54 protein-coding genes and 1 pseudogene (1 of these 55 cut by a window edge) are annotated in these 56,082 nt (G+C 62.3%); 37 read left to right on the forward strand and 18 right to left on the reverse strand.

Annotated elements, in window-relative coordinates:
- The first annotated feature begins 229 nt into the window (after positions 1-229).
- The 10 genes from AC0L2V_RS07115 (at position 230) to AC0L2V_RS07160 (ending at position 11,668) form a co-directional block, all read left to right on the forward strand.
- A complete protein-coding gene (locus tag AC0L2V_RS07115) occupies positions 230-1,771 on the forward strand; it encodes a sugar ABC transporter ATP-binding protein (RefSeq protein WP_473519770.1) in 1,542 nt (513 codons plus the stop codon).
- 19 nt (positions 1,772-1,790) lie between these two features.
- A complete protein-coding gene (locus tag AC0L2V_RS07120; protein WP_128172110.1) occupies positions 1,791-2,780 on the forward strand; it encodes an ABC transporter permease in 990 nt (329 codons plus the stop codon).
- A gap of 28 nt (positions 2,781-2,808) precedes the next feature.
- The gene (locus AC0L2V_RS07125) at positions 2,809-3,789 is read left to right on the forward strand and encodes a sugar-binding transcriptional regulator (protein ID WP_473519771.1); all 981 of its coding nucleotides are present in this window, start codon (positions 2,809-2,811) and stop codon (positions 3,787-3,789) included.
- Entirely contained in the window at positions 3,786-4,781 is a 996-nt protein-coding gene (locus tag AC0L2V_RS07130; protein ID WP_473519772.1) for an aldo/keto reductase, read from the forward strand. Before AC0L2V_RS07125 ends, AC0L2V_RS07130 begins: the two co-directional genes overlap by 4 nt.
- Before the next feature lie 18 nt (positions 4,782-4,799).
- Positions 4,800-6,536 (forward strand): glycerol-3-phosphate dehydrogenase/oxidase, encoded by a 1,737-nt coding sequence (locus tag AC0L2V_RS07135; RefSeq protein WP_473519773.1) that lies wholly within the window; start codon positions 4,800-4,802, stop codon positions 6,534-6,536.
- Complete coding sequence (locus AC0L2V_RS07140) at positions 6,509-7,351, forward strand: class I fructose-bisphosphate aldolase (protein ID WP_473519774.1); 843 nt, start codon at positions 6,509-6,511, stop codon at positions 7,349-7,351. Before AC0L2V_RS07135 ends, AC0L2V_RS07140 begins: the two co-directional genes overlap by 28 nt.
- Before the next feature lie 25 nt (positions 7,352-7,376).
- Complete coding sequence (locus AC0L2V_RS07145; RefSeq protein ID WP_473519775.1) at positions 7,377-8,891, forward strand: FGGY-family carbohydrate kinase; 1,515 nt, start codon at positions 7,377-7,379, stop codon at positions 8,889-8,891.
- A complete protein-coding gene (locus AC0L2V_RS07150) occupies positions 8,888-10,534 on the forward strand; it encodes a GMC family oxidoreductase (RefSeq protein WP_473519776.1) in 1,647 nt (548 codons plus the stop codon). Before AC0L2V_RS07145 ends, AC0L2V_RS07150 begins: the two co-directional genes overlap by 4 nt.
- A 229-nt stretch (positions 10,535-10,763) precedes the next feature.
- A complete protein-coding gene (locus tag AC0L2V_RS07155) occupies positions 10,764-11,153 on the forward strand; it encodes an MbcA/ParS/Xre antitoxin family protein (RefSeq protein ID WP_473519777.1) in 390 nt (129 codons plus the stop codon).
- Entirely contained in the window at positions 11,150-11,668 is a 519-nt protein-coding gene (locus tag AC0L2V_RS07160) for an RES family NAD+ phosphorylase (RefSeq protein ID WP_473516205.1), read from the forward strand. The genes AC0L2V_RS07155 and AC0L2V_RS07160 overlap by 4 nt, the downstream gene beginning before the upstream one ends.
- Before the next feature lie 36 nt (positions 11,669-11,704).
- Here AC0L2V_RS07160 and AC0L2V_RS07165 read toward each other — a convergent pair whose 3' ends face one another.
- The 3 genes and pseudogenes from AC0L2V_RS07165 to AC0L2V_RS07175 all read right to left on the reverse strand — a co-directional run bounded on the left by AC0L2V_RS07165 (position 11,705) and on the right by AC0L2V_RS07175 (position 14,054).
- Complete coding sequence (locus AC0L2V_RS07165; protein WP_473519778.1) at positions 11,705-12,724, reverse strand: LLM class flavin-dependent oxidoreductase; 1,020 nt, start codon at positions 12,722-12,724, stop codon at positions 11,705-11,707.
- Between the two features lie 111 nt (positions 12,725-12,835).
- A pseudogene (locus AC0L2V_RS07170) lies at positions 12,836-13,062 on the reverse strand (integrase); the annotation flags it as partial.
- A gap of 203 nt (positions 13,063-13,265) precedes the next feature.
- On the reverse strand, positions 13,266-14,054 hold the full coding sequence (locus tag AC0L2V_RS07175; protein ID WP_473519779.1) for a class I SAM-dependent methyltransferase: 789 nt from the start codon (positions 14,052-14,054) through the stop codon (positions 13,266-13,268).
- 160 nt (positions 14,055-14,214) lie between these two features.
- Between AC0L2V_RS07175 and AC0L2V_RS07180 the strand changes: the two genes are divergently transcribed.
- From AC0L2V_RS07180 to AC0L2V_RS07195, 4 genes are all read left to right on the forward strand, one after another.
- Positions 14,215-15,297: an ABC transporter substrate-binding protein gene (locus tag AC0L2V_RS07180; protein WP_473516227.1), complete on the forward strand. Its 1,083-nt coding sequence runs from the start codon at positions 14,215-14,217 to the stop codon at positions 15,295-15,297.
- Positions 15,287-16,354: a FecCD family ABC transporter permease gene (locus AC0L2V_RS07185; RefSeq protein WP_027156395.1), complete on the forward strand. Its 1,068-nt coding sequence runs from the start codon at positions 15,287-15,289 to the stop codon at positions 16,352-16,354. The genes AC0L2V_RS07180 and AC0L2V_RS07185 overlap by 11 nt, the downstream gene beginning before the upstream one ends.
- Positions 16,348-17,133, forward strand: coding sequence for an ABC transporter ATP-binding protein (locus AC0L2V_RS07190; protein ID WP_473519780.1), 786 nt, complete (start codon positions 16,348-16,350; stop codon positions 17,131-17,133). Before AC0L2V_RS07185 ends, AC0L2V_RS07190 begins: the two co-directional genes overlap by 7 nt.
- 510 nt (positions 17,134-17,643) lie before the next feature.
- Complete coding sequence (locus AC0L2V_RS07195; RefSeq protein WP_473519781.1) at positions 17,644-17,898, forward strand: hypothetical protein; 255 nt, start codon at positions 17,644-17,646, stop codon at positions 17,896-17,898.
- A 131-nt stretch (positions 17,899-18,029) separates the two neighbouring features.
- Here the strand turns inward: AC0L2V_RS07195 and AC0L2V_RS07200 are convergent, their stop codons facing one another.
- Positions 18,030-18,974 (reverse strand): lipid kinase, encoded by a 945-nt coding sequence (locus AC0L2V_RS07200; protein ID WP_473519782.1) that lies wholly within the window; start codon positions 18,972-18,974, stop codon positions 18,030-18,032.
- 153 nt (positions 18,975-19,127) lie between these two features.
- Here AC0L2V_RS07200 and AC0L2V_RS07205 point away from each other — a divergent pair, with 153 nt between their 5' ends.
- From AC0L2V_RS07205 to AC0L2V_RS07260, 12 genes are all read left to right on the forward strand, one after another.
- Positions 19,128-19,361: an AbrB/MazE/SpoVT family DNA-binding domain-containing protein gene (locus tag AC0L2V_RS07205; protein WP_254023080.1), complete on the forward strand. Its 234-nt coding sequence runs from the start codon at positions 19,128-19,130 to the stop codon at positions 19,359-19,361.
- Positions 19,348-19,542 (forward strand): hypothetical protein, encoded by a 195-nt coding sequence (locus AC0L2V_RS07210; RefSeq protein WP_473493923.1) that lies wholly within the window; start codon positions 19,348-19,350, stop codon positions 19,540-19,542. The genes AC0L2V_RS07205 and AC0L2V_RS07210 overlap by 14 nt, the downstream gene beginning before the upstream one ends.
- A 122-nt stretch (positions 19,543-19,664) precedes the next feature.
- Positions 19,665-20,747: a P-loop NTPase family protein gene (locus AC0L2V_RS07215; protein WP_473519783.1), complete on the forward strand. Its 1,083-nt coding sequence runs from the start codon at positions 19,665-19,667 to the stop codon at positions 20,745-20,747.
- Complete coding sequence (locus AC0L2V_RS07220; RefSeq protein WP_473519784.1) at positions 20,726-22,309, forward strand: ABC transporter transmembrane domain-containing protein; 1,584 nt, start codon at positions 20,726-20,728, stop codon at positions 22,307-22,309. Before AC0L2V_RS07215 ends, AC0L2V_RS07220 begins: the two co-directional genes overlap by 22 nt.
- A gap of 228 nt (positions 22,310-22,537) precedes the next feature.
- Positions 22,538-24,406 (forward strand): TRAP transporter large permease, encoded by a 1,869-nt coding sequence (locus AC0L2V_RS07225; protein WP_473519785.1) that lies wholly within the window; start codon positions 22,538-22,540, stop codon positions 24,404-24,406.
- Positions 24,407-24,435: 29 nt separating this feature from the next.
- The gene (locus AC0L2V_RS07230) at positions 24,436-25,452 is read left to right on the forward strand and encodes a TRAP transporter substrate-binding protein (protein ID WP_473519786.1); all 1,017 of its coding nucleotides are present in this window, start codon (positions 24,436-24,438) and stop codon (positions 25,450-25,452) included.
- 80 nt (positions 25,453-25,532) lie between these two features.
- Positions 25,533-26,336, forward strand: coding sequence for an SDR family NAD(P)-dependent oxidoreductase (locus tag AC0L2V_RS07235; protein WP_473519887.1), 804 nt, complete (start codon positions 25,533-25,535; stop codon positions 26,334-26,336).
- 2 nt (positions 26,337-26,338) lie between these two features.
- Positions 26,339-27,196, forward strand: coding sequence for an IclR family transcriptional regulator (locus tag AC0L2V_RS07240; RefSeq protein WP_473519787.1), 858 nt, complete (start codon positions 26,339-26,341; stop codon positions 27,194-27,196).
- Positions 27,193-27,372: a hypothetical protein gene (locus tag AC0L2V_RS07245; RefSeq protein ID WP_473519788.1), complete on the forward strand. Its 180-nt coding sequence runs from the start codon at positions 27,193-27,195 to the stop codon at positions 27,370-27,372. The genes AC0L2V_RS07240 and AC0L2V_RS07245 overlap by 4 nt, the downstream gene beginning before the upstream one ends.
- Positions 27,369-28,994, forward strand: coding sequence for an acyl-CoA synthetase (locus AC0L2V_RS07250; RefSeq protein WP_473519789.1), 1,626 nt, complete (start codon positions 27,369-27,371; stop codon positions 28,992-28,994). The genes AC0L2V_RS07245 and AC0L2V_RS07250 overlap by 4 nt, the downstream gene beginning before the upstream one ends.
- Positions 28,995-29,004: 10 nt before the next feature.
- A complete protein-coding gene (locus tag AC0L2V_RS07255) occupies positions 29,005-29,763 on the forward strand; it encodes an SDR family NAD(P)-dependent oxidoreductase (protein WP_473509444.1) in 759 nt (252 codons plus the stop codon).
- Between the two features lie 10 nt (positions 29,764-29,773).
- The gene (locus tag AC0L2V_RS07260; protein ID WP_473509446.1) at positions 29,774-30,625 is read left to right on the forward strand and encodes a PPC domain-containing DNA-binding protein; all 852 of its coding nucleotides are present in this window, start codon (positions 29,774-29,776) and stop codon (positions 30,623-30,625) included.
- A 95-nt stretch (positions 30,626-30,720) separates the two neighbouring features.
- Here AC0L2V_RS07260 and AC0L2V_RS07265 read toward each other — a convergent pair whose 3' ends face one another.
- The 7 genes from AC0L2V_RS07265 to AC0L2V_RS07295 form a co-directional block, all read right to left on the reverse strand.
- Positions 30,721-31,704, reverse strand: coding sequence for a branched-chain amino acid ABC transporter permease (locus AC0L2V_RS07265; RefSeq protein WP_027156408.1), 984 nt, complete (start codon positions 31,702-31,704; stop codon positions 30,721-30,723).
- Positions 31,704-32,591, reverse strand: a complete 888-nt coding sequence (locus AC0L2V_RS07270) for a branched-chain amino acid ABC transporter permease (RefSeq protein ID WP_027156409.1) — start codon at positions 32,589-32,591, stop codon at positions 31,704-31,706. Before AC0L2V_RS07270 ends, AC0L2V_RS07265 begins: the two co-directional genes overlap by 1 nt.
- Before the next feature lie 69 nt (positions 32,592-32,660).
- Complete coding sequence (locus tag AC0L2V_RS07275; RefSeq protein ID WP_413468402.1) at positions 32,661-33,848, reverse strand: ABC transporter substrate-binding protein; 1,188 nt, start codon at positions 33,846-33,848, stop codon at positions 32,661-32,663.
- 53 nt (positions 33,849-33,901) lie between these two features.
- Positions 33,902-34,648 (reverse strand): ABC transporter ATP-binding protein, encoded by a 747-nt coding sequence (locus AC0L2V_RS07280; RefSeq protein WP_473509447.1) that lies wholly within the window; start codon positions 34,646-34,648, stop codon positions 33,902-33,904.
- Complete coding sequence (locus AC0L2V_RS07285; RefSeq protein ID WP_473509449.1) at positions 34,641-35,396, reverse strand: ABC transporter ATP-binding protein; 756 nt, start codon at positions 35,394-35,396, stop codon at positions 34,641-34,643. Before AC0L2V_RS07285 ends, AC0L2V_RS07280 begins: the two co-directional genes overlap by 8 nt.
- Before the next feature lie 324 nt (positions 35,397-35,720).
- Positions 35,721-35,921, reverse strand: a complete 201-nt coding sequence (locus AC0L2V_RS07290) for a hypothetical protein (protein WP_287177729.1) — start codon at positions 35,919-35,921, stop codon at positions 35,721-35,723.
- Positions 35,922-35,979: 58 nt separating this feature from the next.
- The gene (locus tag AC0L2V_RS07295; RefSeq protein ID WP_023799660.1) at positions 35,980-36,126 is read right to left on the reverse strand and encodes a hypothetical protein; all 147 of its coding nucleotides are present in this window, start codon (positions 36,124-36,126) and stop codon (positions 35,980-35,982) included.
- Between the two features lie 175 nt (positions 36,127-36,301).
- Between AC0L2V_RS07295 and AC0L2V_RS07300 the strand changes: the two genes are divergently transcribed.
- Both AC0L2V_RS07300 and AC0L2V_RS07305 read left to right on the forward strand, forming a co-directional pair.
- Positions 36,302-37,396 (forward strand): glycosyltransferase family 4 protein, encoded by a 1,095-nt coding sequence (locus tag AC0L2V_RS07300; RefSeq protein WP_473509452.1) that lies wholly within the window; start codon positions 36,302-36,304, stop codon positions 37,394-37,396.
- Positions 37,397-37,471: 75 nt separating this feature from the next.
- On the forward strand, positions 37,472-39,640 hold the full coding sequence (locus tag AC0L2V_RS07305) for an amylo-alpha-1,6-glucosidase (protein WP_473509453.1): 2,169 nt from the start codon (positions 37,472-37,474) through the stop codon (positions 39,638-39,640).
- A gap of 274 nt (positions 39,641-39,914) precedes the next feature.
- Here the strand turns inward: AC0L2V_RS07305 and AC0L2V_RS07310 are convergent, their stop codons facing one another.
- Genes AC0L2V_RS07310 through AC0L2V_RS07325 form a run of 4 tightly spaced genes read right to left on the reverse strand, consistent with a single transcriptional unit; the run spans position 39,915 to position 42,065 of the window.
- Complete coding sequence (locus AC0L2V_RS07310) at positions 39,915-40,088, reverse strand: hypothetical protein (RefSeq protein ID WP_473509454.1); 174 nt, start codon at positions 40,086-40,088, stop codon at positions 39,915-39,917.
- A 32-nt stretch (positions 40,089-40,120) separates the two neighbouring features.
- Entirely contained in the window at positions 40,121-41,251 is a 1,131-nt protein-coding gene (locus AC0L2V_RS07315; protein ID WP_473509456.1) for a WD40 repeat domain-containing protein, read from the reverse strand.
- Positions 41,252-41,265: 14 nt separating this feature from the next.
- Positions 41,266-41,577, reverse strand: a complete 312-nt coding sequence (locus AC0L2V_RS07320) for a hypothetical protein (protein ID WP_236378686.1) — start codon at positions 41,575-41,577, stop codon at positions 41,266-41,268.
- Positions 41,578-41,588: 11 nt separating this feature from the next.
- Entirely contained in the window at positions 41,589-42,065 is a 477-nt protein-coding gene (locus AC0L2V_RS07325; RefSeq protein WP_473509458.1) for a hypothetical protein, read from the reverse strand.
- Positions 42,066-42,624: 559 nt separating this feature from the next.
- Between AC0L2V_RS07325 and AC0L2V_RS07330 the strand changes: the two genes are divergently transcribed.
- From AC0L2V_RS07330 to AC0L2V_RS07365, 8 genes are all read left to right on the forward strand, one after another.
- Positions 42,625-44,298 (forward strand): aromatic/alkene/methane monooxygenase hydroxylase/oxygenase subunit alpha, encoded by a 1,674-nt coding sequence (locus AC0L2V_RS07330; protein ID WP_473509459.1) that lies wholly within the window; start codon positions 42,625-42,627, stop codon positions 44,296-44,298.
- A 54-nt stretch (positions 44,299-44,352) separates the two neighbouring features.
- Complete coding sequence (locus tag AC0L2V_RS07335) at positions 44,353-45,414, forward strand: 2Fe-2S iron-sulfur cluster-binding protein (protein ID WP_473509461.1); 1,062 nt, start codon at positions 44,353-44,355, stop codon at positions 45,412-45,414.
- A 49-nt stretch (positions 45,415-45,463) separates the two neighbouring features.
- A complete protein-coding gene (locus tag AC0L2V_RS07340; protein WP_473509463.1) occupies positions 45,464-46,522 on the forward strand; it encodes an aromatic/alkene monooxygenase hydroxylase subunit beta in 1,059 nt (352 codons plus the stop codon).
- 17 nt (positions 46,523-46,539) lie between these two features.
- On the forward strand, positions 46,540-46,911 hold the full coding sequence (locus tag AC0L2V_RS07345; RefSeq protein WP_023799649.1) for an MmoB/DmpM family protein: 372 nt from the start codon (positions 46,540-46,542) through the stop codon (positions 46,909-46,911).
- Between the two features lie 73 nt (positions 46,912-46,984).
- Positions 46,985-48,007 carry an amidohydrolase family protein gene (locus tag AC0L2V_RS07350; RefSeq protein ID WP_254020523.1) on the forward strand — a complete coding sequence of 341 codons (1,023 nt, stop codon included), beginning with the start codon at positions 46,985-46,987 and terminating at the stop codon, positions 48,005-48,007.
- Positions 48,008-48,012: 5 nt separating this feature from the next.
- On the forward strand, positions 48,013-48,807 hold the full coding sequence (locus AC0L2V_RS07355; RefSeq protein WP_473509465.1) for an iron-sulfur cluster assembly protein: 795 nt from the start codon (positions 48,013-48,015) through the stop codon (positions 48,805-48,807).
- Between the two features lie 76 nt (positions 48,808-48,883).
- Complete coding sequence (gene groEL, locus AC0L2V_RS07360; RefSeq protein ID WP_473519790.1) at positions 48,884-50,515, forward strand: chaperonin GroEL; 1,632 nt, start codon at positions 48,884-48,886, stop codon at positions 50,513-50,515.
- A gap of 38 nt (positions 50,516-50,553) precedes the next feature.
- Positions 50,554-51,597 carry an NAD(P)-dependent alcohol dehydrogenase gene (locus tag AC0L2V_RS07365; protein WP_473509469.1) on the forward strand — a complete coding sequence of 348 codons (1,044 nt, stop codon included), beginning with the start codon at positions 50,554-50,556 and terminating at the stop codon, positions 51,595-51,597.
- Between the two features lie 180 nt (positions 51,598-51,777).
- Here AC0L2V_RS07365 and AC0L2V_RS07370 read toward each other — a convergent pair whose 3' ends face one another.
- The 3 genes from AC0L2V_RS07370 to AC0L2V_RS07380 all read right to left on the reverse strand — a co-directional run bounded on the left by AC0L2V_RS07370 (position 51,778) and on the right by AC0L2V_RS07380 (position 55,323).
- Complete coding sequence (locus AC0L2V_RS07370; RefSeq protein ID WP_473509471.1) at positions 51,778-53,853, reverse strand: sigma-54-dependent Fis family transcriptional regulator; 2,076 nt, start codon at positions 53,851-53,853, stop codon at positions 51,778-51,780.
- Positions 53,854-53,931: 78 nt separating this feature from the next.
- The gene (locus AC0L2V_RS07375; RefSeq protein ID WP_473509473.1) at positions 53,932-54,405 is read right to left on the reverse strand and encodes a hypothetical protein; all 474 of its coding nucleotides are present in this window, start codon (positions 54,403-54,405) and stop codon (positions 53,932-53,934) included.
- A gap of 267 nt (positions 54,406-54,672) precedes the next feature.
- A complete protein-coding gene (locus tag AC0L2V_RS07380; protein ID WP_473509474.1) occupies positions 54,673-55,323 on the reverse strand; it encodes a GntR family transcriptional regulator in 651 nt (216 codons plus the stop codon).
- A gap of 199 nt (positions 55,324-55,522) precedes the next feature.
- Here AC0L2V_RS07380 and AC0L2V_RS07385 point away from each other — a divergent pair, with 199 nt between their 5' ends.
- Positions 55,523-56,082, forward strand: the beginning of a protein-coding gene (locus AC0L2V_RS07385) for a malonyl-CoA decarboxylase (protein WP_473509475.1). Its footprint extends 835 nt past the window's final position; 560 of the gene's 1,395 nt are visible here — the first part of the coding sequence; it begins with the start codon at positions 55,523-55,525; the stop codon falls past the right edge of the window.

The raw sequence follows: 56,082 nt of genomic DNA on the forward strand, positions 1-56,082 counted from the left end.
CCCCCCGCCCCCCCCCCGCCCCCCGCCCCCCACCCCCCCCCGCCCCCCCCCCCCCCCGCCGCGCGCGCCCCGGGGCGGCCCCCCCCCCCCCCGCCGGCCCCCCCCCCCGGCCACCCCTCACCCCCCCCGCCCGCGCTCCCCCCCCCGCCCAACCCCCCCCCGGGCGGGGGGGGGGCCCCCCCCCCTCGACCCGGCCGTATCATCAATTTCAACGCTGCAGGGGGACGGAGTGACTGCCGCCGCCATTCTTGAAATCCGCGACATCTCGAAATCCTTCGGCGCCATCAAAGCGCTGACCGGGGTCGATTTCACGCTGCAGCGCGGCGAAATTCATGCGCTGTGCGGCGAGAACGGCGCGGGCAAGTCCACGCTGATGAATATCATCGCCGGCATTGTGCAACCCGACGAAGGCGCCATTCGTCTCGAAGGCAAGAACGTCACCATCACATCGCCATCCGCCGCGCAGCGGCTTGGCATAGGCCTCGTCCATCAGGAAATCGCGCTCTGCCAGGATGCCACGGTGGCCGAGAATATCCTCATGGCGGCCGTCAACAATCGGCGCGCGCCGCTGATGAACTTTCGCCGGCTCTACGCCGATGCGCAGAAGATAATGGACCTGCTGGCACCGATCCCGGTCGAGACGCCAGTCGCCGATCTTTCTATTTCCAACCAGCAACTTGTGGAAATCGCCAAGGCGCTGACGCTCGAATGCCGGGTGCTGATGCTCGACGAGCCGACGGCCGCGCTGACCGAGACCGAGGCGCAGCGCCTTTTCGCAATCGTCCGCGATCTCAAGGCGCGCGGAATCTCAATCATCTACATCAGCCATCGCATGGCGGAGATCTTCAGCCTGTGCGACCGCGTCACGGTGTTTCGTGACGGCAGATACGTAGCGACCGATTCTATCGCTTCGGTCACTCCCAATGATGTCGTGCGCAAGATGGTCGGGCGCGAAATCACGCAGCTCTATCCGCAAAAGCTCTCGCCTGAACGGCGTACCGACCGCCCTGTGCTGTCGGTCGAAAATCTCTCCTATCGACAGGGTTCCGCTGGCGTCAGTTTCACGCTTCGAGCAGGCGAAATTCTTGGCGTTGGCGGGTTGATTGGCGCCGGTCGGAGCGAGATGGTCCAGACCGTTTGCGGCTTGCGCCCGAAAGTGTCGGGATCGGTCGAACTCAATGGCGAGCCGGTCAGCATCAGGACCTACAGCGATGCGGTGCGCGCAGGCCTCGTCTACCTCTCGGAGGACCGCAAGGCGTCGGGCCTGTTCCTCGACCTGTCGGTTGCATCCAATATCTCCGCGCTCGACCTTCGGAAGCTGACCACGCCGCTTGGGCTGCTCGATCGCCGCGCCGAGGCAAAGCAAGCCACCGACCTGGTCGTGCGCCACGGTGTGCGCATGGGCGGCATCGAGACACAGGTGTCGACGCTCAGCGGTGGCAACCAGCAGAAAGTCGCCATCGCCAGGCTTTTGTCGGTCGGCCCCAAAGTGGTCATTCTGGACGAACCCACACGCGGGGTCGATGTCGGCGCCAAAGTGGAAATTCATCGCCTGCTTCGCGATCTCGCCGAGCGGGGCGTCGGCGTCATCGTGATTTCATCCGAGCTTCCGGAATTGATCGGACTGAGCGACCGGGTGCTTGTCATACACCAAGGTGCCATCGTCGGCGAACTGGAGGCTGACGAATTGACCGAAGAGGCAATCATGCTGCTGGCTTCGGGTCTCCGGCAGCAACGATCAAACGCAAGGCAGGTTCAGAATGTCGCTTAGACAGACCGGAGGTACCCTCATGGACGCTGAAATCAAGGCGAGCGCCCCCGGGCTTGGCGGGCGCAACTGGCTGCGTCTTGGGTCGATGCGCGAGGCGGGGCTGATCGCTATCATGCTGGCGCTGTGCATCGCCATGACATTCGCTTCGCCGCATTTCCTGACCTGGGGAAATTTCCGCGCCATGCTGATGAGCTTCTCCATTGAAGGCATAGTCGTGGTCGGCATGACGATACTCCTCATAGTCGGCGGCATCGACCTTTCCGTCGGGTCGGTGGTCTGCTTCTCCATGGTCGTGTCAGGCGCTCTCTTCCTGATGGGTCTGGACCCGTGGACCGCGAGCCTCATCGGCATAGGCGCCAGCGCGCTGATCGGCGCGGTGATGGGCTTCTTCGTGACCGTTATCGGGCTCAATCACTTCATCACATCGTTGGCGGCGATGGTGATCGTGCGCGGTCTCTGCCTTGTCATCACCAAGGGAACCCCGCTGTCGCTGTTCACCCTGCCGCCCGGGTTCAAGGCGATCGGCCAGGGCAGCTTCGGCAATGTGCCTTATGTCATCGTCATTTTTGTCGTGGTCGTGGCCATCTTCGATTTTCTGCTTCGGCGTGCCACGGCCTTCCGCAAGGTCTTTTATACCGGCAGCAACGAGAAGGCGGCCCAATTTTCAGGCATCAAGACCAAGCAGGTCAAATTCTGGGTCACGGTTCTCTGCTCCACCCTCGCGGGCTTTGCCGGCATCATCTATATGTCACGCTTTGGCGCTGCGACCCCGACCTTCGGCGCTGGCATGGAGCTCAACATCATCGCCGCGGCGGTGATTGGCGGAGCATCGCTCAATGGCGGCTCGGGCACCATCTTCGGCGCCATACTGGGCATGGCGCTGCTCTCGGTCGTCACAAGCTCGCTGATCCTGCTCGACGTTTCCGTCTATTGGCAGGACATGATCAAGGGATGCATCCTGCTCGCGGCGGTATCGATCGACCACTTCCTGCATCGCAGGAAGTCCTGAGCAGCAGCGCGAGAGTTGAGCATCCATCATGTCACCACCCAATTCGCGGGACGACGTCACGATCGTCCGCCAGATGTATCAGGCGCTTGTGCTTCATTACATGGAAGCCAAGACGCAGGCGGAAATCGCCAAGGAGCTCGGCATCTCGCATGCGACCGTCAACCGCCTCATCAAACGCGGTCATCAACTCGGGCTTGTCGAGATCAAGATCAAGTCGCCGGTCGAGCAACTGATCGACATCGAGGCGCGACTTGTCGCGATCGGTGGACTCCAAAGGGCCGTCGTCGTCCCCTCCGTTTCGGACAATCCCCAGACTGCGCTTCAGCGTGTCGGTGAGGCCGCGGCCAGGCTGGTGCTCGAGACGATCAAGGACGGCGACACGATCTCCATCACCGGGGGCAAGGGGGTGAGTGCCGTCGTCGCTGGCCTCAAGCCGAACCGCAGCTACGACGTCGAGGTTGTTCCCGCGACCGGCCTGGTCCAGGGCAAGCATTACACCGACGTCAATCATGTCGCGTCTCTGATGGCCGACAAGCTCGGCGGCCGCGCCTATCAGATTCACGCGCCGCTGTTTGCCGACAGCCCGGCCCAACGTGACATGCTGATGGGCGTCCGGGCGGTTTCGGATGTCTTCAACAAGGCGCGCGAAGCAACGCTTGCGGTGGTCGGCATCGGCTCCATCCTGGCTGACGATTCGAGCTACTACGATCTGCACCCGTCCTCGAGCGCCGACCGGCTGGCCATCGAGCGCTCGGGCGCCGCGGGCGAACTGCTCGCCCATCTCATAGACGGCGACGGCAAGCTCGCCGACTACAGCCTCAACCGCTCACTGGTCTCGCTGACGCTCGAGGAATTCGCGACCATTCCGCAGTCGATCGGGGTCGCAAGCGGCGCCAGCAAGGTGGTCCCGATCCTCAGTGCCATGCGCGGCTCTCACCTCGACACTCTCGTCACCGACGAAACCACCGGCTTGAAGATCCTCGAGCTCGCCGAAGGAAATGCTGCATGAATACTCGACAAATCACCCGCTCAATCGGCAAGTCCGGCGTTGTAGCTTCGGCGGTGGGACTAGGCACCTGGGCCATCGGCGGCTGGATGTGGGGTGGCACGGATGAAGCGGAATCGATCGCCGCCATCCAGGCGTGCTTCGATGCCGGCGTTTCGCTGATCGACACCGCGCCGGCTTACGGTCTTGGCCGCAGCGAAGAGATCGTCGGCAAGGCAATCAAGGGCCGGCGCGACCGCGCGGTCATCGCCAGCAAATGTGGCCTCAACTGGCATTCGAAAAAGGGCAACCACTTCTTCGATCAGGATGGAACGCCGGTGAACCGATATCTGGGCGCCGACGGCATCGCTTATGAGGTGGAACAGAGCCTGCGGCGGCTCGGCACCGACTATATCGATCTCTACATCACCCACTGGCAGGACCCGACGACACCCATTGTCGAAACAATGGAAGCGCTCGAACGCCTCAAATCCGCTGGCAAAATCCGCGCCATCGGCGCCAGCAATCTCAATGCTGCCGAGCTGCAGCAGTATGTCGCCGCTGGCCAGCTCGACGCGATCCAGGAAAGATATTCGATGCTGGATCGCGACATCGAGCAGACATTGCTGCCGATCGCGCGCCAGCATCAAGTTGCAGCACTCAGTTATTCGTCGCTTGCACTCGGCCTGCTCTCGGGCGCCATCGATCCGGCGCGTGAGTTCAGCGGCGACGACCAGCGCAAGGACAATCCTCGATTCTCTCAGGCCAACCGGCGCAAGGTAGCCGCGCTGAAACATGCCCTGGCCCCGGTCGCTGAGGTCCACCAGGCAAGCATGGCGCAGATCGTCATCGCCTGGACGCTGGCGCAACCCGGCATCACCTTCGCGCTGTGTGGAGCGCGAAACGCGACGCAGGCGCTCGACAACGCCAGGGCAGGGGAGATCTTGCTGAGCGCGGCGGAACTGGGGACGATCGATGCGGCGGTGGCCGGGCATCTCGTAGCGATAGACGCGTGATCGAAAGCGCACCTTAAGATGACTCGCATCCAGACGATCGCCGGCTTGCGCGAGAACCCCGATGTTGACGTCCTCGTGATAGGCGGCGGCATCAACGGCATCAGCGTGTTTCGCGAGCTCGCTTTGCAGGGCGTCGATGTCCTGCTCGCCGAAAAGGGCGATTATTGTTGCGGCGCCAGCGCAGCCCTCTCGCGCATGGTTCATGGCGGCTTGCGCTACCTTGAAAACGGCGAGTTCAAGCTGGTCCGCGAATCTCTGCTCGAACGCGATCGGCTATTGAAGAACGCGCCGCATTGCGTTGCGCCATTGCCAACCACAGTGCCTATCTTCGACCTGTTCTCAGGCATCGCAAATGGCGCATTCCGCTTCCTTGGGCTAAGCCGTCGTCCGGGTCGGCGCGGCGCATTGGTCATCAAGACCGGCTTGGCGATGTATGATTTCTTCACCGCCGCACGGCGTATCGTCCCGACGCACAAGTTCAGGAGCCGTGCTGAAACACTCAAGGTCTGGCCTGCAATCAATCCTGCTATCCGCAATTCGGCGACATACTATGACGCCTGGGTCAGCCACCCCGAGCGGCTGGGTACCGAGATGCTGCGCGACACCATGAACGAAAGGCCATCGGCTCGAGCGCTAAACTATGCACGCATATCGTTCGGTGACGCGGGCCTCGCGCTTAACGATGGACTGTCTGGCGAAACAGTTGCCGTGAAGCCGCGGCTCGTCGTCAACGCCACAGGCGGCTGGATCGACCTGACCAATTCGGCTATCGGAGCCGTTGCGCCCAAGTTTATGGGCGGCACCAAAGGATCGCACCTGATCGTCGATAATCGCGAGCTTCACGACGCCCTCGACGGCCACATGATCTATTACGAGAACGAGGACGGCCGGATCTGCATCCTGTTCCCCTATCTCGGCAATGTGCTGGTCGGCTCGACGGATATCCGTGCCGACGATCCCGACCAGGCGCGCTGCGAGGACGACGAGCGGCAATACATCCGGCAGTCCGTGTCCTTCGTGTTTCCCGGGATCGAGATCACTGATACCGACATCGTCTTTCAGTTCACCGGGGTGAGGCCGCTACCGATAAGCCGGGACAGTTTTACCGGGCGCATTCCCCGCGATCATTTCTGCGAGCTCATCGAGGGCGCCGGTATGGTGCCGCCGACGCTGTGCATGATCGGCGGGAAATGGACAACCTTCCGGTCGTTCGGCGAACTGGCAGCGGATATCGTGCTCGAGCGATTGTGCCGACAGCGCATCGTCGGCACCGAAAACATGCCGATCGGCGGCGGCCGGCATTTTCCCATGGCCCCCGAAAAATGGTGCGCAGAACGCGCGGCGGTGCATGGCCTGTCGCTTGACCGCATGCGCAGCCTGTTCGAGCGCTACGGCACCGTGGCGGATGCCGTCGCCGCTTTTTTGGCAGCGGGACGGGACGAGCTCTTGCCTGGCAGCGACTACTCGGTCCGGGAGATTCAGTATCTCATCGCCAATGAGTATGTCGAGCAGTTGGAGGACCTGCTGCTCCGCCGCACGACAATTGCCATCACCGGTGCACTCTCTTGCGACCTTCTCGATGCGGTTCTCGATATTCTCGCAGTCGAAAAAAGCTGGGACGCTGCGCGCAAGGCATTCGAGCGCACCGATTTCCTCGCCCTGCTGCAGCGCCAGCACGGCGTCGATCTCGACCAGCTATCGCAAAAAGACCAAGGAAGGAGCGCCGAATGCGCATCAACAAGAAAGTCCGCATGAACCGGCTGTTCGGCGGGGCGCGCTGTCTCGACGTCGCAATCGACCATGGCGTGTGCAACGAGCCGTCGTTCCTGGAAGGGCTGGAGGATATGGCCGGCGTCGTCGCCCAGCTGGTCGCCGCGGGGCCGGACGCCATTCAGATGAATTATGGCCAGGCCGATTTGCTGCAGTCCCTGCCTGGCAAGGACAAGCCGGCATTGGTCATGCGCATAGACATGGGCAATCCATACAACAAAACCCGCCATCGTTCGATGTGGGCCGTCCTGCAGAACGAAGCCGAGCCGCTGATCGGCGCGCTGGAGATGGACGCGGCCTGCGTGGTCGTCAATCTGTTCATGCTGCCCGACGAGCCGGACCTGTTTCGGCAATGCGTCCACAACATTGCCAGGGTTCGCGCCGACTGTGAAAGATATGGCTTGCCGCTGATGATCGAGCCGCTGGCAATGCTGCCCAATTCGGAGCGCGGAGGCTACATGGTCGACGGCGACCCCGAAAAGATCGTCACCCTGACCCGGCTCGCCAGCGAGATGGGCGCCGACATCATCAAGGCGGATCCGACGACCGATCCGAACGACTTCCACCGGGTGGTGGCGGCGGCACGCTGTCCTGTCCTTGTGCGCGGTGGGGGCAGGGAGGATTTGCGCGCCGTCTTCGACAAGTCGGCGGCGCTGATGGCACAAGGCGCGGCAGGCATGGTCTATGGCCGCAACATATACCAGCATTCCAACCCTCGTGCCGTCGTGAGAGGATTGATGGCGATCATCCATGAGAATGCCGACGGTGCGGCCGCCTGGGAGCTCTACCAGCAACAATAATCTTTGCAGCTTGGGAGGAGCTTCAATGCAGCGATATATCCTTGGTCTTGATGCGGGCAATACCGTCATCAAGGCCATCATCTTCGACACCGCAGGTCGCGAACTCGCACTTGCCGCTCGCGACGGCCGCTCCTGCATGCCAGAGCCCGGCCATGTCGAGCGGGACCTCGGCGAATTGTGGCGCAACGCCGTCGAGGTCATCCGCCAGTGCCTCGACCAGTCGGGCATCGACCCCCGCGACATCGCGGTGATCGGCTGCGCCGGCCACGGCAACGGGCTCTACGCGCTGGACCGCGGCGGCGACCCGCTGCTCGGCATCCAGTCGCTCGACACGCGCGGCGTCGGCATCGTCAGCGAATGGGCGGCCGCAGGCGTTGGCGACCGGACCTATATCCACTGCCTGCAACGGCCCTGGGCGGCGCAGACGCCGACTCTGCTGGCGTGGCTCAAGCGCCATGATCCGGCACTTTTTGCCAAAATAGGCACCGTCTTCCTGTGCAAGGATTTTATCGTCAACCGCCTCACCGGCACGCGCTCGACCGAGACCTCGGATATGTCGGGCTGCGGGCTTTTGCACATGCCCGGCCGACGCTATGAGCCTGAGTTGCTGGCCGCCTATGGTCTCGACGATTGCATGGAACTGCTGCCGAACGTACTGGAAGCCTCCGCCATCGCCGGCCATGTCACGCGCGATGTCGCCGCTGCCACCGGCCTTCTTGCGGGCACGCCTGTGGTGGCGGGCCTGTTCGACGTCGTCGCCAGCGCCATCGGTTCGGGCGTCACCAGCACCGGCGCCGCCTCGATCATTGCCGGCACCTGGAGCATCAACCAGGTTATCACCCAAGAGCCGATCCGCGATCCGTCTATCTTCATGCTGTCGACCTTCGATCCGCTGCGCTATCTCGCCATCGAATCGAGCGCCACTTCGGCCGCAAATCTCGAGTGGATCGTGCGTGAGTTCTTCGAGCATGCGCCGCCGGCAGGCGCATCGCCATTCGAGATCTGCAGCGAGCTTGTTGCTTCCGTCGATCCCGCGGGAGACATGCCGATCTATCACCCATTCCTTTACGGCTCGCAGCAGAATGGCAAGGCGCGTGCCGGTTTCTACGGCATCGCCGGCTGGCACACGCGGGCTCATATGCTGCGCGCACTGTTCGAGGGCGTCGTCTTCGAGCACCGGCGCCATGTCGAGACGTTGCGTCGAGCGGGAGCCGTTGTCAGCCAGGCGGTTCTTTCGGGCGGCGGCTCGCGCAGCGCCGTTTGGCCGCAGATATTCGCAGATGTGCTGGACGTGCCGGTGACCGTGGCGCGCAGCCGTGAGACAGGTGCGCTGGGAGCTGCGATTGCAGCCGGGACAGGCGTCGGCTTATTTGCCGACTTCTCTGCGGGCGCCGCCGCGATGACCGCGCCCGACCGATGCTACCAGCCCAATTGCGCGATCGCACTGGTCTATGAGCGGCGCTATCGTCTCTATGGTGAGATCAACAAGGCCATGGGTCCGCTATGGGACAGGATGGCAAGCGAACGGACGTCCAATTGACACAGACCGCTGCCGATTTTGGACAGTACGACTTCATCATCGTCGGCGCGGGTTCAGCCGGCTGCGTGCTGGCCAACAGACTGTCGGCCAATCCAGGCATGCGCGTGCTGCTTCTGGAAGCCGGCGGCAGCGATCGCTATCATTGGGTCAACATTCCCATCGGCTATCTCTACTGCATGGGCAACTCGCGCACCGATTGGCTGATGAAGACCGAGCCGGAGCCTGGGCTGAACGGTCGTGCGCTTAACTATCCGCGCGGCAAGCTTCTGGGCGGCTGCTCATCGATCAACGGCATGATCTACATGCGTGGCCAGGCGGCCGACTATGATGGCTGGCGGCAAGCCGGGAATCTCGGTTGGGGCTGGGATGACGTGCTTCCGTATTTCCGCAGGTCCGAGGACCATTTTGGTGGCGCCAACGACCTTCACGGCGCCGGTGGCGAATGGCGCGTCGAGCGCCAGCGCCTGTCGTGGCCAATCCTGGATGCCTTCCGCGACGCTGCCGAGGAACTCGGCATCCCCCGGACCGAGGATTTCAACGGCGGGACCAACGAAGGGTCGGGCTATTTCGAGGTCAACCAGAGGAAAGGCGTGCGCTGGAATACCTCGAAGGCGTTCCTGCGCAGCGTCCTGCGACGGCCGAATTTGCGCGTCGTCACCGGCGCCGAGGCCGAGACGCTGGATTTCGACGGGGCTTGCGTCACCGGCGTCGTCTTCCGCATGGGCGGCCAACTGCATCGTGCACGGGCAGGCGAGACGATCCTTGCCGCCGGCGCGATCAATTCGCCGAAGCTGCTCGAGCTTTCCGGCGTCGGCCGACCTGCCGTGCTTGGCGCAGCAGGAATCCCGGTTCGCCACGCGCTGGAAGGCGTCGGCGAGAACTTGCAGGATCATCTGCAGATCCGCACAATCTTCAAGGTCGCCAACGCCTCGACGCTAAACCAGCGCTACCACAATCTGTTCAGCCGTGCGGCTATGGGCGTCGAATACGCTATCCGTCGCACCGGACCGCTGTCGATGGCGCCGAGCCAGCTTGGTATCTTCGCCAGGAGCGACCCACGCCTGGAGACGCCCGATCTCGAATACCATGTCCAGCCGTTGAGCACTGACCGGCTGGGCGAGCCGCTGCATCGCTTCCCGGCGGTCACGGTTTCGGTCTGCAATCTCAGACCGGAAAGCCGCGGCACCGTCCACATGGAGGCGTCCGATCCGCAGGCGGCTCCGAAGATCCGGCCGAACTATTTGTCTACCGAGGGAGACAGGACCGTGGCTGTGGCATCGCTCCGCCACGTCCGCCGCTTGATGAAGGCGCGCGCCATTGCCCGTTACGCGCCTGAGGAAATGCTGCCCGGCGCACATTATGAAAGCGACGAAGATCTCGTCCGCAAGGCCGGCGATATCGGCACGACGATTTTCCACCCGGTCGGCACCTGCAAGATGGGCGCAGGCTCGACGGCAGTGGTCGACGGCCGGCTGCGGGTGCACGGCATTTCTGGCCTGCGCGTCGTCGACGCTTCGATCATGCCGACGATCGTTTCCGGCAACACCAACTCTCCAGTGGTCATGATCGCGGAGAAGGCATCGGCAATGGTTTTGCAGGACGCAACCGCGAGAAATGTTCTCGGCGCGTCTGAGCTAAACTGAAACGAATGAGCAGTGCATGCGATTCTCAGCGTCCCGCCGAATCGATGTGTTCGACAGACGTAGGACAAGAGTGCTTCGAAGCAGCACGTCACGTGGATACATCGGACGGCCCGTGGCGGCACACTGCTCGGTTGGAGATGCCATCGGCTTCCGGGACTTGAAGACGGTCGATAATTGTCATATATTTTGCACAGTGAATGTGACTATGGATATGACAAGAGAGAGATCTATGGGGCGGGCCCTTAAGACACCGGTGCAGAATGAATCTCTGATTTTGTCCTATATGGACCGGGCCGGGAAAATTGCCATTGACCAGGTGGCGGGCAGTTTTGGAATGTCCAAGAGCCAACTGGCGGAGACCACCGGTCTTGCCCGCGAAGCCCTCTATCGGCTAGAGCGCAGCCGCACGGCCAAGACACAGGGGCGTCTACGGGAAATGCTCGAGATCATCAGCCGCGTGGCCGATTGGGCGGGCGGCAAGGAACAGGCCATGGCCTGGTACCGAGCCCAACCGCTGCCGGCGTTCGGCGGACGCACCGCCGAAGCCCTCGTGAAGGAAGGCAAAGCCGCCGCCGTTCGCGACTATCTCGATCATATGGCTTTGGGTGGCTTTGCTTGAGGTTTGTCGGAACCTGCTACAGGGCGCATGATCCACGCTGGGCATTCAAACCGACTTCCGGTGATGGAGCGGCGATCAGGGGTGCCCGCTTCAATCCCAAAGGTGTGCCGGCGCTTTATCTGGCGCTGACCGTAATGACGGCGGTCAAGGAAGCCAACCAGGGTTTCGCGCATCGGATCGACCCCTGCGTGCTGTGCTCTTATGAGGTGGACTGCGGGGACATCACTGATCTGACGACGGAGCAGGGGAGGGGAGAATCTTCTGTCACGTTCGAGGACATGGCCTGCGCCTGGGCGACGGCTCTCAGCGGGGGAGAGCGTCCTGCATCCTGGTTCATCTATGACCGACTGCGGCCTCAAGGCATTGCCGGTATTCTGGTTCCGAGTTTTGCTCCGGGCGCCGAGACGGAGGACCGCAACCTGGTGCTGTGGGACTGGGGGCCGGATCTTCCGCACAAGGTGAACGTATTCGATCCGAGCGGCCGGCTGCCGAAGGACCAGCTGTCCTGGCGATGAAGCATTCGCGGAAGGACAGGGCTTTGGCCGCAGGCGTCAGCGCCAGCCCAGGGCCGGGGCAACATGGGTCAGGATCGCCTCGATGACATGCGCGTTGTAATCGACGCCGAGCTGGTTGGGAACGGTGAGCAGCAGCGTGTCGGCCTCCGCAATGGCCTCGTCCTTCTTCAGTTCCTCGATGAGGCCGTCCGGCTCGGCGGCATAGGTGCGGCCGAACACGGCGCGCCTGTCCGCTTCGATGTAGCCGAAATGATCCTCGCTCTCATTGCTGCCGAAATAGGCGCGGTCGCGATCGTCCACCAGCGCGAAGATGCTACGGCTCACCGACACCCGCGGCTCGCGTTCGTGACTGGCCGCTTTCCAGGCCGCACGAAAGGCCCGGATCTGTTCGGCCTGCTGAATGTGAAAAGGCTTTCCGCCCTCGTCGAATTTGAGCGTTGAGCTCTGCAGGTTCATTCCCAGTTTCGCCGCCCATTCCGCGGTGGCATTGGTCGCGGCGCCCCACCAGATCCTGTCGCGCAAACCCTCCGAGTGTGGTTCGACGCGAAGCAGGCCGGGCGGGTTTGGAAACATCGGCCGCGGGTTCGGCTGGGCAAATCCTTTGCCGCGCAAGACTTCGAGCAGCACTCCCGTGTGCCGCCGGGCCATGGCGGCGTCGCTCTCACCCTCTTGCGGGGCGTAGCCGAAGTAGCGCCAGCCGTCGATCACCTGCTCGGGCGAGCCGCGGCTGATACCCAGCTGCAGACGCCCGCCGGCGATCAGGTCGGCGGCACCGGCGTCCTCGGCCATGTAGAGCGGGTTCTCGTAGCGCATGTCGATCACCGCTGTGCCTATCTCGATGCGGCTGGTCTTGGCGCCGACTGCCGCCAACAGCGGGAATGGCGAGCCGAGTTGCCGTGCGAAGTGATGCACACGGAAATATGCCCCGTCGGCGCCCAGCGCCTCGGCAGCAACGGCAAGCTCGATGGATTGCAGCAGAGCGTCGGAGGCTGATCGCGTCTGCGATTGCGGCGAGGGCGCCCAGTGTCCGAACGACAGAAACCCGATTTTTTTCATGAGAATGCCACGTCAGAGTGAAAGGCGTTCTCGTTATCTAGTTATTGAACCGCTCGCCTGCCACGCCAATTCAGACCTGGCGGCTTGGAAGCAGGGTAGGGCAGGCTTTTTGCCTCCAAGCCTTGTCAGGTTGACCCGGAACTGGTCTCTGCGGCGTTGATAGCGGGGGGCATCCCGGCGGAGGCATGGCCGAGTTGTTTTTTGCACATTGCGTTCGTCGACCTCGGCTTACGAAAGCTAGGCCAGCGCTCAGTGATTGGTCCGCGAACTTCTTCGCCCGTTCGCCCTCCGGCAAGGTCGCCGCGGACGCCGGCGACCAGGGCCGCGCGCTCGACGATCATTTCCGGCAACACCAACTCTCCAGCGGTGATGATCGCGGAGAAGGCCTCAGAAATGATCCTGCAGGACGCCAACCATGAGAAATGATCGTCGGTGGCGCATCTGAGCTAAAGCAGACCGGCAGCTATTCGTTGTCGTGCCGTCTCCCCGCTCCTTTGAGGCGACGGACGATGGAGCGACCGATTCCGGCAGCGCCGAGGTGTTACTGCGACTTTGTCGCGCAGATCGCGAAGCGATGTTGAGTGGCGCGTTCGAGCGCCTTGGGCCAACTCATCCGTCGAGCCTGGGCGCGATGGATCGCGCCCAGTTTCCAGTCCACGACCGGCTGCTCGAACCCGGCGTCGGCCAGCAAGCGAACTATCTCGTCCGCCCGTGCGCCGCCTGAGAAATAGACACGGGCAAGAATGTTCTGGTGACGTCTGGCCATGGCGGCGCCGTCATCGTCCGAGACCTGGGACTTGCCGGCCGTGAGCTTCTCCCAAAGTTCCCGCATACGCGTCGCCCAGTTGCGGCTGACAAAATCGCCTTCGATGACCAGCAGCCTGCCGCCGGGCTTCAGCAGCGAGAACCATTCGGCAAAGGCCGCCTTCGGATCCAGCAGCGTCCAGACCAGGTGACGGGTGACGATGACATCGTAGCTCGCCCTGTCCTCGAGCGTCCGTTCTGCATCCCTCACGATGAAGCGGATATCGGCGCCGCGTTTTTGTGCCTTGGCGCGCGCCTTGGCAAGCATGGCTTCCGACCAGTCGAGGCCTGTCACCACAAAGCCCAGATCGTGCATCAGATGCGAAATGACGCCAGTCCCGCAGGCGACATCCAGGGACGCCCGCCCGGCGCCTGGCCCAATGTGCCTGGTCATGAGCGCGTGCCAGGCGGCACGCTCCTGCTCGGAAAAAATCTCGTGGCCGACCTGCAGGTCGAATGTCTCGGCGCGGTCGGACCAATAGTCTCGAATCTCGTCGCGCAGCGAATAGTTTGCGTGAGCCGTCATTGCCCGAACGCACTCCCCAAAGCGGCTACATTGGAATTGCTCTAAAAGAAAATTCTTGATTATACAATTCATGTTTCTTAAGCGGGGCCGGCAACTGAATTGCGAGAGCCCAATGATTTTGAAATCGATATTTGCGGCCGCGGTCGCGCTCGCGGCCTTGATGCCGCTTACCCCAGGCGCGCGCGCCGAGACCGTCACCGACATTGCCGGCCGCAAGGTCGAGGTGAAGACGCCGGTCGAGAAGGTCATCCTCGGCGAAGGCCGGCAGATCTACCTGATCGCCGCGCTCGATACCGACAACCCTTTCAAGCGCATCGTTGGCTGGCGCGAGGATTTCTCCCAGGCCGATCCCGACAATTACGCCGTCTATCTGGAAAAATTCCCGTCGATGGCGGCGATACCGACCTTCGGCGGTTTCAAGGACGGCACCTTCGACATCGAGCAGGCCATCGCACTTGACCCGGACGTGATGATCATGAACATCGAGTCCAAGCAGGCAACCGAGGACGCGCAATACATCGAGAAGCTCGCCGCCGTCGGCATTCCGGTGGTCTATGTCGATTTCCGCGAGCAACCCTTCACCAACACCGAGCCGAGCATGCGCCTGATCGGCAAGCTGCTTGGCCAGGAACAGCGGGCCGAGGCGTTCATCGCCTACCGCGCGGCCCAGATCGCGCGCGTCACCGATGTGATCGCAGAGAAGAACCCCAAGCGCCCGACCGTGTTCATCGATCGCGCCGGAGGCTATTCCGATGATTGCTGCATGAGCTTCGGCAACGACAATTTTGGCAAGTTCGTCGACATGGCCGGCGGGGCCAATATCGCGGCCGACCTGATCCCGGGCACGTTTGGCGCGCTCAATCCCGAACAGATCATCGCCAGCGATCCCGACCAGGTGATTGTGACGGGCGGCAATTGGGAGGCCTATGTGCCGGGCGGAAAATGGGTCGGCGTCGGTCCCGGCGCCGACGAAGCGGCGGCACTGAAGAAACTCAAGGGCCTGACCGAGCGGCCGGCGCTAACCGGCATCAAGGCGGTGGAGAACGGGCAGGTCCACGCCATCTGGCACCAGTTCTACAACAGCCCCTATCAGTTCGTCGCCATACAGCAGATGGCCAAATGGCTGCATCCCGACCTGTTCGCCGATCTCGACGCCGAGGCCACCTTCAAGGAGTTGCACGAGAAGTTCCTGCCGGTCGGGTACAGGCCTGGCCATTGGGTCTCGCTCTCCGATGAGCAGTGAACCGGCCGCACTGTCAGCCAAACAAGGGCGCGGGCTCTACCGCGCCCTTGTCCTGCGCAAGCAGCTGATCCTGGCGGGGCTCGCCCTGGCGCTGCTGCTGAGCCTCTGCATCGACCTCGCGCTCGGGCCCGCAAGCTATAGCCTCGACCAGGTGGTGCTCGCCCTGGTTTCTCCCGGCAGTGTGCCGCTTCAGGTGCGCGTCGTGTTGTGGGACATCCGGCTTCCCATCGCGCTCATGGCAGTGGTCGTCGGCGCAGCACTGTCGGTCGCCGGTGCGCAGATGCAGACCATCCTCAACAATCCGCTCGCCAGCCCGTTCACGCTCGGCATTTCGGCGGCGGCCAGCTTTGGCGCAGCCCTCGCGCTCGCCTTCGGCGTCGCGCTGATCCCGGCCGCGATCGAATATATCGTGCCGCTGAACGCCTTCGTGGTGGCGATGCTGACCGCGCTCGTCATCCACCTTCTGAGCCTCAAGCGCGGCGTGACGGTCGAAACCATCGTGCTTCTCGGCATCGCGCTCGTATTCACCTTCAATGCGCTGCTGTCGCTCGTCCAGTATCTTTCCTCCGAGCAGGCGCTCGCCGCGGTCGTGTTCTGGACGATGGGAAGCCTCACCAAAGCCACCTGGCCCAAGCTCATCATCACCAGCCTCATCCTTCTCGCAACACTTCCGATATTCGTCCGCCGCGCCTGGGCGCTGACGGCGCTGCGGCTAGGTGAAGACAAGGCCGCGAGCTTTGGCGTCAAGGTCGCACGCCTCAGGCTCGAAACCATGATGATGGTGAGCCTCCTTGCTGCCATTCCCGTCGCCTTCGTCGGCACGATCGGCTTCATCGGGCTTGTCGGTCCGCACATCGCCCGCATGCTGATCGGAGAAGATCAGCGCTTCTTCCTGCCCGCATCGGCGCTTTCGGGGGCGCTCATCCTTTCGGCGAGTTCGGTTGCCAGCAAGTCGCTCGTTCCAGGCACGATCTTCCCGATCGGCATCGTCACCTCGCTTATCGGCATTCCCTTCTTCATCTCGCTGATCCTCTCGAATGTGAGGCGCTCATGGTAACGATCAGGCTCGATGGTCTCGGAGCCTTCCACGGGGCGCGGCTCGTCCTTTCGGATGTTTCAACTCCCCTTTTCCGGGGTGGCGAGGTTGTCGCCGTGATCGGACCCAACGCAGCGGGCAAGTCGACGCTGTTCAAGCGCATCGCAGGACTTCTGAAGGGCCCGGGACGTGTCTGCCTCGAGGGAGCGGTGAAGGGGCCGGACGGCATCTGCTATATGCCGCAGGATACGGCAGCCAACGCGGTGCTGACCGTCTATGAATCGATTCTGCTCGCCCGCAAGCAGGGCTCGGCATGGTCGGTCAGCGACGGCGACCTCGCACTCATAGACGGCATCCTGGCCGCGCTCAGCATCTCGGATCTTGCCTTTCGCAACGTCGGAGAATTGAGCGGCGGGCAAAGGCAGGTGGTAAGCATTGCCCAGACCCTGGCTCGCGAACCTGAAATCCTGCTGATGGACGAGCCGACGTCCGCGCTTGACCTGCACCGGCAGGTCGAGGTGCTGACCTTCATGCGCGGGCTTGCGCGCAAGCACGGGATCGCAGTGCTGATCGCAATTCACGACCTCAATCAGGCCTTGCGCTTCGCCGACAAATGCATCGTCATTGCCGAGGGCCGGATGGTCGCCTGCGGCACGCCGGAAGAGGTTGTCACCCCGGCGCTATTGCGTGATGTGTACCGCGTCGAGGCGAGGATCGAGCGCTGCTCGCGGGGCATCGGTCACGTTATGGTGGACGGCGTTGCCGCCGAAACGCCAGCGACTGCATCGATAGCAGCTTAGAGCGTCTGTGGTCGAAAGCCAAAAGCCTAGAAAATAGATCAAAATTCTAGCCTAAATAAATGAATTAAAAACATTTTCAGACGCCAAGGCGGTTACTTTTGCGACGAATGGAAGCGTTCGCTTTCGACCGCTGCACGTCCCTCGACGAGCTGCTGTTCTACGAGACATCTTGGGTAGACACAGGTCGTGAAAACGCGCGATAAGGTTAGCCTGCGCTAGATTCAGAGATGGCCGGGGCACCAGATGATGGCACGCCGAATGTGCAACGCAATGCTTGGCTTCGCGGCGCTTGCCATAACCGCGTGCCAATCGGCGCCTGAAACGCCGCGACCCACTGTCGAACCTGCGTTAGGATCTGGACCCATTCCGGCCCAAACCGCCTCGGATCCTGCCGCTGTTCCTTCCGGCTCGGCAATTATTGATCAATCCGTGGCGGTCACTCCGCCTGCCAACACCGTCCCGACAAAATATGCTGCTTTTTCGGGTCTATGGGCCGGACGATTGGAGGGGATGTATGACGCCAAACTTGCTGTTCAGACGATTTCTTCCAATGGCAAGGTGACGGTCACCTATGCGTGGGGAACTCTGGGCGACAACCATCCGGGAGAGGCCGCCGGCACTGGAAAAATTGTGGGGACTACGTTGAAGCTCGAGCGCCTGCCGAGTGGCGCAGACGTCAGTTTTGTCATGCGGCCCGACAGAACCCTGGCCGGAACCGTCAGGCTTGCCGGCCAGACCTACACGGGCGCGTTCCTCAAGCAATGATCGAAGACATGCTTGGAAGGCTATGTTGCTGTTGCCCGATCAGCCCGCGGCGTTCTTCCATGGGCGCCGACTTCTGATCGAGAGATGACCGCGGGCGACTGGGTTTGTTCGACGCGCGCTTGGTCGCCAGTCTAGCCGCTGTCTGCGCTGACCGCGTCACCAAGCACCTTTGTGCGGGGCTGTATGCGCGCCGCGGCAGGCGCGAACACCGAAATCGCCTTCGGGTGGACCTTGAAATGCGCCGGGGTCGAGGTGACGATCTCACCGTCAGTGTTCACCGGCATCGGCCTTTTCGTCTCGATGTCGAACTCGACGCATCTGGCTGTGCGAACCTCGCTCCAGGCGCCGTGCGTGCCCGAGCGGAACGAGCGCAGCAAGAGCGCCATCTTCCAGAGATTCGTCATTTCCAGGCTGTACAGGTCGAGATGGCCGTCATCGATCTCCGCGGTCTCCTCGACGACGTTGCCGCCGCCATAGTGGCGGCCGTTGCCGACCGCTATCTGGTAGGTCTCGACTTCGGTCGTTGCGCCCTTTTCTGTAATCCTTGCTTCAAAGTGGCGGGCCTTGGTCAACACTTTCATGGCCGCCAAGGCATAGCCAAACCTGCCGAAACGCTTCTTCAGCGCCGGATCCAGCCCCTGGGCAAGATCGGTGCTGAGGCCGATGCTCGCGACGTTGAAGAAAGCGTGGCCATTGACGGTCCCGATATCGATCAGACGTCGTCCGCCCTCTACTATCACGTCGGCCGCCTTCCCAAGATCCAACGGTATTTCGAGGGTGCGCGCCAGATCGTTCGCCGTCCCCATCGGAATGATGCCCATCGGCAGCCCGCTTTCCATGACCGCGACCGCCGCCGAGGACACCGAGCCATCGCCGCCGCACACGATCACAAGATCGGCCCTATGGCGAAGGCGCACGATGTCGCGTGCTATCTCGGGCAGTGCCTCAAATGTCTCGACGCTGACGCGGAGCCCTCCGGCTTCCAGCCGCTCGACGACCGGTGCGAGAGATTCCTGCCCGCGTCGTGCCTTTGGATTGATGAGTAGAAGCGCGCGTCTGTTCGTGATGTCATTCATGCGGCGTAGATAGGGTGCGTGCCTGCGGATTACGACGTCGACAGGCGCGCCCGGGAAAACAAGCCACAAAATCACGGCTTCGGCAGCCGCTTGTGGAGGTTGAAATTCGGTCCACATAATAATACCGAAAATGGGTACTACCAAGGTGCGGACATGACCAACACAGTCACAGCCAAAGGACAGGTGACCATCCCGAAGCCGGTCCGGGACCTGCTCGGAATCGTTCCGGGCAGCAAGGTTGATTTCCGCCGCACCGATGACGGCAATGTGGTGATTGTGCGTAGTGACAAGAAGCAGCCCGTGAGCCGCTTCGCGAAATTGCGCGGCCATGCCGGCAAGGGGCTCGACACCGACGCGATCATGGCACTGACGCGTGGCGACGCGTGACGCTGGTCGGCTCGATCCTGTAACGGACGATGCGAACTGGGCGGATTGGTCGATCGACCGGCTTGAGGCGGCAAGCCTCAATGGGCCGTTGCTGATCAACGATGCGGTCTATGCCGAACTTGCCGTCCGCTATGACCGCACGCCTGTTTCTCGTCCGCTGCTTCGCGCGGCGTGTGCGTAGGCCCCGCGGCTTGGGTCTACGCCATCGTGGCGAAAAGAAAAGCAACTCCACCGAGAATAATCCTGGTTCGACTGCGTTCTCCCCCAGGTAACAGTGCCCCCTTGGTGACCGGAGAGACCACAATGGAAATTCTTGACTGCGAACGCATCGCGAAGGCCAAGCGGGCTTTCACGACCCGCCGAATTCCCACGGAGCGCATGCGGATGTTGCTTTCGCCTCCTGCCGAACCGAAGGCAGGCGACCTGGTGCTCGCGCGGATCGAGGCGCTCGGTCACCACAAGTCGGTCGAGCTGCCCTCGGGACGCAAGGCGGCACTTGCCGCGACGGACGAAGTCGTCCTGGCCTACGGCAACCGCTACGCCCCTGATCAGTTCGAGGCGATCGTGCCGGCAGATCTCGGACCGTGCCATATGGTGGCGGCAGGCGGAGTGGCTTCGCGGGCGTTGGCATGGCACGACAAGACCATGTCTCCGACTGCGATCGTGCCGCTCGGCCTCGTCACCAACTCATGCGGCCGCGTTCTGAACGTTGCAGACTTTGCGGTCGCGCCGCAGCCGGCGCGGCTCACCCCGCCGACAATCGTTGTCTTCGGAACGTCGATGAATTCGGGCAAGACGACAACAGCTGCAAGCCTCGTGCGTGGTTTGACCAGGGCAGGTTTCGCAGTTGGTGCGGCAAAGGTGACCGGAACCGGAGCCGGCAATGATCTCTGGTCGATGATGGATGCCGGAGCATGCGCCGCTCTTGATTTTACTGATGCCGGCTTTGCCACGACCTATCTTGCCCCAATCGATGCCATCGTCGAGGGCGCGCAGCATTTGCTGCATTCTCTTGCTGCCACCGGGGCGGAGATCGCGGTTCTGGAGGTCGCGGATGGGCTATTCCAGTCCGAGACGGCCGCGCTGGCAAAGTCCCCGAAATTCCGCGAGCTGACCGGCGGCGTGCTGTTTGCCGCAGGCGATGCGATGGGGGCGGTGGCGGGCTGCGAAAGGCTGCGCGAGCTTGGATACGACGTGCTCGGGCTCAGCGGGCTCCTGACCTGCTCGCCGCTGGCGCGCCGGGAAGCAGGCGCTGCCAACGTCCCTGTCTATGGCGTCAAGGAACTCACCGATCCGGCGACCGCGGCAAGCATAGTCTCAGGGATATTGAACCCGCGCCTGATGGTGATCGCTGGAGGTGCACAATGCCTCTACCAGGAATCCTGATCGGCACGCGACTGGTCGCCCTTGCGGTTCTTGTCGCCATCGGCTTTGCCAAGGCCGCCACGTCGCTCGCTCTTGTCGCCATCGTCGGTGCGGCGGTTTCCGGGGAACCGCAGCCGCTCGGGCAGGGCAGGCTGATCGTGGCCGGCCTTTCGCTCGGCATCGCGCTCTTCGCGCTCGGGGTGATGCAGCGCCGACAGGGGGCAGCTTTTGCACTGGACTATGTGCGCGAGGTCCGCAGACTGCTGGTCGAGCAGCTCTTCGCGTTGCCGCCTGGCGCCGGCCGGACCGGTCTCGGCCTGGTAATGACCCGCCTCGTCACCGACCTCTCCGCCATCAGATCCTGGCTGGCCGACGGCGTGGCTTCCCTCTTTGTTGCGGGTCCTTCCGTCGTTCTCATCGTGGTTGGCGCCTTCTGGCTTGCCCCAGGGGTTGCGCCGTTCCTGCTTTGCGGCGTTCTTGCCTGGTCGATCGTCTGTCTTGTTGCCCTGCCGTTTCTTCACCGGGCCATCCGCGAAAGCCGGCGGAGGCGGGGACGGCTTGCCGGCCGTCTCGGCGACATCGTTGTCGCCCGGGCGGCGTTTGCCCATTTCGGCAAAAGCGGAACGTCCACACGCAAGATCGACCGGATGTCGGAAGCGCTCAACATGTGGCTCGTTCGCCGCGCAGGGTGGTCGGGGGCTGCGCGCGCGTCCAGCGACTTCGTCATGCCCGTGATCGTCGTCATCCTCGTGGCCTATGCGTTTTCGGGCCGCCCGGCGATACTCGTTGGCGATCTCAGCACGCTATTGCTCCTCGCCGGACTGACGGTTGGCCAGCTTTCCGACCTCGCTCGCGCCGCCGATTATCGGCTTGCCTATGTCGAGTCCCGCCGCCGGATTGCCTCCATCCTGGCAAGGCCGGTGCTTGCGGATCCTGTGAATCCAGTTCCCCTGCCGCGCTCGACGGCAGGCCGGCGGCTGCGCATCGAATTTCATTGCCGACACGGCACGCCGTCAAAAGTGCTGGAGGCCGCGCCCGGCGCGTCGATCCTGCTTGGCGGTGATACGCCTGAAGCACGCAGCGCGCTTTTTTCCAGCATCGCAGGTTTCGAGGAAAACAGCGGCCTGGCGATTTTCCTCGATGACATCCCCGTCAACAAGATTTCGCAGCGCGACCGGCGCCGGGCAATCACCGTTTTGTCGCCGGCGATCCCGTTGGTGCGGGCAACAATGGTCGACAATATAGCCCTGGGAGCGCCCTCAGCGACCTCGCAAGAAGAGATAATCGCCACGGCCTCGCTGTGCGGCCTGGCAGTCGATGAACCTACAGACAGGCGACTGGAGCCTCCTCACGTCGGTGCAATGCAGGCCGCCCGGATCCGTGCCGCACGAGCGCTAGTCCGATCAGCGGCCGTGCTCCTAGTCGACGACCTCGATGTCTGCAAGGACCGGGACTTGCTTGCGGCCGTTCTTGCCCACGCGCGTGCCGCGCAAACGACAGTGATCGTCTCGTGCGAAGCAGCCATTGCGGGCATGGAATTCGATGATACCTGGCGTCTCGATTGCGAGTGCAACCCCTCCTGAATACCCCTGTCTAGGTCTATCGATCCACAATATGGATCGCATTTTCGCCGCAAGGCGCTTATAATGGGGCCGATTGCATGCCAAAAATCGGTTATGCGAAATAACAGGTCCATGATATAGACCTTGTACGAAATCTGGAACGAGCGGGAGGAGATCGCTTTGTTCCGATTTCGGCGTGAGCGTTTCAGGCAGGCGTTGTTGCCTGATCCGAGCGGAGGAGCTTGAAGCATGACAGCCGCCAGCAACAACACGATAATCGTCGATACGTCGGCCGAGGTGCTGGATGCGCGGCCAGGGTCGCGGCTGATGTGGCCGGTCGAGGCGGTGGCCTCGATACTGCTCGTCTTCGTCATCGGTCTGCTGCTCGCCGGCGTCATCTCGCGCTACGTGCTGGCGTTGCCGATCGTCTGGATCGATGAGGCTGCTTCCATCTCCTTTCTCTGGCTCGCCATGCTCGGCTCGGCGATCGCCATCGACCGCAACGAGCATCTGCGTCTTACCATCTTCCTCAACATGATCCCCGCGCGCGGCCGCGACTTCGTCAACGCCCTCGCTTTGCTCGTGGTGGCGACGGTGCTGCTTGCGCTGATCGTGCCGGCAAGCCAGTATGTACAGGAAGAGTGGTACGTCACCTCGGCGGCGCTCAACATTCCGATGAGCTTCCGCGCCTCGGCAATTGTCGCCGGGCTGGCATTGATGTCTGTCATCGCCGTGGGCCACGCGATCCGGGCGGCGACGCTCGCCAACCTGGCCGCCGCTGTCGCAGTCGTTGCCGCACTGGCCGTGGTCGGCTGGCTGCTTTCGCCATTGTTCCTCACGCTCGGCTACGCCAACATCGTCATCTTTCTCGTCGGCGTGGTGGCGGTCTGCCTTCTGCTCGGTGTGCCGATCGCTTTCTGCTTCGGCGTCGGCACGATCGCCTTCATCGCCTTCAGCACGCACGTGCCGATGATCGTGCTTGTCGGCCGCATCGATGAGGGGATGTCGAGCCTCATCCTGCTGTCGGTGCCGATCTTCGTTCTGCTCGGCTGTGTGCTCGACGCGACAGGCATGGGCAAGGCGATCGTCGAGTTCATGGCGTCGCTGCTCGGCCATGTGAAGGCCGGCATGTCCTACGTGCTGCTGGGCTCGATGTTCCTCGTCTCGGGCATTTCCGGTTCGAAGGTTTCCGACATGGCGACTGTCGCTCCGGCACTTTTCCCCGAAATGAAGCGGCGCGGCCACAAGCCCAGGGAGATGATCGCGTTGCTCGCAACCGGCGCTGCGATGGCCGATACGGTGCCGCCATCGATCGTGCTGATTGTGCTCGGCTCGGTCGCCGGCGTTTCGATCGCTGCGCTTTTCACCAGCGGCTTCGTCATCGCGGTGGTTCTGTTGCTCGTCCTTGCGGTGCTCGCACGTTGGAAGGCTTCGGGCGAAAACATGGAAGGCGTCCATCGCGCTCCGTTCTCGCTCGTCTGGAAGACGCTGCTCGTCTCCGCCCCCGCACTGGTGCTTCCCTTCCTGATCCGCGGCGCCGTCGGCGGCGGCGTCGCCACCGCCACCGAGGTTTCCACAATCGCCGTGCTCTATGCGCTGGTCATCGGCGCGTTGTTTTATGGCGGCATCGGCGCGAAGAAATTCTACGCCATGCTGGTCGAGACGGCGGCGCTGTCCGGCGCCATCCTGCTCATTCTCGGCACCGCCTCGGCAATGGCCTGGGCGCTGACGCAAACCGGCTTCGCCAACCAACTGGCCATCTACATGACTGACCTGCCCGGAGGCTGGTTCTCCTTCATGCTCGTCACCATCGCCGTCTTCATGGTTCTCGGCTGCGTTCTTGAAGGCCTGCCAGCGATCGTTCTGATGGCGCCGATCATGTTTCCAATCGCCGCTCGGCTGGGCATCAACGACGTGCACTATTCTATGGTCGTCGTGACGGCGATGAACATCGGGCTCATGGCGCCGCCTATCGGCATCGGCTTCTACATCGCCTGCAAGATCGGCGACGTCTCGCCCGACGAGGCCATGAGCGCCATCTGGCCCTACCTCGGTGCGTTGCTTGCCGGCCTGTTGCTGATCGCTGCCATCCCGGCGCTGTCGGTAGCCTATCTCTAGCCACTCGGATTCAACCAGGAGGAAACACGATGACCATCACCCGCCGCAGCTTGATGATTGGCGCAGCCGCATCCATCCCGCTCGTGAGCACCATCCGCTACGCCGGGGCGCAGGCGGCGGAGTTCAACTACAAATACGCCAACAACCTGCCGCTCACCCACCCGATGAACCTGCGCGCGCAGGAAGCCGTCGAGAAAATCCGCGAGGAGACCGGCGGCCGCGTCGCCATCCAGATATTCCCCAGCAACCAGCTCGGCGCCGACACCGACATGCTGAGCCAGGTTCGCTCGGGCGGCGTCGAATTCTTCACGCTGTCGCCGCTGATCCTTTCCACGCTCGTCGCCAATGCCTCGATCAGCGGCATCGGCTTTGCCTTCTCGGACTACGACGCGGTGTGGGCGGCGATGGATGGCGACCTCGGAAAATATGTGCGCGGCGAGATCGAGAAATCGAACCTGGTCGTCATGGAGAAGATCTGGGACAACGGCTTCCGCCAGATCACCAGTTCCGTCGGCCCGATCGAGACGCCCGCGAACCTCGAAGGCTTCAAGATTCGCGTCCCGGTCAGCCCGCTCTGGACCTCGATGTTCACCGCCTTCAAGTCGGCGCCGGCCAGCATCAACTTCGCCGAAGTGTATTCGGCGCTGCAGACGAAGATTGTCGACGGACAGGAAAACCCGCTCGCCATCATCTCGACGGCCAAGCTCTACGAGGTGCAGCAGTTCTGCTCGGTCACCAACCACATGTGGGACGGCTTCTGGTTCCTCGCCAACAAGCGGGCCTGGGAGGCGATGCCGCAGGACATGCGCGAGATCGTCGCCAGGAACCTCAACGAGGCCGGCGTGAAGGAGCGCGAGGACGTCGCCAAGCTCAATGCCACGCTTGAGCAGGAGCTCGCCGCCAAGGGCATGAAGATCAACCATCCGGATGCGGCCCCGTTCCGGCAGACGCTGAAGGACGCCGGCTTCTACGCCGAGTGGAAGGGCAAATACGGCGACGAAGCCTGGGCCATCCTGGAAAAGGCTGTTGGCGCCAGCCTGACCTGAGTGCAGGGCAGTTCCCGGGCGGGCAGGGCATGTGGCTCAACCGCCCGATAACAGCCGCGATTTTTGTAAGGAATTCGATGGTGGTCGACCGGCTCAGGGGAAAATCCGCAATCGTCTTCGGCGCCGGGTCGTCCGGACCCGGCTGGGGCAACGGCAAGGCGGCCGCGGTCGCCTTCGCGCGCGAAGGCGCTCGTGTCGCCTGCGTCGATCTCGCAGCGGCGGCCGCCGCTGAAACCGCTGATATCATCCGCGACGAAGGCAACCAGGCGATCGCGTTGTCGGCCGACGTGACCAATCTGGCCTCAGTCGAGTTGGCAGCAGCGGCAGCAATGGAGGCGTTCGGCGCCATTGACATCCTGCACAACAATGTCGGCGTGACCCATATGGGCGGTCCCGTTGAACTCGACGAGAACGCGTTTCAGGCCGCCCTCGACCTCAATATCGGACCGGTCTACCGCACCGCCAAGGCGGTGTTGCCGCATATGCTCAAGGGCGGCGGCGGTGCGATCGTCAATATCTCGTCACTCGCCGCGATACGCTACGTCGGTTATCCCTATTTCGCCTATTATGCGGCCAAGGCCGCGGTGAACCAGGCCACCGTGGCGCTGGCCATGCAATATGCCCGGCAAGGTGTTCGCGCCAATTGCATCATGCCGGGCCTGATCGATACGCCGATGATCTATAAGCAGATTTCCAGCCAATACGGCTCGGCTGACGAGATGGTGGCCGCCCGCAACGCCATGGTGCCGATGGGCAGGATGGGAACAGCGTGGGACGTCGCTGCGGCGGCCGTGTTTCTTGCCTCCGAGGAGGCGCGCTTCGTCACCGGCGTTTGCCTGCCTGTCGATGGCGGCCAAAGCTGCGCCGTCTGCGAGCTCCGCTGACCATGGACATCGCGCCGCCCCCAGACCGCGATCAGACCGGCTCGCAGAGCGTCGACCGGGCGCTCAGCCTTCTTTCGATGGTCGGCCGGCACGCCGACCGCGGTGTTTCGCTCTCCGATATCGTCGAGGAAAGTGGGCTCAACAAGCCGACAACGCGCCGCCTGCTGCTGGCCCTGATGCGCGCGGGAATGGTCGAGCAGGACGAGGCGACGCGGCGCTATTATCTCGGCGAGGAGGCCTACGTGCTGGGCAGCCTCGCCTCGCGACGTTTCGGTCTGCTTCAGGTCTCGATGGAAAGTCTGCTGCGCCTTTCCAGAAAGACCGAGGATGCCAGCTTCCTCTCGGTTCGCCGCGATACATACTCGGTCTGCCTCTATCGCGAAGAGGGGACCTACCCGGTCAGGACCCACGCGCTGCAGGCCGGCTTCGAGCACCCACTGGGCGTCGGCGCCGGCTCGCTCGCCATGCTCGCCGCACTCCCCGACGAGGAAGTGGAAGCGGTGCTGGCCGCCAATGACGCGGTGCTCAAATCCGACTACCCAATGCTGCCGGTCGAGCAGATCCGGCGCGACGTCGAAACGACGCGCGCCAACGGCTATTCGCTCAATCCCGGCCGCATCGTCGCCAATTCCTGGGGCGTTGGGGTTGCGCTTCGCAGCGCCGACGCACGGCCAGTCGGCGCGCTGTCGATCGCGGCGATCGACAGCCGGATGCAGCCGACAAGGCAAATCGAACTCGTCGGATATCTCATGCTGGAGGCAAAGCGCGTCGAGGAACGGCTTGCCCAGATGTTCGCCTCGCGCGCGCATATGCGCGAGCACCCCACTTTAAAGCCGCGCACCAGGAGGTTGTCACAATGACGGAGACTCACACCGACGGACGGGCGCATTCCGCGTTAGGAAAGTCGGAATTGGAAAACACCGGGCAGTTGATGGCGACGGCAGCGGCGTCCACGCTTGCTCATGCCGGTGTCGAGCCCTGCGACGTCGCCGCCATCTTCGTCTACGTGTCGTCGCTGGAGCGCGCGAAGTCATGACCATGGCTGCAGGCGGCGTGACGCCTTCCTCCACGCGCGTCATGAACCTCTCGCATTTTTTGACCCAGGCGGCACGCCGCAATCCGCACGATATTGGCTTCGTCTGGCGCGAGCGGCAGTGGACATGGCGCGAGATGGAAGCGCGCGTCAACGCGATGGCCGCTGCACTCCGCGACGCGTTCGGCGTGACAAAGGGCGATCGAATCCTCGTCCAGTCGGCCAATTGCAATCAGATGTTCGAATCTATGTTCGCCTGCTTCCGGCTCGGGGCCGTCTGGGTGCCGGCGAACTACCGCCAGTCGCCGGACGAAGTCGCCTACCTCGCCAAGGCGAGCGGCGCGCGTGGCCTGATCTGCGGCGCGGGCTTCCCGGCTCATGCTGCTGCCTGCCGGGAAGCAGCCCCCGGGATCGACTTCGTCCTGTCGATCGGCGCGGCCGAATTCGGCGATGACTACGACGCCGTCGCCGCCCGTTTTGCCGGCCGGACCGTTGCCAGCGTCGCCGTCGATCGCGACGATCCCTGCTGGTTCTTCTTCACCTCCGGCACGACCGGCCGGCCAAAGGCCGCCGTGCTCACGCATGGCCAGATGGGCTTTGTCATCACCAATCATTTGTGCGACCTGATGCCCGCCACGACGCGCGACGACGCCTCGATCGTGGTGGCGCCGCTGTCGCATGGGGCCGGCATTCATCAACTCGTGCAGGTGGCGCACGGCGCCAAGTCTATCCTGCTGCCAACCGACAAGCTCGACGTGCCGACGGTCTGGGCGCTGGTCGAAGAATGTCGGGTGACCAACGCCTTCACCGTGCCGACCATCCTCAAGATGCTGGTCGAGGACGACAGCGTCGACCGGTTCGACCATTCCTCGTTGCGCTATGTCATCTATGCCGGTGCGCCGATGTACCGCGCCGACCAGAAGCGGGCGCTCGAGAAGCTCGGGCCGGTTCTGGTCCAGTATTTTGGCCTGGGGGAAGTCACGGGCAATATCACTGTGCAGCCTCCTTCCTATCATTCCGTCGAGGATGGCCCGCAAGCGCGCATCGGAACCTGCGGTTTCGAGCGCACAGCCATGCAGGTCGAGATCCAGGACGACGCCGGCAATGCCGTCTCGCCGGGCGAAACCGGCGAAATCTGCGTGATCGGGCCGGCAGTCTTCGCCGGCTATTACGACAACCCGCAAGCCAACGCCGCAGCGTTCCGCAACGGCTGGTTCCGCACCGGCGATCTCGGCCACATGTCCGAGGACGGCTTCGTCTACATCACCGGCCGCTCGTCCGACATGTATATCTCCGGCGGCTCCAACATCTATCCGCGCGAGATCGAGGAGAAGATCCTGCTCCATCCCGACATCAGCGAAGCCGCCGTTCTCGGCATTCCCGATCCCGTCTGGGGCGAGGTCGGCGTCGCGGTTTGCGTCGCCCGCGCCGGCGTTGTGCGCGAAACGATCGCGATTGAGCGCTGGCTGGAAGGCAAGCTCGCCCGCTACAAGATGCCCAAGCGCTTCGTGTGGTGGGAGACGATGCCCAAATCGGCCTATGGCAAGATCGCCAAGAAGTTGATTCGCGAAGAGCTGGAGCGCCGCGGCGAGTTGGGACCGTCCGAGCCGAAGCTCTCGGCATGAGGAGCAGGCGATGAACAGCAGCCACCAAAGCCGCGCCGTGGCGATCACCGGCGGCGCATCGGGCATCGGCCTTGAGACGGCGCGCCTGCTGACCGAGCGCGGCTTCGAGGTCTTCCTCCTCGACCTCGCCGCGCCAGCGCTGGGTTCGGCCTGCACGGATCTCGGCCTCAGCGAGAAACGCGGCATCGTCTGCAACGTCGTCGACGAAGCGGCTGTCGACGAGGCCATCGGCCGGATCACCGCCGCGCACAGCCTTGCCGCAGTCGTGAATTGCGCCGGCATAGCGATGGACCGGCCGTCGGTCGAGACCAGCGTCGAGGATTTCCGCCGCATTGTCGATGTGAACCTCACCGGAACGTTCATCGTCTCGCGGGCTGCGGCGCGCTACTGGCTTGAACGGAAGCTGCCGGGAGCGATTGTCAATATCAGCTCTGTTTCTGGACTTTGCGGCAACAGGGGCCGCAGCGCCTACGGCGCATCGAAAGGCGGCCAGAATCTGCTTACGCTCGTCATGGCCAATGAGCTCGGCGTCGATGGCATCCGCGTCAATGCCGTCGCACCCGGGCCGATCGAAACGCCGCTGACGCAGGCCGTCCACACCGAGGACGTCCGCCGGCAGTGGTTGGATCGCGTGCCGCAGCGCCGCTACGGCACGCCGCGCGAGATCGCGGGAGCGGTGGCTTTCCTGATTTCAGACGAGGCCAGCTACATCAACGGCCAGATTCTCGCCGTCGATGGCGGCTTCATCCATGCCGGCCTTGTCGCCTGAGATGGCTCCGATGCGCAGCATCCGCCATCCCGGTCCGATCGCCTCGGAACGTTTCGCAGCGATGCCCTGCGCCGCAGAGCGGCTGACGCTGCGGCTCGAAGCCGGTCGCTCGATCAATGACGCCGTGGCGCAGGCCCTCGCGGTCGCCGGGTTCAGCGGCGGGTATATCCGCCTGCGCAACGCGCGGGTTGACCCAATGCGCTACGTCATCCCCGCCGCCTCTCCCGATGGCACGCACGCCGCGTGGTACAGCGATACATTCGCGCCGGAAGGCATAACGGTCATCGAGGATGCGGGCCTTGTTGCCGGCCGGCGCGACGAACAGCCTTTTCTTCATTGCCATGGCATCTGGCGAACACCCGACGGCGTGCGCCGCATGGGCCATCTCCTGCCGCTCGACTCGCATCTGGCGGAGCCGGTCGAGGTCACCGCCTGGGGTATCGAGGGCGCGCTGTTCGACGTGCGCGACGATGCCGAGACGAATTTTCGCCTTTTCGCGCCGATCAGGGCTCCGCTCCTGGGTGAGCGCCGCGGCCGCCGCGCCGCCATCTGCACAGTAAGGCCCAACGAGGATATCGGCCAGGCGATCGAAGCCGTCTGCCGACGGCACGGCTTTGACCACGCCTCGATCCAGGGCATCGGCAGCCTGGTCGGCGCGGATTTCGACGATGGCTCGGCTGTCTCCTCCTATGCGACGGAAGTTCTCGTCACGGGCGCCGTCCGCTCCGGTCGTTGCACGCTCGACATCGCGCTGGTCGGCATGGACGGTGTGATATCAGCAGGTCGCCTTCGCCGCGACGCTAACCCCGTCTGCGTGACGTTCGAACTGCTGGTTGTCGCATCCGATGAGAAATCTGCCTAGTTGAGGATGCTGACCACGCTGTGTGCCGTGTCGCTGCGGCCCCACGTGGTCGACCGTTGATCAGGATCATCCGAAATTTAGGTTTCACGACCCGGTCAGAGCGGTTTTCGGATCCATTTTGCCAGGACGCCAACGATGCCTTCCCGGAACGACAGCACCGCGACAACGAAGATGATGCCCTGGCCGATCGTGACCCAGTCGCCGAATGTCGCGAGGTAGTTCTGCATCGTGACGATGACTGCCGCGCCGACGATCGGTCCGAACACCGTGCCCATGCCGCCCAACAGCGTCATCAGCACGACTTCGCCGGACATCGTCCAGTAGACGTCGGTAAGCGACGCCAACTGGAACACGATGGCCTTGGTTGCGCCGGCGACGCCGGCGAGCGTGGCCGACAGCACGAATACGGCGAGCTTGTAGCGGTTGACCCGATACCCCAGCGAGATCGCGCGCGGCTCGTTCTCGCGGATCGCCTTCAACACCTGGCCAAACGGCGAATGGATGATCCGATAGATCAGCAATATGCCGGCGAAGAAGATGGCCAGCACGAAGAAATAGAGAACTTCGCTCGAACGGAGGTCGATCAGCCCGAACAGATGGCCGCGCGGCACGGCCTGGATGCCGTCCTCGCCGCCGGTAAACGCCGCCTGCAGCGAGAAGAAATAGATCATCTGCGCAAAAGCCAGCGTCACCATGGCGAAATAGATGCCGTGGCGGCGAATGGCGAGCGAGCCGATGGCGAGACCGAGCACGGCTGCCACCAGCGTGCCCGCGATAATGGCAAGCTCAGGCGTCAGGCCCCACACCTTTGCTGCATGGGCCGAGACGTAGCTCGCCATGCCGAAATAGGCTGCGTGGCCGAAGGACAGGAGACCGCCGAAGCCGAGCAACAGGTTGAAGGCGCAGGCAAACAGCGCGAAGCACAGCACCTTCATGACAAAGATCGGATAGAGCAGAAATGGAGCGGCGACGAGGAAGACGAACAGCGCGGCGAAGATCGCAAGGTGATGACGGGGCATGCCCGCAGCGCCGACGGACGTTATGGCCGCCATAGCGATCGGGTTGGTGTCGGTTGTCATCACACACTCCGTCCAAACAGACCCGCGGGCTTGACCAACAGCACGAGCGCCATGATGACAAAGATCACCACCGCCGAGCCTTCCGGATAGAATACGCGGGTCAGCCCCTCGATCAGCCCGAGCCCGAAGCCGGTGAGGATCGAGCCCAGGATCGAGCCCATGCCGCCGATGACGACGACGGCGAAGACGACAATGATCAGGTCTGCCCCCATGTTCGGATTGACTGCGTATATCGGCGCGGCGAGCACGCCGGCGAAACCCGCGAGTGCGACGCCGAAACCATAGGTGAGCGTGACCAGCAGCGGCACGTTGATGCCGAACGCGCCGACCATGGTCGGGTTCTCGGTCGCGGCCCTGAGATAGGCGCCAAGCCGGGTCTTTTCGATGATGAACCAGGTCGCAAGGCACACGATGAGGGAAGCCACGATCACCCAGGCGCGCGAATTCGGCAGGTACATGAAGCCGAGATTGTACCCGCCGTTCAGAAGCGGCGGCGGCGGGTACGGCAGGCCGGATACGCCGAAAAACTGGCGGAAGAAGCCGACGATGATCAGCGCCAGGCCGAATGTGAGAAGCAGCCCGTAGAGATGGTCGAGGTGATAGAGCCGTCGGATCAGGACGCGCTCAAGCACGATGCCGGTGACGCCGACAATCGGCGGGACGATGAACACAGCCCACCAGTAACCGACGCCAAGATAGTTGAGCAGCATCCAGGCGCCGAAGGCGCCCAGCATGTACTGGGCGCCATGCGTGAAATTGATGATGTTCAGGAGACCGAAGATGACCGCCAGCCCGAGGCTCAGAACCGCATAGAAGGAGCCATTGATCAGCCCGAGCAGCAATTGCCCGAACAGGACCTGAGGCGGAATTCCAAGCAGTTCGAACATGGTCGCTCCAGCTGACTTGTCGACAAAACAACGCGCCGAGCTGTTCGGCGCATCGTTGGCGAGGCTCGCTTACTTGACGAGCGAACAGCCGCCTTCGGCGAGCGGGCGGAACGCCTTGTCGGCCGGAATGGTGGCCACCGTCTCGAAATAGTCCCATGGAGCCTTCGATTGGTCCGGCTTCTTGACGCGGAACAGATACATGTCGTGCAGCTTGCGCCCGTCGGCGCGGATGGTGCCCTTGCCGAACAGCGGATCCTCGGTCGGCATTTCCTTCATTTTGGCCATCACCTTGGCCGCATCCTTGTCGCCGACGGCCTCGACGGCCTTAAGATAATGCAGGACAGAAGCGTAGACTCCGGCCTCGATCATCGAAGGCTTTTGTCCGGCATTCCGCTCCTGGAAACGGGCAGAGAACTCCCGCGTTTGATCGTTCTTGTCCCAGTAGAACGCGCTGGTGAGCACGAGGCCTTGCGCCACTTCGAGGCCAAGTGCATGCACGTCGTTGATGAACATCAGCAGGGCGGCGAGCGCCTGGCCTCCCTGGGTGATGCCAAATTCCGACGCCTGCTTAACCGCGTTGATCGTGTCGCCGCCGGCATTGGCGAGGCCGACGACCTTGGCGCCCGACCCTTGCGCCTGCAGCAGGAAGGACGAAAAATCCTGGCCGGGGAAAGGATGACGGACGGCGCCGAGAACCTTGCCGCCCGATGCTTCGACGACCGCCGTCGTATCGCGCTCGAGCGCGTGGCCGAAGGCGTAGTCGGCTGTGACGAAGAACCAGCTGTCGCCGCCCTGTGCGACCATGGCCGAGCCCGTGCCGTTGGCAAGCGCCCAGGTGTCGTAGGTCCAGTGGACGGTGTTGGGCGAACAGGCTTTGCCGGTGAGGTCGGACGAGGCCGGACCCGAGGCGAGGAAGATCTTGTTCTTCTCCTTGGTGATCTCGTTGACGGCGAGCGCCACCGACGAGGTTGGCACATCGGCGATTACATCGACGTTTTCGGTGTCGTACCACTGGCGGGCGATGTTCGAGCCGACGTCCGGCTTGTTCTGGTGGTCGGCGGAGACGATCGACACATTGATGCCCTTGTCCGTCGCCTTGAAGTCTTCGACCGCCATCTGGGCCGCGATGACCGAGCCTTCGCCAGCGATGTCTGCATAGATGCCGGAACGGTCATTCAGAACGCCGATCTTGACATCTGTGGCGTAGGCCGCGCCGGCCATCAGCAGGCTCGCCGTCGAAGCCAGGACAAATCCCATTTTTTTCATCGCTACTTCCCTCCGATTGGGGCGCAACGCGCCGTTGATGATGTCTAGACGCCGAGATAGGCGTGCAGCTTGTCGATGTTGGCGTCGAGTTCGTGGTTGGGGATGGTGTCGATCACGCGCCCCTGTTCCACCACGTAGTGACGGTCCGCGACCAACGCGGCGAAATGAAAATTCTGTTCGACGAGCACGATCGTGAATCCCTCGTTCTTGAGCCGGGCAATGGTGCGGCCGATCTGCTGCACGATGACCGGCGCAAGCCCTTCGGTCGGCTCGTCGAGCAGCAAGAGCTTGGCGCCCGTCCGCAAGATCCGGCCGATGGCGAGCATCTGCTGTTCGCCACCCGATAACTTGGTGCCTTGGCTCGAAAGCCGTTCCTCCAGGTTCGGGAAGAGCTCGAAAATCTGCTCGACGGTGAGCCCACCGGGCCGCACCTGCGGCGGCAGCATCAAATTCTCCTCGACAGAGAGGCTGGAAAAGATCGCCCGTTCCTCGGGGCAGTAGGCGATGCCCATCTGTGCGATCAACCGCGACGGCAGCTTGATCGTTTCCCGACCTTCATAGGTGACCGAGCCCGAGCGCCTGGAAAGAATTCCCATGATCGCCTTCAGCGTCGTCGTCTTGCCGGCGCCATTGCGGCCGAGCAGCGTCACCACTTCACCTTCGCCAACCTCGAAACTGACGCCGTGAAGCACATGGCTCTCGCCGTACCAGCCCTGCAGGCCATCGACGCGAAGCAGGGGTCTCGTAGAGGGGCCAGCAGCCGGCCTGCTTGCAAGTTCAACTTCAGGCATGTCCGGCCCCGATATAGGCTTCGATAACGCGCGGATCCTTGGAAACCGCAGCATAGTCGCCTTCGGCGAGGACTTTGCCGCGAGCGAGCACAGTGATGCGATTCGACAGCGAGGCGACGACCGACAGATTGTGCTCGACCATCAAAATGGTGCGGTTCTTGGAGATGCGCCGGATCAGCGCCGAGATGCGCTCGATGTCTTCCTGCGCCATGCCGGCCATGGGCTCGTCGAGAAGCAGCATTTCAGGGTTCAGCGCCAGCGTCGTCGCGATTTCAAGCGCGCGCTTGCGGCCATAGGACAGATCGCTGGCGCGGATGTCTGAAAACGCGGTCAGGCCGACATCGGCGAGAAGCGCCGCACCCTCGCCATCGAACTTGGAGAGCACTTTTTCGGAGCGCCAGAAATCGAAACTGTCGCCGCGCCGGCGCTGCAGCGCGATGCGGACATTCTCGAGTGCTGTCATGTGCGGAAACACCGCCGATATCTGAAAGGAGCGCACAAGGCCCAGCCGCGCGATGTAGGCCGGCTGCATCCTGGTGATGTCGCGGCCTTGGTAGCGGATCGCGCCGCGCGTTGGCTGGAGGAATTTGGTCAGCAGGTTGAAGAGGGTCGTCTTGCCTGCGCCGTTGGGGCCGATCAGCGCGTGGACCGATCCTCGCTCCACCGTCAGGTTGACATTGTTGACAGCGACAAAGCCCCCAAATTCCTTAGTCAATCCCGCTGCTTCGAGGATCGCTCCGGAATTCATGCGCGGCAGCCCTCGCCGGTCATCGGCGTGAAAACGTGGAACCGCGCTGCGAGGCCATCCGCCCCCGGGGTGACTTCCATGGTTTCCTCCCGTGGCACTTCCGCCCGCAACAAACGACCTAATGCACATCGCGTCAAGGCCGCAATTACCGGCGCCGTGGCACGGAGCCTTCGATCATTTTCGAATTGCAATGTCGAAGCGGCGCCAACGACCGGCGAGACGTGCCGGGATCCGAACCGAACCCCAATCCGAACCCATCCGGCCGAGCAGTTCGAAATTCCGCCCCGACTGATTGGGCCGACTGATTAGATGAATGCGAAAAGCTTAGCTGCGCTGGCTTGAGTTGGGGTTTTCCCGGTCTGCCCGGGTGATCTTGCCTTTCGACGCTTTCGATCCGCCGCCCCATTCCTGGGCGTTCCTGGCTTGGGCGCCGCCCTTGGCCGGTTGCTTGGCCTTGTCGCTGCCGCTTGCCCTCTTTCCCGATACAGGCTGGTTGGTTTTCGCAGACAAGTTTGTCTTTGCCATGTGTCACTCCTCTCGATGGTCGCAGCCATTATTGTCCGCCTCCGGGGCAGGGCGTCGGTTAGTCCTTGCCACGCCTTGGATCCTTGCCGGCAGCCTGGCTGCTCTTTTGCGGCTTGTCCTTCTTGTCCTGATTGCCAGCGCGGTTGCCGCCGTGCTCGCTGCTCGATCCCTTGACGGCTTTTGTGTCCTGAAGCTTCGTAGCCATTCTGGTTCTCCTTTGGTCCCTAGTTGAACTCGCCTGACGCAGCGATTGTTCCCGCCGGGAACATATCGACCCTTCGAGAGTTGGCCCGGGAGAACCGCACTGCAATGAACGCGAGGAAGGGGATTGCCGTCGGAGCTTTTTGAAGGATGACCTTCGCTTTCGAGAAGTGTTGCAGATGAAAATTGCCCAGATCGCCCCCCTTACCGAAGCCGTGCCGCCGCGGACCTATGGCGGGACCGAGCGGATAGTCTCATATCTGACTGAGGAGCTTGTTCGACAGGGGCATGACGTGACCTTGTTCGCCAGCGGTGATTCACGCACCTCTGCCGAATTGGTCCCGTGTTGCGATATTGCATTGCGCCTGAATCCCAGGGTTCGGCACGACATTCCCCACCACGTGACGATGCTTGAAAAGGTGCGCAGGCGGGCCGATGAATTCGATGTGCTGCATTTTCACATCGATATTCTTCACTTCCCCGTACTCCGGGACTTTGCCCAGCGAACCGCTACGACACTTCATGGACGGCTCGACCTCCCGGACCTGGCGCAGCTTTACGCGATGTTCGATGACATTCCGCTGGTCTCGATTTCCTACGACCAACGTTGGCCCATGCCGCCGGTCAATTGGGCGGGCACGGTGTACCACGGGCTGCCACGCGACCTTCTTCCTTTTCGCCCGAAAGCCTCGGGCTATCTCGCATTCCTCGGCCGCATCTCACCGGAAAAGGGGCCGGAAACGGCCATTGAAATCGCAGCGCGTACCGGTATGCCGCTGAAGATCGCCGCCAAGATCGACAAGGTAGACCAATCATATTGGAAAGAGAGGGTGGAACCCCAGTTGCTTCGACATTCGAACGTGGAATTCATCGGCGAGATCGACGAACGGCAAAAAGCAGACTTTTTGGGTAATGCGGCAGCGCTCTTATTCCCCATCGACTGGCCGGAACCCTTCGGACTCGTAACCATCGAGGCGATGGCCTGTGGCACGCCTGTGATAGCGTTTAGGCGCGGCGCCGTTCCGGAGGTCGTCGACGACGGCGTGTCCGGGTTGATCGTCGACACGCTCGACGAAGCTGTGGACGCGGTACGGCGGATAAACGGCCTCGATCGTGCACAGGTGCGACGGACTTTTGAAGAGCGATTCACGGTCGAGCGCATGTGCCGCGACTATGCAGCGATCTATGGCTCGCTCTCGGACGACATAACGACCGCACTTGGTTCTCAAAACAAGCGCGCTAAAAATGCCGCAATGATGACTATGTCTACCTGACCGAGCAAGGAGACGGCTCGGCTGCTCGGATCAGCGCCTGAGCCGCCTTGGTCGCTTCTGAACGGAAGGTTGACCATGACCACTCAACTCGAAGACCGCAAGATTGATCCAGCCGTGGCGCTGCCGGCAATCGACGAAACGGCACCGCGCGAGCCGCATCGGCAATTTGCGCTGAAACACGAGGATTGTTTCGTCGTCGCAGACAGCTACGGCGACATACGCGGCACCGGCGACGGGCTTTTCCGCGACGACACGCGTGTATTGTCGCGCTTCCGTCTGTTCATTGGCGGCCGGATGCCGTCGCTGCTCGGCGCCTCGCTGTCGCAGGACAACATCCTATTCACCGCCAATCTTACCAATCTAGCCACTATCGGGCCGAATGGCAGCGAAGCATTGCCGGGCGTCGTCCACGTCGATCGGACGCGGTTCATCTGGCAGGACCGCATGTTCGAACGCATCAAGTTCACCAACTACTCCGCGCGCGAGGTGGTTCTGCCGGTCCGGCTCGACTTCGACGCCGATTTCCGTGACATGTTCGAGGTGCGCGGCACTACGCGTAGCCGCCGCGGTCGCGCGCATGACGCACTGGTCGGCGAGGCGAGCGTAACGTTCCGATATGAAGGCCTCGACAATGTGGCTCGTCAATCGGTCATCGCATTCTCGATCAAGCCCGATCAGGTGCACCCCGATCACGCCGATTTCCTCATTGTCGTGGCAAGGCGTGACAGCAGAGCATTGTACCTGGAGGTCGGCCACAGCGAAGAAACCCCCTCCAGCGACCGCTTTCGCGCGGCCGCTGCGCGAGCCCGCTTCGCCATGCGCTCAAAGCGCCGGCAGGGCGCCACCGTCTTCAGCTCCGGGCGCGTGTTCAATGACTGGCTGACACGCACACGCGCCGACATCGCGCTGCTGACGACCGATCTGGAGACCGGGCCATACCCGTATGCCGGCATCCCTTGGTTTTCGACGGCTTTCGGCCGCGACGGCGTCATTTCCGCCTTGCAGATGCTTTGGCTCAATCCGGACCTTGCTCGTGGGGTCCTGGCCTTCCTTGCCCACTATCAATCGACCGAGACCTCTGTATTCGACGATGCGGAGCCTGGCAAAATCATGCATGAAACCCGCAAGGGGGAAATGGCCGTGCTGCGCGAGCTGCCGTTCGGCCGCTACTATGGCGGCGTCGACACCACGCCACTCTATGTCTATCTGGCTTCGTCCTACGCCGATCGCACCGGAGACGAGGCGTTCGTCGATCGCATGTGGAACTCCCTGGGCGCTGCCACTGCCTGGATGGAAGAGGTCGGAGCCCGCAACGGAGAAGGCTTTGTCACCTACAACCGGGCGGCCGACACGGGTCTGTTCAACCAAGGCTGGAAGGACAGTTCCGATGCCATCTTCCATGCCGACGGCACGATCCCCAAAGGACCGATCGCATTGGTCGAGGTGCAAGGTTATGCCTTCGCCGCATATCAGGGAATGGCGGCGCTGGCCGCCAGGCGCGGCGACGACGCAAAGGCGGCGCACTGGAGCGCCCTGGCAGAGAGGATCCGTCAGGCGGTGGAGACGCATTTCTGGATGCCGGACCGCGATTTCTATGCTTTGGCAATCGACGGAGAAGGCAAGCAATGCGCGGTTCGCACGTCCAATGCCGGTCACCTGCTTTACGTCGGGCTGCCGTCGGCGGAACGGGCTCAGTCAGTCGCCACCCAGCTGCTCTCTGCTCATCTCCATAGCGGTTGGGGCGTTCGCACACTGGCCGACGACGAGATCCCATTCAACCCGATGTCATATCATAATGGCTCGATCTGGCCGCACGACACCGCGCTCTGCGCCTCCGGTCTCGCCCGCTATCACGAGCGCGACAGCGTCGTGAAGCTGATGAGCGGTATGTTCGAGGCGGCGGTCCGTTTCAATATGCGGCTGCCAGAGCTGTTCTGCGGCTTTACGCGTGCCGCCAGCGATTCACCGGTGGCCTACCCGGTCGCCTGTCTGCCGCAGGCGTGGTCGGCTGGCGCCGCTTTCATGATGCTGCAGGCTTGCCTGGGCATTCGGGTTGACGGCTGGAAACGCGAAATCACCGTCGAACGCCCGCGGCTGCCGATCGGCATCGACAACATCGTTATCCGCCACCTGGCCATCGGCGAGGCGAAAGTCGATCTCATCTTCGAGCGCATTGGCGACCGCGTTGTGTGTTATCTCGACCACCGCCATGAGGGTCTGGTGCCTCTGGTGGTGCGCTCATAACGCAGGCTCCCCATGCGCTCCGTGATGGACACTGCCATCAATGACCACGGCGCAACTGAAACCTGCGCCGATCGCCAGCGCACCGACTATAGGGTGGTACCTGCGGCATCTGCGAGCGCTGGATTGAGTCGCGCCTGGGTGAGCCCTCGACCAGGGTAAGTCGCAATCTGAAGGAATGGCATACACAGCCAGCGCAGCGCAAAACCTGTACGCCGAATCCGCCTGAAGCTCCTTCGGAGCTTTGGCTTTTCGAGCGCATTGATTGGTCGTGAGTTTAGTTGGTCTTCAACTGGCCGACGCGGTTTTCGGCAATCCAGCGAGCGGCAAGCACCAATGCGCCCATACTGAAATCCTTGCCGTGTTTGGCCACCATTTCTTCCGACAGCTTGGCGAGCCGTTCGAAGAATTCGTCCTTGCTCTCGCCCTCGGGGGTGGGTTCGGTTTGCATTTTGTGCTCCTTTTGCATGCGGCCTGCCTTTGCTATTTGAACATCTGTGCGGGAAAGGTGACGATCGCGGCGGTGCCGTCGGCTGAGCCCACTGCCAGGTGGCGTCCGTCGCCGGACCAGGCAAGCGCGGTCACCGCGCTGCCCAGCGGCCTGACGAGGAGTTCGTCTCGCGCGCCGATCTGGGCGATGGTGATCCGGCCGTTGGCATAGCCGGCCGCAATCAGTTTTTTCTCCGGGTGCGCAGCCACTGTCTCGACCGGAGCCAGCCCGGCGCGGCCAGTCTCCAGCGCGCCCGAGGTGTCGCCGTCAAGTGGCGGAGCGGTCATCGACCAGCCGGCGATCCGGAAGGCGCCCGACGCAAACAGCGCATGCTCCGGCCGGCTCCAGCACAGTGTCCGGACCGGCGATGGAAATCCCTCGACGATGCCGTAGCGATCATCGGTCATGCTGACCAGGGCAAAGCCGCCTGTTTCGAGTCCACAGGCCAGCCATGTGCCGTCTCCACTCCAGCGGATCGATACCGGGCGCGCCGAAAAAGAAACGTCGCGTATCGGGGTAGCGTCGCCGTCGACCGCCCAGATCGACAATCCGTCGCCTAGGCCATGGGCGAGGCGCCTTCCGCCTGGCGAAAAGGCAAGCGCACCCGTGGACGGTGTCGCATCATCGTGTCGCAGTCGTACCGCATCGCCTTGGCCGCGTGCCAGGAAGACATCCTGGCCGTTGCTGACGGCTGTGATGGCCGTCCGGGGGTTGTGGTCGACGGCGACGACCGGCCCGTCGATCTTCACCAGCGTCTCCATCACATTGCCGTTCGCGGCCAGATGCACCGCTTCGCCAGCCGCCGTTCCAACGAGGAAGCCGAAGGAAAGGTAGCTGGCGAGCGGGACGTCTCCATCCCCCAACGCAGCGGTGGCGATCAATGGTGCCGGTGGCTTCTCCCGCGGGCGGATCGTCGTCTGGCCGAGATCGCCGCTCACCCTGATCCGCGATTCCGGCGGCTCCTGGTCCGCGACTGCGGCTATGGCGACCGTTCCGTCGACGCTGGTGTATGCGACAGCCGAGCCATCGGCGCTGAAGCGCAGGTCGGCGATCGCCGACGGGCGACGCCAGCTTCGCGCCAGCAGGTCGAACAAGGTCAGGTTCTGTATCGCGTGCTGGTTCATGACCATTCCCTTCGTCAATTACCCACCTTCGCCGCGAGGCTGCGGTCGACGTCCTCGACGTCGGCTTCCGCGGCGGCGATGCGTTGCTCGCACCTCGCGCCTTCCTGCATGACCGCGGCGGCTCTCTCCTCCGCCTCATGCAAATCCTGCACCAGTTGCGCGCTGGCGCCGCTCCTGCCGATTTCGAGTTCCAGGCGCAGCACATCCATCTCGATACCGGCGCGTATCTGATTGAGCCGCAGCGCCTCGGCAGTCAGCGCGGAGACGTTGGCGACAAGATCGAGCCGGCGGGCGAGCAACATGTCACGCCTGGTCGTTTGCCCCATCGGATCCTCCATCATTTTTCGGTCCCAGCCGTCGGTCCGGGTGGTTTTTCGAAAGCCGACAGCGATTTGGGCAATGTGCCGGCCTGCGACTGGAACTGTTTTTCGGCCGTTTCGATGTGGCTCTTGAGCTGATCCCAGATGTCGACGCGGATCATCGATGTCGTATCGCCGGTAAGGCGCTCGATCTCCTCGACGCGGAACTGCCGCGACAGCGAAACGCCGGAAAACACGAAGTCGCGCAACAGGATCGCATGGTTCTCGATGAACAGATGGATCATCGGATGCGTTTCCGTGGTGACGCCGCCGGCGGCAAGCTCGGCCCGGATGAAGTCCTGGAAGTGACTCTGGAGGCGATGTTGGCTCTCGCCCATGAAGCGCATGACAAAGACCAGATCGCGGGGCATCAGCCTGACAAGATCGCCGGTGACGCCATCAACCTGGCTGGACATTGGCTCGGGCTGCCTCCGGCTGTCTTTGTCGTTCGCCACGGCTTTTCTCCAGTGCGAGGCCCGTCCGTGAACCATCACCCTCAAATAGTAGAGAAAGGAGAAGAATAAAATAGATGATGTGTGTTTTTCAAATTTGCTGCGAAGCTAACTTGATATATCGCAATTGCGAATAGATATTAAATATTACATGCGTACGTTACAACTGTAAAGGAACGTTACAGTTGCCGTCCTCTTCATGCGCCGAAAGGGGCGGCGATTTGTTTTTAGCGTCAGGCACGGGCGCCATTTTCAAATTGGCACGGCGCTTGCTTTATACATTTCCACAAGAAGCCCATCGCGCTTTTGACGCGGTGCCAAAAGAACGAAGGAACGGAGGAAGCAGGTCACGTCCGCTTCGATACGCCCATCGCATATGCGGTTGGCGCCGCGGTCCCTGTAAGACTCTAACACCTTTGCCGCGATCCACTTGAATGGCCGGACCATGAGTCGCGCCTGAATGCGCAACCCTTTGTCGTGCCGTTCGCACTCTCACTTGCGGCGCTGTGCGCCGCTTCATGCCGGGGTCAAGGGACCTGCGGCTCAAACCTGGTGGAGGCTTATGACCATGACGTCTCTGACGCTCAACAAGATTACCTCGCAACGCGGAATTTCCGTCGGCGAGGCAACCAAGAAGATTGCCGATCTCGGCTGGAATCCTTCCTACGTCCAGGAAGCGGTGACGTTTCCGACGGACTACAAGATCAACAAGACGCCGCGCGACCCGATGAAGCAGGTTTTGCGGTCGTACTTTCCGATGCAGGAAGAGAAGGACAACCGGGTCTACGGCGCGCTGGATGCGGCGCTGCGCGGCGACATGTTCCGCAATGTGGAACCGCGCTGGGTCGAGTGGATGAAACTCTTTCTGGCGATCATTCCCTTCCCGGAAATCTCGGCTGCCCGCTCGATGGCGATGGTCGCCCGTATCGCTCCTGGCGAGGAACTCAGGACCGGCTTCACGATGCAGATGATCGACGAGTTCCGGCATTCGACGATCCAGATGAACCTGAAGAAATGGTACATGGAGAACTACATCGATCCGGCTGGCTTCGACATCACCGAGGAAGCCTTCGGAAAATGCTACGCCACGACCATCGGCCGGCAGTTCGCTGAAGGCTTCATCACCGGCGACACCATGACTGCCGCCTGCATGTACCTGACCGTGGTGGCCGAAACCGCCTTTACCAACACGCTCTTTGTCGCCATGCCGTCGGAAGCCGCCCGCAACGGCGACTATGCGCTGCCGACCGTCTTCCTGTCGGTGCAGTCCGACGAGAGCCGGCATATCGGTAATGGCCACTCACTGCTGATGGCGGCGCTCAAGGAGCCGGAAAATCACCTCTTGCTCGAGCGCGACCTGCGCTATGCCTTCTGGCAGAACCACGCGATCGTCGATGCGGCCATCGGCACCTTCATCGAATACGGCACCACCAACCGCGACAAGAACAAGGAGTCTTACGCGGAAATGTGGCACCGCTGGATCTATGAGGATTACTACCGCACCTACATGCTGCCGCTCGAGAAATACGGCATCAAGGTCCATCACGACGACGTCCAGGCAGCCTGGGAACGCATTACCAAGAAGAACTATGTCCACAAGGTCGGACAGTTCTTCGCGGTCGGCTGGCCGGTCAATTTCTGGCGCATCGAAGCCCAGACCGACAAGGACTTCGAGTGGTTCGAGCACAAATATCCGGGCTGGTACGCCGAATTCGGCGACTTCTGGAAATGGTACGCCAAGCTCAGCCACAAGGGCGAGAAGGTGCTGCTGTTCAACAGCGACGTCGGCTATGTCTATCCACATCGCTGCTGGTCCTGCCTTGTTCCCTGCCTGATCCGCGAGGATATGGTGGTCGGCGAGATCGACGGCCAGTTGCACACCTTCGCCCACGAACTCGACAAGTGGACTGCCACCGTGGCGTTCGCCGACGAATATCAGGGCCGTCCGACACCCGCGATGGGCCGCTTCAGCGGCAAGCGCGAATGGGAGACGCTCTATGACGGCTGGGATCTGGCCGATGCCATCAAGGACCTGAACTTCGTCCGCTCTGACGGCAAGACGCTGGTCCCGCAGCCGCATATGCGTTTCGCCGACAAGGAGATGTGGACGCTGGACGACGTGCGCGGCAACAAGCTCGGGTCGCCGCTCAACGCGCTGCGTGCCATGTCACCCGCGGACCGTGAGAAGCACCTGGCGGAATACCGGGCCGGCTTCACGATCACCCCCTGCAACTGATCAGGCCAAAGGGGGGCGGGTTCGTCCCGCCCCTTCCTTTCACTGGAGGTCCGTATGTCGGAAACCCACACGGTCAGGCTCAGCCCGGTCGGCGTCGAATTTGATGTCGAAAATGGCGAAACGGTACTCAACGCCGCTTTCCGCCAGGGCATCGCCCTGCCGCACGGCTGCAAGGAAGGGCAATGCTCGGCCTGCAAGAGCGTGTTGCTCGAAGGCGAAGTCGACATGCTGAAATACTCGACTTTCGCGCTGAACGACATGGAGAAGGAGAGCGGCCACGTCCTTTTGTGCCGCTGCATCGCCTACTCCGATCTGGAAGTCGAGCTTCTCAACTACGACGAGGAGATTTTGGCGAAAGCGATCGCCGTGAAGACGTTCAACGGCCGGATTGCTCTGATCGAGCACCTGACCCACGACATTCGCGGCATCGAGATCGAACTCGGCTCGCCGATAAAGTTCTGGGCGGGGCAATATGTCGACATCACGGTTACCACGGAAAAAGGGGAGACGATTACGCGCTCGTTCTCCATGGCAAATACGCCGGACCAAACCGAAAAACTCTGCTTCATCATCAAAAAATACCCTGAGGGAAAGTTCTCTGGAGAACTCGATTCCGGAGGAATCAAGGTTGGAGCTGAAGTCACCGTCGTCGGACCCTACGGAACCTGTTTCCGTCGGGAAGAACGGCAAGGACCCCTAGTCCTGGTCGGCGCCGGCTCGGGCATGTCGCCGATCTGGTCGATCCTCAACGACCATCTGAAGAGCGGCGAGAAACGTCCGGTCTATTTCTTCTACGGTGCCAGGACCCGCAACGACCTGTTCTATCTCGACAGGATCGCCGAGCTGATCGGCCAGCATTCGGATGTCACTTTCATTCCCGTGCTGTCGCACGCGACTGAGGACGCCGAATGGGAAGGCGAACGCGGTTTCGTACACCAGAGTGTCGACGCCAAGCTCAAGCAACTTGCGGTCGACGGGCAGGGCGATGTCCATGCCTGTGGCCCGCCACCGATGATTGATGCGCTTCAGCCGGTTCTATTCATGAACGGGTTCGAGACTGAGCGGATCTTCTTCGACAAGTTCACCACATCGACAGGTGCTACGCCGACCCACTGAGGGACGGCCACGCAACTGCAACCACAACTGCAACAAGGGAGTGAAGACTATGCCAGCTATCTCGAGTTCAGTCGGATCCGGAGCCGCCGGCGCGGCGATCTTTGCCGATTCCGACAGCCGGAAGTACCGGTATTTCGACCCGAAGGGCCAGCGCGCCACGCACTACGAAGACATGACGGTCGACGTACAGCCTGACCCGGAGCGTTACCTGATCCAGGACTGGATCATCTCCTTTGCCGACGGCAAGGGCGCTTATGTCAAGCAGAACACTGCTGCGCAGAGCTCCAACTGGCATGCCTTTCGCGCCCCCGATCAGGAGTGGGAACGCACGCACTACCAGCGCCAGTCGAAAATCGAGACGATGGTGCAGAGCGTCATCAACAACGCCCGCAAGTCCGGCGCGCCCAAGACCTTCGACAAGGCCTGGGTCAAGATCCTGCAGACGCAGCTCGGCGCCTGGAAACATGCCGAATTCGGGCTCGGCACCTCGCTGATGCAGGCGCAGCGTTACGGCTACACCCAGATGATCAACAACGCGACGCTGACCAACTCGTCCTACAAGCTGCGGCTTGCCCAGGACATCACGCTCTACCTCGCCGAGATCGGCATGGACCTTCCCGGCTGGGACGACGAACTCGGCAAGAAGACCTGGCTCGAGGACAACAACTGGCAAGGTACCCGCGAGGCGGTCGAAACCATCATGGGCGCGAGCGACTATCTCGAACAGTATTTCGCCATCAACATCGTCTTCGAGCCGCTGGTCGGGGAAGCATTCCGCTCAGGCTTCCTGATGCAGATCGCCGCCGCCAACCACGACTTCATAACGCCTGCGGTGATCTCGGCAGCCGAGGCCGACTACGAACGCAACCTCGCCAACACGATCGACCTCATGCACATGCTCGCCAACGACGAGAAGCACGGCGCGGCGAACAAGAAGCTCTTCCAGGGCTGGGTCGAGAAACACGGCGCGCTCGCCGACAAGGCAGCCACCGGCCTGCAGCCGATCTGGTCGATGCCGCATTCCAAGCCGGTCGCATTTGCGGATGTCCGTGCCAAATCCGAGGAACGGATTGGTCAGATACTCCGCGAACTTGGCCTCAAGCGCTGACACAGGGAGAAACCGTCATGTCAACTGCAGCACGCGACGCATCGCAATCCAACATCTTCAGGGCGATGAAGGACATCACCTTCGAACAGACGATTTCGCATCAGTGCGGCGTCACCATGAACGACTCGGTGGAAGCCAGGGCCATCGCTGAATTCATGGGCCTGAAGCCGAACGTAACCGTAACCTACCAACCGGCGATGATCCGGATCGATGGCACCGGCAAGCTGATCTTCAAGATGGATGAAATCAGCGAATATCTCGGCCGCGAGATGACGGCGGAAACCTTCGAGGTCAACAGCTCCACCCACTACGGGCGGATGGTGCGCATCGACGACAACACCGTGATCTTGTTCGGCAACATGGACGAGATGTTCGAATACATCGAATAGCCGGCAAAAAATCAGGCGTGCCGCCTGATTGCGGCACGCCGAACCGATCAACACGCATTTTGCGGAGGAAAGAATGTTTAGGACACCGGAAGGTAAGGACATTTTCGTGGTCGACGGCCACACCCATTTCTGGGACGGCAGCCCGGAGAACCAGAAGAATATTCACGGCAAGCAGTTCATCGATTGCTTCTACGCCTATCATACCGGGCTCAGCCCCAAGGAACAGCTGTGGGAGAAGAGCAAGTTTGAGAAGTACTCGGCCGAGAATCTCTACAACGACCTGTTCATCGACGGGCCGGATGACATCGCGATTTTCCAGACCACGTCACTAAGCGATTTCTACAAGACCGGCTTCGGCTGCATCAAGCGCACCTCGGAGATCGCCAAGAGGTATCCCGGCCGTTTCATTGTGAATGGGGCGTTTGACCCGCGCGATGGCGAAAAAGCGCTCGAATACATCCATTTCATGAAAGAGACTTACGACATTAAAGGCGTGAAGATGTACACCGCCGAGTGGAACGGCGCGTCGAAAGGCTGGCGGCTGAACGACTCCGAGGCCTACAAATGCTTCGAGCTCTGCGACAAGCTCGGCATCAGGAACATCCACGTCCACAAGGGTCCGACGATAATCCCGCTCAGCAAGGATGCGTTTGACGTACACGACGTGGATCATGCTGCTACGGATTTCCAGGGCCTCAACTGGATCGTGGAGCATTGCGGCTTACCGCGCCTCGATGATTTCTGCTGGATCGCGACCCAGGAGACCAATGTCTACGCCGGGCTCGCGGTGGCACTGCCCTTTATTCATTCGCGTCCGCGCTATTTCGGCGAGGTGATCGCCGAGCTGCTGTTCTGGATCGGCCCGGAGAAGATCCTGTTCGGTTCCGACTACGCGATCTGGACGCCGCGTTGGCTGGTCGAAAAGCTCTGGGCCTATCAGATTCCAGAGGACATCGCCGCCGAGCGCGGCGTGCAGTTGACCGACGAGATCAAGGAAAAGATCCTCGGCCTCAACGCTGCCCGCCTCTACGACATCGACATCGAAGCCCGGAAGGCGGAATTCGCCAACTCGCCTTTTAGCATCGCCGCGGAGTAGGAACGATGGCAACCGCCTTTTCCGGTAGCCGCGAGAATGAGCTCTGGCGACGCCTTGGTGAGGTCAACGATCCGGAGCTCGACGAATCGATCACCGAGATGGGCTTCGTCGAGCTCGCCGCAGTCGCCGACGACGGCGGCGTGCAGGTCGAGTTTCGCCTGCCGACCTACTGGTGCTCGCCCAACTTCGCTTTCCTTATGCTGGACGGCGTCTGCAAATCGCTCGACCAGCTTTCGTGGTCGCCTGCCTATCGGGTGAAGTTGCACGACCATATGTTCGCGGAGGAGGTAAATCGCGGCATAGAGGCTGGCAAGGCATTCGGCGAGATCTTTGGCGAACTTGCTGGCGACCTCGATCTCGCAGGTCTGCGGGAAACGTTTGCGATGAAGGCGTTCAAGCGACGCCAGGAGGCAGTCTTGCGCGGCCTCCGGCAGCACGGTCTGACAGATCGGGAAATCCTCGGCATGGACCTGCCGGCGTACGACGTCGCGCGGTTCGAACCCGGCGAAGCGGCCAAACAGAAGCCGAGGTATAGGTCGGCTCTGCTTGAACGCTTTCCCGACCGCCGGGCGGATGAGCCTGTCTTCGTGACATGGGAAGGGCAACCGATACCGGCCCATGCACTCAGTGCGCATCTCGCCGAGCTGCGCAGTGTGCGTATCAACATGGAGTTCAACGGCGCGCTTTGCCGTGGGCTCAAGCAGACCAGATACAAGGAGCTGGATGTGGTCGACGGCGAACCGACACTGGTCGATTTCATCATGGATCGCGTGCCGGCACGAGCCACGCCGACCGCCTGAAGCAGAGCCGAAAACAACGGCCTCCCTCGCACAGGCCCCTAACCAACAACCCGCCCGTAAGGCGGAAGGAGGAATCATGCCCAAAATAATGCTTCACAACTCCGACGCCCGCCGCGCTCTCGCCCGTGGCGTCTTTCGACTGGCCGCTGCCGTCGAGCCTACGCTCGGCCCCAAAGGCATGAACGCCATGATCGATCGGCCGATCGGCACGCCGATGGTGACCCGTGACGGCGTCAGCATCGCCTCCGAGATCGAATTGCACGACCGTTTCGAAAACATGGGCGCGCAGGTCGTTCGCGAAGTGTCGATGCAAACCAACGAGGTCGCCGGCGACGGTACCACGACTGCCATCGTGCTCGCCAACGCTCTCATCCAGGGCGGTGTGGAGGCGAATGAACGCGGCGCGAAATCCGTCGATCTGTGCAAGGGCATCGACCTTGCCGTGACAGCGGTGGTGGCGGCGCTCAAGGCTTCGGCCAAACCGGCTAAGGGCAACCGCATTCTCGCCTCGGTCGCCAACATTGCGGCGACCAATGCCAAGCTTGGCGCACTGGTGGCGGAAGCCCACCAGCGGGTGGGGGCCGAAGGCGTCATCACCACGGACTTCAGCGTCACCACCGAGACCACGCTCGATGTGGTCGAGGGCATGTCCTTCGACCGCGGCTATCTCTCTCATCACATGGTGACTGACCAGGAGAAGATGGAGGCTGTTCTCGAACGGCCGTACATCCTGATGACCGATCTCAAGATCAAGCAGCCCGAGGCGCTTGATGCGGCTCGCCGCATTGCCGCCGAGGATGGTCGGCCGCTGCTGATCGTGTCCGAGGAAATGTCGCCGGAAGTTGTGGTGACGCTGCTCGGTAAGCAAGGACCTGGAAAATACCTCGTTGTCCATCCGCCGGAATATGGCCATTGGCGCAAGGCGATGATGGAGGATCTGGCGATCATCACCGGCGGCAAGGTGATCGCGCGCGACCTCGGCGGTCGGCTGGAGGACATCAGCGCCGACGATCTCGGAACGGCTGACCGGGTGAAGACCAGTTCGTCCTACACCTCGATCATCCGCGGCGGCGGCGACCACGCGGCAATCGCGTCGCGTCGCGCTCAGGTGCAGCGGCAGTTTGAAGCTTCGCCGCCGAATATCGATCAGGACAAGTTGCGCGAACGCCTGGCCAAGCTTTCCGGCGGCACCGCGATTCTCTATGCCGGCGGTGTCACGCCGGTCGAGCAGAAGCGAACCATTCAGCTCATCGAGGATTCGCTGAATGCGGTGCGCGCCGCATCCGAAGAGGGCGTGGTCGCCGGAGGTGGCTCGGCGCTTGCCCAGATCGCGCCGCTGCTCGACAGGGTGGCGGCAGACGTCGATGGCGATGTCGCCGAAGGCGTGCGCCTGGTGCGATCGGTGCTGTCGCGGCCGCTCTGGCGCATAGCCGTCAATGCCGGCGCCGATCCCGAGGCGGTCGTGGCGGAAGTCACGCGCATCAACGGCGGCTACGGCTACAACGCGTCTCTCGGCAGCTACCAGAACATGTTCGAGGCAGGGATCATTGATCCGGTCCGCGTCACCTACACAGCACTCGCCAACGCAGCTTCGGTGGCGACGCTGATCCTGACCACCGAAACGCTGATCGGCCATCTCGCCGAGGACGAGGACCCGACGGCCGGACCGGCTCGCGGTGGCGGCTCTGAAAAACTCGGCCGCGCCTGAAGCAATCCGAACAATCTCGACGTTGAAAGGATACGACGATGAAAGCTGCCAGACTGTACGAATACGACCCGCGTATGAATGTCCAGCTCAGGGTCGAGGAGGTCAAGGCGCCGACCATTACCGCTCCCGACGAGGTCATAGTGCGGGTAGGTGCTGCCGGCCTCTGCCGCACCGACCTCCACATCATCGAGGGTGTGTGGAAGCCGACCATGGATCCAGAGGGGACGCTGCTGCCTTACATCATGGGCCATGAAAATGCAGGCTGGGTCGAGGAGGTCGGCAGCGGCGTCAGGTCGGTCAAGCGCGGTGACGCCGTGATCTGCCACCCCTTCCGCTCGTGCGGCATCTGCCTCAACTGCCGCCACGGCGAGGATATGTACTGCGATAACGGCCAATTTCCGGGCCTCGGCATGAACGGCGGTTTCGCGGAGTATTTCATCACCAGCGAGCGTTCGTTGATCAAGCTGAACGCCAACGTCACACCGATCGAGGTGGCGCCGCTTGCCGACGCCGGCATCACCGCTTATCGCGCCGCCAAGCGCGCCGCCAAGCTGCTGCGACCAGGGAGCTATTGTGTGCTGCTCGGCATAGGCGGGCTCGGCCACATCGCGCTGCAATCGCTGCACGCGATCTCGGGCTGCCGCATCATCGCCGTCGATCGCGAGCCGGCAGCACAGGTGCTGGCCAAGGATCTCGGCGCCGACTTCGTCCTCGATGGCGGACCGAACGTCATCGAGGAGGTCAGCCAGATCACCGGCGGGGGCGCCCATGTGGTCATCGATTTCGTCGGCGAGCTCGGCGTCGAAAACATCTGCTGGAAGATGGTGCGCAAGGGCGGGCAACTGTTCGTCGTCGGCTATGGCGGCAATATCAATGTGCCGACCGCCCATCTCGTCATCGAGGAGATCAACATCGGCGGCAGCCTGGTCGGCAATTTCACCGAGCTTGTCGAATTGATGGAGCTCAACGCCGACGGCAAGGTGAAGATGCACTACACCGAATACAACCTTGCCAGCATCAACACCGCGCTCGACGATTTCAAGAACCGTCGGTTCACCGGTCGCGGCGTCATCGTGCCCTGAAATATATGGGCCGGATTCGCGCGGTCGGGTGCGGTGTCCGGTCACATCAAGAGGGAGAGAAAGGGTCCGGGCGGCAAGATCGGCGCGGCTGTGGTGATTTCGCTGACCATTGGCATGACTTTCCCCAGCCAGTGGCGCGAATGCCGCGCGGCGCTTTTGTGCCGGTGACGGGTTCTGATCCTAGAGGAAACCGCGGCGGATGCCGTATTGGTCGAGTTTGCGATAGAGCGTCGGCCGGGAAATGCCGAGCCGCCGCGCGACCCGACTGAGATTGCCGCCCTCGGCTGCCAATGCGTTCTTCATCGCCTGGCGTTCCGCCTCGACGAGTGTGCCTCCAGGCGACTCGGCCGACAGGGTCTTGCCATCATCGGACGTGGCGCTGGGCGCCGCGATTTCACCGGGGAGATCGTGGAGCCCGATATCTCGGCCCCGCGCCAGGACATGCAACCGCCCGATGAGGTTCTTCAGTTCGCGTACATTGCCCGGCCATTGATAGGCGAGCAGGGCATCGAGCGCTTCTCGCGAAAATTCCAGCGGGTCCTCGCCCGCTGCGGTGGCGATCTGCCGGTTGAAATGTTCGACCAGCAGCAGCACATCCTCGCCGCGCTCGCGCAGCGGTGGAACAGTGATCGAAACCGCGCCAATTCGATAGTAGAGATCGCGGCGGAATCGGCCTGCGGCAATCTCCTGCTTGAGATCGCGATTGGTCGAGGCGACCAGGCGCACATCCACCGGGCGGCCCCGGCTGTCGCCAATGCGGTTGACCACGCGCTCTTCCAGGACACGCAGTAGGAACGGCTGGATCTCGAGCGGCAATTCGCCGATCTCGTCGAGACTGAGGACGCCGCCATGGGCGAGCTCGAAAACCCCCGGTTTGCCTTCACGCGAGGCGCCGGTAAAGGCGCCGGCGACATGGCCGAACAACTCGCTGCCGAACAGGTCCCTGGTGATCGCCCCGCAATTCATGGCGATGAATGGGTCGTTCGCCGTGCGCCGGCTGCCGGCATGGACAAGCCGCGCAAACAGCTCTTTCCCGACCCCTGTTTCACCCTCGACCAACAGCGATGTTACGCTGCTCGACCGGGCGACGCGGCAGGCGACGTCGATGGCGGCATGCAGCGCTTCGCTTTCGCCGACGATCATGGCGACAGCATCCTGAAGATGCTTGTTCACTTCCCGCTGGACCACCGCCGCACTGGAGACTGCCGGCACGGAAGGGAATACCAGCGCCGCGCCGCGGAGGTCGCCATCGAGCTTGAGCGGGGTGATATGGCAGGATCGCAGATGGGCCGGCAGCGCCCTGGCAAGGTCGGCTTCGGAGCCGGAGGACGGAAGGTTCATCAGCCAGCGGCCACGGCCTGGCTCCATCGGGCCGTCCATCATCTCAGTGGCCTCGCCATCAGGCACATTGTTGCAGAAGATGGCACGACCGCGGTGGTCGACGATTACCAGCCCGTCCTTTCGGCGGTAGCCGGGAGCCGATGAAATGAAAGCTTCGAGCAGGCGCGTGCGCTGTTCCTGCTGCTGTTCGGCCAATGCCTTTTCGATCTGCCGGGCTGTCGCGGCGACGAGCGCGGTGTTGTGCGGCCTGAAGATCGGCGAATAGCCTGACAGGTCGACCACACCGATGATCTTGCCGTCCAGCGGGTCGCGAATCGGCGCGCCGGCGCAGGTCCAGGATTTGATGCCGGCACAGAAATGCTCGGCCGCATGCACGAAAGTCGGCTCGCCGGTCCACAGCGCCGTACCGATGCCGTTCGTCCCGACGGCATCCTCGTTCCATTTGCCACCGATGGCAAGGTGGATATCCATGCCGTCATGCAGCGTCTTCTTGTCGCCGATGGCGTCGATCAGCACGCCGTCGCTGTCGGCCAGAACCAGCATCGCGCCGGTCCCGTCCAGTAACTGGCCAAGCGAGGCGAACGACCGCCGCGCCGCCGAAAGCAGTTCTGCATTGGCCCGGGTAAGATATTCGATTGCGTCGCGATCACTGCTCAGCGGTGCTTCAATGCCTTGAGCGTTGATGCCGCCGGTGACACTGCGGTACCAGGAATCGTGAATGAGGGAGCGGACGTGGCTTGGGTGGACTGGATCGCCGGCGCATTTGGGCTCGTCAGCCAGAAAACTTTCCCAGGCGCGCATGGTGGCACGCTCGTCATAGTCGATGTCGCTCAGAGCCATTTGGCCGGTGGCCAGCGACCTACGCGCCGGAAGCGCATCGATCTTCATCTGATTGGGGGCTATCTCGCGTTTCATTCAGTCATCACAGAACCTTTGAGGTATGCCATTTCTGTATGCTGTCGCGTTCGTAGGAAGCACGCCCATGCCTGTCGCTCAGTCGATGCCGAGTTTCGCGCCGATGTCGGCGGCAAGCTGCTCTTCGGTGTAGGTGGTGGCGAGGCGGGATCCGTCCATGTCGGCAAGCGCCTCGGCAACGATTTCGTCGACCGGCGAGAAGAAGCCATTCTGCTTTGTTGCCAGCACGAAGACCTGGTCGCCGCCGCGGTCGCGGATATCGCCGATGTGATGAAGTTGGCGGCCGGTGTTCCGATCCTTCGAAATGACGCGGCCGTTCATGGTGACTTGGATGGACGGCTTGGCCTCGGCAACCGGTGCCGCGCCGCCACCGACATGGATGATCAGGCCTTCCGCCTTTGGTTGCTGTCGTGGCTTCCTGGAAGCTGAATAGCCGCCACCGCTGATCTGATCGGCAAGACGGACGATGGTCGAGCGGTTCTGCTCGATCAGTCTTTTGACTTGTGCGTCCTCGCGCCGCGGGCCATCCCGCTTGGAGATAATCTCGACCATGAATCCTCCCAGATTCGCTCCGCGTCGCCGTTTCTACGGCTCAATTCTTCTTTTGCAGTGAACCCTACACCGCCTCGGCGAAGTTCGCCATTCATATCAAGATAGCGCCAAAATTTGCTTTGCTGGTAGCAGGCGGCTGCTACACGGGATTTCAGATAATCGGAACGCCCGCTTGCTCAGATGCACGCCGCTGCCATGCCGGCCTCGGCATGCGGCTTGGCTTCATTGAGGCGGCGGTGAAAGGCGAGAGGCTCGACTTGCGACGGACTATCTGCTCGCCAGCGTCGCTACAAGATCGCTGAAACGCTCGCCCTGGATGCTGACATGCTGGCGCAGGAGCGTGCGCGCCTGCTCCGCGTCGCCGGCGAGGATTGCTTCCACGATCGCGCCATGCTCGGTGAACGACGTGGCAACGCGGTTGCGAACGCGCAGTTGGAGGCGCCTGTAGGGCTGCAGGCGGCGGTGCAGGGCGACGCACTGCTCGGCCAGAAAACCGCTGTGGCTGGCAGCGTAGATAGCTTTGTGAAAGCGCTCGTTATCGTAATAATAGGCGTCGCTGTCGCCGGCCGAAGACGAACGCTCGCAATCTGCATGCGCGGCCAGGATCGTGGTGCGATCGGCATCGGTGAACCGTCGCGCGGCCAGCGAACCGGCCAAGCCTTCAAGTTCCGCCATCACCTCGAACATTTCGAAAATGCGGTGCGGTCCCGGATCGATCACCACGGCACCCCGGCGCGGCCGGATCTCCACCAGCCCGATTGCGTTCAACTGCATCAGCGCCTCGCGCACCGGCGTCCTCGAGACGCCGAAGCGTGTTGCCAATTGCACCTCGTCCAGTCGTGCACCGGGGGCGAAGTCGTTCGAGATTATGCCGTTTTCAATCTCGTCACGTAGGCGCTGAACGACATTCTCCGACATTTTCTGGGCCTTCCAATGCAGCACAATAAATCTTGTATGCAAGAACGTTGACTTTGCGCACAAGAACGTTTAAGAACAATACCACGAAAGGCAAGTCGGACACAAATGGGTGGACGCATCCGGGCACCGGCACGCGTCGAGGCCGCGCGGCGGGTCTGCTTGCGCCGATTTCGATTTTTTTGCCAGGAGGGACTCCGACATGGCAGGCATCTCGTTCTTTAGCGATATGGTGCAAAGCATTACCGATCGCGGCCGCAGGCTGGTTGCGGCAGGCGCGCGCAGCGAACCGGTCCAAGCCGAGACGAATATCGAAACACTCTGCGACATGCTGTTGTCGAGCCGGGGCGAGGCCTCGGGCATGGCATTGGCCGCAGAGGTCCTTCGGCGCTGGGCCCAACTGGACGCGGCCGGTCAGCAAGACTTCGTGCGCATGCTGCACGAACAGTTCGGCCCAGACATCGCCAAGCTTGACAAAGCCATCGAGCGCTACCGCAGCGACAGGAGCTCGGACGCCGTCATCGAACTGCACCAGGCCGCCGAGCCGCGTCGCCAGGAACTGGTGCGCAGACTGAACCTGGCCCCCAAAGGCACGGCAAGGCTGGTGGAGATGCGCGAGCGCCTATTAGCCATGAAGGATGCGACGGAACCGTTTCGCGCCGTCGATGCCGACTTCGCCCACCTGTTCGGCTCATGGTTCAACCGCGGTTTTCTGACCCTGCGTCCGATCGACTGGTCGACGCCGGCCGACATCCTGGAGAA

It is taken from the genome of Mesorhizobium sp. WSM4814 (assembly GCF_055811595.1).

What these genes read in the sequence shown, in the direction of transcription:
- AC0L2V_RS07120 (WP_128172110.1), top strand. Translation starts at nt 1,791, where the DNA reads ATGGACGCTGAAATCAAGGCGAGCGCCCCCGGGCTTGGCGGGCGCAAC.
- AC0L2V_RS07125 (WP_473519771.1), top strand. Translation starts at nt 2,809, where the DNA reads ATGTCACCACCCAATTCGCGGGACGACGTCACGATCGTCCGCCAGATG.
- AC0L2V_RS07130 (WP_473519772.1), top strand. Translation starts at nt 3,786, where the DNA reads ATGAATACTCGACAAATCACCCGCTCAATCGGCAAGTCCGGCGTTGTA.
- AC0L2V_RS07135 (WP_473519773.1), top strand. Translation starts at nt 4,800, where the DNA reads ATGACTCGCATCCAGACGATCGCCGGCTTGCGCGAGAACCCCGATGTT.
- AC0L2V_RS07140 (WP_473519774.1), top strand. Translation starts at nt 6,509, where the DNA reads ATGCGCATCAACAAGAAAGTCCGCATGAACCGGCTGTTCGGCGGGGCG.
- AC0L2V_RS07145 (WP_473519775.1), top strand. Translation starts at nt 7,377, where the DNA reads ATGCAGCGATATATCCTTGGTCTTGATGCGGGCAATACCGTCATCAAG.
- AC0L2V_RS07155 (WP_473519777.1), top strand. Translation starts at nt 10,764, where the DNA reads ATGGGGCGGGCCCTTAAGACACCGGTGCAGAATGAATCTCTGATTTTG.
- AC0L2V_RS07165 (WP_473519778.1), bottom strand. Translation starts at nt 12,724, where the DNA reads ATGAAAAAAATCGGGTTTCTGTCGTTCGGACACTGGGCGCCCTCGCCG.
- AC0L2V_RS07175 (WP_473519779.1), bottom strand. Translation starts at nt 14,054, where the DNA reads ATGACGGCTCACGCAAACTATTCGCTGCGCGACGAGATTCGAGACTAT.
- AC0L2V_RS07180 (WP_473516227.1), top strand. Translation starts at nt 14,215, where the DNA reads ATGCCGCTTACCCCAGGCGCGCGCGCCGAGACCGTCACCGACATTGCC.
- AC0L2V_RS07185 (WP_027156395.1), top strand. Translation starts at nt 15,287, where the DNA reads ATGAGCAGTGAACCGGCCGCACTGTCAGCCAAACAAGGGCGCGGGCTC.
- AC0L2V_RS07190 (WP_473519780.1), top strand. Translation starts at nt 16,348, where the DNA reads ATGGTAACGATCAGGCTCGATGGTCTCGGAGCCTTCCACGGGGCGCGG.
- AC0L2V_RS07195 (WP_473519781.1), top strand. Translation starts at nt 17,644, where the DNA reads ATGTATGACGCCAAACTTGCTGTTCAGACGATTTCTTCCAATGGCAAG.
- AC0L2V_RS07200 (WP_473519782.1), bottom strand. Translation starts at nt 18,974, where the DNA reads ATGAATGACATCACGAACAGACGCGCGCTTCTACTCATCAATCCAAAG.
- AC0L2V_RS07205 (WP_254023080.1), top strand. Translation starts at nt 19,128, where the DNA reads ATGACCAACACAGTCACAGCCAAAGGACAGGTGACCATCCCGAAGCCG.
- AC0L2V_RS07215 (WP_473519783.1), top strand. Translation starts at nt 19,665, where the DNA reads ATGGAAATTCTTGACTGCGAACGCATCGCGAAGGCCAAGCGGGCTTTC.
- AC0L2V_RS07220 (WP_473519784.1), top strand. Translation starts at nt 20,726, where the DNA reads ATGCCTCTACCAGGAATCCTGATCGGCACGCGACTGGTCGCCCTTGCG.
- AC0L2V_RS07225 (WP_473519785.1), top strand. Translation starts at nt 22,538, where the DNA reads ATGACAGCCGCCAGCAACAACACGATAATCGTCGATACGTCGGCCGAG.
- AC0L2V_RS07230 (WP_473519786.1), top strand. Translation starts at nt 24,436, where the DNA reads ATGACCATCACCCGCCGCAGCTTGATGATTGGCGCAGCCGCATCCATC.
- AC0L2V_RS07240 (WP_473519787.1), top strand. Translation starts at nt 26,339, where the DNA reads ATGGACATCGCGCCGCCCCCAGACCGCGATCAGACCGGCTCGCAGAGC.
- AC0L2V_RS07245 (WP_473519788.1), top strand. Translation starts at nt 27,193, where the DNA reads ATGACGGAGACTCACACCGACGGACGGGCGCATTCCGCGTTAGGAAAG.
- AC0L2V_RS07250 (WP_473519789.1), top strand. Translation starts at nt 27,369, where the DNA reads ATGACCATGGCTGCAGGCGGCGTGACGCCTTCCTCCACGCGCGTCATG.
- AC0L2V_RS07255 (WP_473509444.1), top strand. Translation starts at nt 29,005, where the DNA reads ATGAACAGCAGCCACCAAAGCCGCGCCGTGGCGATCACCGGCGGCGCA.
- AC0L2V_RS07260 (WP_473509446.1), top strand. Translation starts at nt 29,774, where the DNA reads ATGCGCAGCATCCGCCATCCCGGTCCGATCGCCTCGGAACGTTTCGCA.
- AC0L2V_RS07265 (WP_027156408.1), bottom strand. Translation starts at nt 31,704, where the DNA reads ATGACAACCGACACCAACCCGATCGCTATGGCGGCCATAACGTCCGTC.
- AC0L2V_RS07270 (WP_027156409.1), bottom strand. Translation starts at nt 32,591, where the DNA reads ATGTTCGAACTGCTTGGAATTCCGCCTCAGGTCCTGTTCGGGCAATTG.
- AC0L2V_RS07275 (WP_413468402.1), bottom strand. Translation starts at nt 33,848, where the DNA reads ATGGGATTTGTCCTGGCTTCGACGGCGAGCCTGCTGATGGCCGGCGCG.
- AC0L2V_RS07280 (WP_473509447.1), bottom strand. Translation starts at nt 34,648, where the DNA reads ATGCCTGAAGTTGAACTTGCAAGCAGGCCGGCTGCTGGCCCCTCTACG.
- AC0L2V_RS07285 (WP_473509449.1), bottom strand. Translation starts at nt 35,396, where the DNA reads ATGAATTCCGGAGCGATCCTCGAAGCAGCGGGATTGACTAAGGAATTT.
- AC0L2V_RS07290 (WP_287177729.1), bottom strand. Translation starts at nt 35,921, where the DNA reads ATGGCAAAGACAAACTTGTCTGCGAAAACCAACCAGCCTGTATCGGGA.
- AC0L2V_RS07295 (WP_023799660.1), bottom strand. Translation starts at nt 36,126, where the DNA reads ATGGCTACGAAGCTTCAGGACACAAAAGCCGTCAAGGGATCGAGCAGC.
- AC0L2V_RS07300 (WP_473509452.1), top strand. Translation starts at nt 36,302, where the DNA reads ATGAAAATTGCCCAGATCGCCCCCCTTACCGAAGCCGTGCCGCCGCGG.
- AC0L2V_RS07305 (WP_473509453.1), top strand. Translation starts at nt 37,472, where the DNA reads ATGACCACTCAACTCGAAGACCGCAAGATTGATCCAGCCGTGGCGCTG.
- AC0L2V_RS07310 (WP_473509454.1), bottom strand. Translation starts at nt 40,088, where the DNA reads ATGCAAACCGAACCCACCCCCGAGGGCGAGAGCAAGGACGAATTCTTC.
- AC0L2V_RS07315 (WP_473509456.1), bottom strand. Translation starts at nt 41,251, where the DNA reads ATGAACCAGCACGCGATACAGAACCTGACCTTGTTCGACCTGCTGGCG.
- AC0L2V_RS07320 (WP_236378686.1), bottom strand. Translation starts at nt 41,577, where the DNA reads ATGGGGCAAACGACCAGGCGTGACATGTTGCTCGCCCGCCGGCTCGAT.
- AC0L2V_RS07330 (WP_473509459.1), top strand. Translation starts at nt 42,625, where the DNA reads ATGACCATGACGTCTCTGACGCTCAACAAGATTACCTCGCAACGCGGA.
- AC0L2V_RS07335 (WP_473509461.1), top strand. Translation starts at nt 44,353, where the DNA reads ATGTCGGAAACCCACACGGTCAGGCTCAGCCCGGTCGGCGTCGAATTT.
- AC0L2V_RS07340 (WP_473509463.1), top strand. Translation starts at nt 45,464, where the DNA reads ATGCCAGCTATCTCGAGTTCAGTCGGATCCGGAGCCGCCGGCGCGGCG.
- AC0L2V_RS07345 (WP_023799649.1), top strand. Translation starts at nt 46,540, where the DNA reads ATGTCAACTGCAGCACGCGACGCATCGCAATCCAACATCTTCAGGGCG.
- AC0L2V_RS07350 (WP_254020523.1), top strand. Translation starts at nt 46,985, where the DNA reads ATGTTTAGGACACCGGAAGGTAAGGACATTTTCGTGGTCGACGGCCAC.
- AC0L2V_RS07355 (WP_473509465.1), top strand. Translation starts at nt 48,013, where the DNA reads ATGGCAACCGCCTTTTCCGGTAGCCGCGAGAATGAGCTCTGGCGACGC.
- groEL (WP_473519790.1), top strand. Translation starts at nt 48,884, where the DNA reads ATGCCCAAAATAATGCTTCACAACTCCGACGCCCGCCGCGCTCTCGCC.
- AC0L2V_RS07365 (WP_473509469.1), top strand. Translation starts at nt 50,554, where the DNA reads ATGAAAGCTGCCAGACTGTACGAATACGACCCGCGTATGAATGTCCAG.
- AC0L2V_RS07370 (WP_473509471.1), bottom strand. Translation starts at nt 53,853, where the DNA reads ATGAAACGCGAGATAGCCCCCAATCAGATGAAGATCGATGCGCTTCCG.
- AC0L2V_RS07375 (WP_473509473.1), bottom strand. Translation starts at nt 54,405, where the DNA reads ATGGTCGAGATTATCTCCAAGCGGGATGGCCCGCGGCGCGAGGACGCA.
- AC0L2V_RS07380 (WP_473509474.1), bottom strand. Translation starts at nt 55,323, where the DNA reads ATGTCGGAGAATGTCGTTCAGCGCCTACGTGACGAGATTGAAAACGGC.